The sequence below is a fragment of the Serratia sp. HNCC26DJ206 genome, assembly GCF_057180605.1.
Map to the genome: position 1 here is coordinate 1 of NZ_JBXUGP010000023.1, position 57671 is coordinate 57671.

The following is a 57671-nucleotide window of genomic DNA, read 5'->3' on the forward strand; positions in this document are numbered from 1 at the left end:
GTTAATACCGGGGCATATTGATCACGCAGAAGATATTTTTACGCTCGTCAGAGTAATGAATAAAGCAACAATAAAATAATAAAATTTAGTTATTAATCCATTTAATATAATTTTCTAACGTTACCAGGGTCTGAGAATACGTTTAATTACGCCAACAGTAATTAGCGTTACAGATACATTGACTGTACTCACCTCAATGTGTTGCTGCATCTTGAAATCCATGAAGGATATATCTTTTTATCAAAGGGAGTTTTCATGAAGCGTAGGACCTTTGTATTATCGACCGTACTATCACCTTTTATACTTTCAGCCTGTAATGATTGGAGCAGTACGTCAATATCGCATGGTAAAGATAATAAACCGCCTGTCCCTGCAGACCCCTATTGGGATGATGCCGCCGTACAGAAGATTATTAACGACATTCGCCTACCGGTTTTCCCCACACGAGATTTTTCGATAACCACCTACGGTGCCCTGTCTGGAGGCACCGATGACTGTTTGAGTGCTTTTACCGCGGCTATTCAGGCCTGCCATGATGCCGGGGGTGGCCGCGTCGTCGTGCCATCAGGTACCTGGTTAGTGAATGGCCCTATCACCCTGCTTTCTAACGTTAACCTGTATCTTGAGAGTGCTGATACCACCGTATTGTTTGGAACTGATCCGGCGTTTTACCCCACCGTGCTGACGCACTTCGAGGCTAATCCCTGCTACAACTACTCGCCATTTTTGTATGCCTATCAGGCGAACAATATTGCTGTAACCGGATTAGGGACATTTGACGGGCAGGCTAGCAAAACGGCGTGGTGGCCATGGAAAGGTTCTACTACTTATGGCAACGATCCAAGCAACGCCGATCCCATCATCTCCGGTAATCAGGCAGCCGAAAGTGACGCATTGAAAAACAGTGCTGACGAGCAAAGCTACCTGCCCTGGAGCGAGCGGGTACTGGGCAACACACCTACCTTCGGGCCCAATGCAGACAGCGGCAAGATGAGCTTTTTGCGGCCCAACTTTGTCGGTTTCTGGGAGTGCGAAGTCGTCCTGATTGAAGGCGTTACCTTCACCCGCTCACCCATGTGGATAGTGGCTCCGGTGCTGTGCACTAATGTGACGGTACGTGGGGTGACTGCCGAAAGCCTTGGCACCAACAACGACGGCTGCGATCCGGTCTGTTGTTCAGGCGTGCTGATCGATGGCTGTACCTTTAACACCGGTGACGACTGCATCGCCATCAAGTCTGGCCGTGGCGGAGATGGTTTCAACTTCTCTCCTGACGGCACCGGTGGCCCGCGCCCTTCTTACAATATCGTGATACAAAACTGCAAAATGGCCGAAGGGCATGGTGGCGTAACGCTGGGCAGTGAAATTTCTGGCGGCGTCTATAACGTTTATGCGCAAAACATCACCATGAGCAGTACCAATTTATATGCTGCACTACGTCTGAAAAGTAATAGTGGGATTGGTGGCTACATCCGCAATATCTACATGCGTAATATCAACGTGCCTGCCGGTACGTCAACCGCTAATAACCTCTACGGTGCGATCCTGCTGGATGGTAACTACAACGGCTATGCCAGCCCCCAGCAGAATACAGGCGGAACGCGCAACTATGAGATGCGCGATATCTACGTCAGCGGCTTCCAATGTGGGCCTTCCAACGCACCGATATTTATCAATATCTATGCCCCCGATCTGGCCGCCGCAAGCAGTGCGCCGGGAGAAAACTGCGTCATTGAAAATATCAACGTGCGCCATTCCAGTTTTGGAACCACCGCGCGCGATCCCGCAGGGGTTGCTACGGTGGTTTACAACCTGGGCGTGCAATCGGGGAAAGCGGGTACACCGCAGCTATCAGCACCTGAGCCTGAACTGGCGGGCCTGCAAGCCCCAGCACTGATTGACGTCACCGTTAATGGCTCGGATCAGAGTACGGCGACGGTGTAATAGTTAGAGAATATGGCAACGTTCTTTAGGCGCAGATGCACCGTCTGCGCCTGTGTGTGCAGGCCGAACCCACTGCCGCAACTGACCATCAAGGGAAGATGGCTGGAACAGTGGGTTTTACGAAGGGCCAACCGGTGAGTATTACCGCCGAACACGGCCAACTGATTATCCGCACCGCGCCAGCCACGGAGGATAACTTATGAACGTCACCTTTACCCCTGAACCGATCCTGGAGCTGATATTGGCAGGTGATACGCTGGCGACACTCGGTTTTACCTGCGGCACGCCGTTACAACTGACGCGCCAGCATCACCAGCTCTGGATCACTGTCGTCACCGACGAGGCCACCTGGGAAGCGCTGTGCGACAACTTTGCCACTGGCAAAGTTGAACGCTGCTTGCAGCGACCCCGAAGGGGCGAGGCCTAGGATGGGCCGAGTATACCCAGCCAACACCGGCAAGATTTAGGGGCGGATTGGGTGCGGGAGAACGGCGAGATGATTATCGGCGGCGACTGGCTTACCGAGTCCGGCATTATCGATGCGGAACAACTGGAAGTGACCGCTGCGCTCGGTGTACTCCGGTTGCAGCGGCGGGAAGTGGAGGTTTTCAAAACGTAAAAAAACAATCCCAGCCTGTTGAACTTGGCCGGTTTTTTTACCTTAACTTTGTTGTTGATAACGTTCATCTTGTTGAATAAGAGGTTCTATTTCTTCCTCCCATACACGTTTCTGGATGAATTGGCCTTGGGTTGGCTCTATTCGACTGTTAATACACTCCCGTATAGTTTTTACAGCCACATTGAATTCTTCTTTTTCTAACTCAGCTAACGTTATTTGATCTAATGGTAAATACAGCATTATCTTTTCATGTATATCGGGATAACGCTCCTGCAAAGCATCGTCAAACAATACTTCCAAAGCGTTAGACCATGTTCTATTAAGGCCTACGGTAAGACCTTTTCCTTGATAGCTGTCATTATATGGTGGCTTATACCCCACGTTAACGAAAGAACCCATAGTCACCTCATAATGATAATTTTAATTTGTTGATTTTTAGGTAAAGTTTTTATGTAGTCCATAAAAACCTTCTGGTTTGATGGTGTTAACACTGTAAAATCAACAGGAACTATGTCTGCTTTTTCCAGATGCTCAAGAATTTGCTTCTGGCCTCTAGGAATGTCTCCCACTTTTAAGGAGGTAGTCATGTTTTTTCAAAAAATTTGTTAATCCCATCAATCTCTTTCTGAGACAAACTCTTTGTCGTGTACATAAAGTCAACCGTTTTGCCTGCGTTAGAGCCACTGCTTATAATAAAGTCAGCAGTTTTTCCACCTGTATCAGGCGCTCTTTCCAACGGACCAAGGACACTTTCCAACCTTGCAGCAGCCGCTGCTTCTGCTGGGTTACCCTTGTTCCAAAATGGCATTCTGGACTTTGTTGATCACCAATAGGATCCCTTGCGACCCTAAGCAGCGGCCTTTCGCGCTATCGGCAGCGTCCAGCGCCCATTGGAAACGGCTGGCTTCGTCCCCAACCAACGTAAAGGTATTAATGGTAAAGCACGGCGATTCATCGGCCGGGTAATCAGGCAATGAAGCCGTTGGTCGGGTGAGACGCACATCGGTTTGCGGGGTATTTTGCTGCTGTAAAACCCGTTCCCTTTCTTGCTGCCGGTTTTGTTCTTGAGCATCGATGGCCGCCGCATTCTGCGGCGCGGCAGGTGAGAGCATATTGGCTGACACCAGCGACACAGGCTGTGTCGCCAAACAGAAGAGGCTGGCCCGCAAATGAGGCATATTTATCCTGCTGAGCTTAATCAATTAATTGATTTGGATGACAACGCTGCCAGAAGCAAGTTGAAAGTTGCTCATAGCAACACCGAAGGAGGCAGGCTGAGCATGTTGATGCTCGCGCCAGAAGAATAGGATAAACACAGCAATACTGCTGCGATCCGTTGAGTTACCGAGTCCATTCAGATAAGTCACTTTAATGATTTGGGCGCATTCTAACCAGGTAACCCTGCATCAGACAAGTATCTACTTTTGTTCTTTACGACCTTTAATGGCCGAAAAATAAGTTCATTCCCATTAAAAAAAGTATAAAAAACCAAAAAATCACTTAATTGTTTTATTTAATCTCAGTCAGGTAATAACGATAGCAAATTATACCTCTCCGAAATTTTTAACTCAGCACAAAAAAAAGGGGGCTTTCGCCCCCATGGATGCAGAAAACGCATCCCATCGTTTAAATCGAGTTACGCTGTGCCACCGACGGTCAATGAATCCAGCTTCAGCGTGGGTTGGCCGACGCCGACCGGCAAGCTTTGTCCTTCTTTACCGCACACGCCGACGCCTTTATCCAGCGCCAGATCGTTACCGACCATTGAGATTTGCTGCATCGCTTCAATGCCGGAGCCGATCAGCGTCGCGCCTTTCACCGGTTTGGTGATGCGGCCGTTTTCAATCAGATAGGCTTCGGAGGTGGAGAACACGAACTTACCAGAGGTGATATCTACTTGGCCACCGCCAAAATTCGGCGCATACAGGCCGTATTCGACGCTGGCAATGATATCTTCCGGCGTCGATTTGCCCGCCAGCATATAGGTGTTGGTCATGCGCGGCATCGGCAGATGAGCATAAGACTCACGGCGGCCGTTTCCGGTAGGCGCAACGCCCATCAGGCGCGCGTTGAGTTTATCCTGCATGTAACCTTTCAGAATGCCGTTTTCGATCAGCACGTTGTACTGGCCTGGCACCCCTTCATCATCAATCGCCAATGAACCACGGCGGCCCTGAAGCGTGCCATCATCCACCACGGTACAGAGTTCGGAAGCCACCAGTTGTCCCATCTGGCCGCTGAATACGGAGGTGCCGCGGCGGTTGAAATCACCTTCCAGCCCGTGGCCGACCGCTTCATGCAGCAATACACCCGGCCAACCGGCACCCAAAACCACCGGCATGGTGCCAGCGGGGGCGGCAACGGCAGAGAGATTGATCAGCGCCATGCGTACCGCTTCTTTAGCGAACGCATCGGCACGCACTTCACCGTCAACCACCTCCAGGAAATAGTCATAGCCGAAACGGCCACCGCCGCCGCTGGCACCGCGCTCGCGCTTGCCGTCTTCTTCCACCAGCACGCTGACTGAGAAACGCACCAGCGGGCGAACGTCCGCCGCCAGTGTGCCATCGGTAGCTGCCACCAGTATCTGTTCATACACACCGGTGATACTGGCCGTCACTTCCTGTACGCGCTTGTCTGCGGCGCGCGCCACTTTATCCACCCGGTGCAGCAAAGCGATTTTCTCTTCGCGCGGCAAGCTTTGCAGCGGATCGAGCAACGGATACAGCGCCTGATGGCTGATTTCACCCAAGGTATGGACTTTGCCATTGCCGCTGTCGCGCACAATACTGCGTGCGGCATGGGCACTCTGATTTAGGGCATTCAGGGTGATCTGGTCTGCATAGGCAAAACCGGTTTTCTCACCGCTGACGGCGCGCACGCCAACGCCCTGATCGATATTGTAAGAGCCATCTTTGATAATGCTGTCCTCAATCACCCAGCTCTCATGGTAGCTGGACTGAAAATAGAGATCGGCATAATCGAGGCGGCGTTCGGCCAGTTGACCCAATACGGAGAACAGGTCTTGGTGACTCAGCTTATTTACAGCGAGTAATTGCTCACTGACAAACGTCAGGCTCATAGTTTTTCACTCTTGATGTGAGGAGGAGGGTTCAACCGGCGCGATCAGCGACGGCTGGAATCGGTTGTGTTGCATCACTGGCATCTGGGCGCGAATGGTTTTCAACGCGCCAATATCCACACGCACTTTCAGCGCGGAGACGGCATCGGCGTTTTCTGCCAGCACATTGCCCCAACCGTCGACCGCTATGGAGTGACCCCAGGTGCGGCGGGTTGCACCATGGCGCCCTACCTGTGCCGGAGCCAGGATCACACATTGGTTCTCGATCGCCCGTGCGCGCAGCAGGATTTCCCAGTGCGCCTCGCCGGTGAGGCGGGTAAATGCCGCTGGCACCGAGATCAGCTCAGCACCCTGCGCCCGCAGCGCCTGGTACAAACCTGGGAAACGTAAATCGTAGCATATCGTCATGCCCAAGCGCCCAACGGGGGTATCGACCACCGTCAACTGCTGGCCATGCTGATAGGTATCCGACTCACGATAATGTGCATGCATATCGTTGATATCCACATCGAACATATGCATTTTGTCGTAACGGGCACGAATCTCGCCTTGGCTATCAAATAACAAGCTGCTGGTGGTAATACGCTGCGGATCTTCACGGCTGATCAGAGGCATGGAACCCACCAACAGCCAGACGTCGTAACGCCGAGCCATGTCACGCACCGCCTGTTGCAGCGGCCCGTCACCTTGCTGTTCTGCATGTTCCCGATAGGCAGCCGAGTTGGCGAACAGCAAGGCATTCTCCGGCGTCATGACCAGTTTTACCCCGGCATTGAGCTGCTTGATTTGCTGTTCAATCTGAGCCAGGTTATCCCGCACCTGGTCACCGCTACACAGTTGTAACAACGCAACGTTAGCATTTTTCATGGCGCCTTATCCTCTCTTGGCTTACGCAACACCTCATTGATACTTGGCTGATCCAGACTACCGCTGATGTCATAGCGAATAAACGAGATCTTGCTCCACAACGGCCCCAGCACTTTGGTGGCGGCAAACACCGCCGCACCGACAATCGGGTTAATCACAAACGCCGTAGCGACGCCCACCGTGGCCGACAGTTCCGGCGCAACCACCGCCTGCATCTCAATCTGGCGACGTACCAGATCGATCTGGCCGCTCATGGCAATATCGGCCGCCAAGCCATCAATAAATAAATTATCTGTATGCATTATGCCATCTTTCGTCAAGATGTTGCCGCGTATGGAGTCAAAGTAGAAACCATTACCAAAAGTATCCCTGAAATCGAACTGCAACTTGCGCAGCAGGGCGTCAAAACTCACCAACCGCAACAGCTGGCCAGCGCGGCCACCGCCGATATTGTCAATCTCGCCTTTGCCCAGATCGATCTTCATGGTGCCATTCAGCGTATCGAGCCGCGGTTTCCACGGCTGGCCATGCCAGTGCAGATCAAAATCAATCGTATAAGGAGCATCTTTCAGCGGAATAGTGACGCCAAAGAAGCTGGCCGTCTGATCGATCTTGCTGCCCAACAGTTTGCCTTCCAGAGCGCTGCGCTCTTCATGGCCGTTCTGTTTCCACAGGCCAGACACCGTCATCCGACCCTGGCCGGTATCCACCAGGCCGTGCGTCAGCACCAGGGAATCACCGTCATGCTTAATATCGGCTTCAACTTTGCCCAGCTTCTGCCCTAATACCCAACATGACTCGCAGCGCAACATGACCGAAGGCCAGCCCTGGAACGAAATCTTGTCAGATGCCAGCGGGTTGGTAGTGCCTGGAGCGTTCTTATCGTCAGAAAACTGCGGATTGTAATAAAGAAAGCTGAGATCCAGCCGCCACGGGCCGTGATCCGGCATCTTCAGGCTGCCATCAAGTTCATTCCCCTTGGCCGTGACGCTGCTCATGCCCCCAAGCTGTTTTTCCACCGCAAGCTGGAGGTTGTGCCACGCCTGCCCGCCTAATAAAAGTTGCGGCGTATTGAGCGTAACCTTGGTTGGGAAACTGACATTGCCCGCCTTACCGGCTTCACCGCTCTGCTTGATCGCCGGTGCCAAGAGCGCCAGCCATTGTTCGCCATCCAGCGGCGGCAGATTCAGCATCAGCGCGGGGTCTTTTGGCAGATCGGGAACCGCACTCGCGCCGGTTTGCCACGCGGCACGGGCTAGCGCTACCTGTTGATCGGCCAGCAGCCATTCGCTGTTAAAGTGGTTTTGCTTACCCGCGTTACCGCTGAGAAGGAAACTATGCAAGCCACCTTTGGCTTTCACGCTGACGGGCAAAGCGGCTCCCGCCGGTTTATCGAGCGGCGCAGGTAAGTTACTGCTCACTTTTTTCAGATCGGCGTTCACCGCCACTTCATAGCTGGGTTCGCCCTTGTGCGGCAGATGGATGGCCACCTCGCTTTGCCACGCGGCGCTGCCCTTAAGGGATGTTGCCACCTCTGGCGGTATACCTTCGAGCTTGGCCGGTTGCCAGTCACCTTTCAGCGCCACATTCACCTTATAATCCTGCGGCTGTTCCTGAGTGGTGAAGTTGATGGCCAGCGGTTGGCCAAACCAGTTGGCCGCCAGCGTATCGCTATCCAGATTACCGTTATTAAAGCGGAATTTACCGGTCACATTCTCCAACTGGCTGGCCAGTGGTTTCACCAGCAGTGAATTGTTGTGCAGCGTCACTTCGCCTGTCGCCGTCACCAACTCCCCGTCCAGCGGGATATCAAGGTGTAAGCGCCCACTGACATTGCCACCCACCTGCAGTTCATCCAATGCCGCCCCTATTGAGTGATCCAGCGGCGTCTGTTGGAAATAGTCTTGTATATCCTGCCCGGCCCCGGCGATATCCGCATCGACGAACAGCTTTTGCTTCAGATAATCCGGGATCACGGCGGTGACATTTCTACCCGCCACGTTGCCCAGCCGAGTCTGCGGCGCATTCATCCACAAACCATCGTTGACGAAATCAAGATCGATCGCCAAATCCTCCAACGCTGGCCATTCCGGCTGGAATTCGAAGGTGGCATGTCGCAGCGGAACATAAACCTGGAACTGACCGTCATTTTGTTTATACGGGAACTGATGCGGGTTACCGGCATAAATCAGTGAAGCATTGTCTACCTGGCCGCCCTGAATGGCGCCGCTGAGGTAATCCACCAGATGTTTACCCATCAGCGGTTCGGGGAAATAACGCCAGGCATCGGCACCATCATAGAGGCGGATGCCTGCAAGAATATCCAACCAAGGCCCGCCGTTGGCCGGCTGCTGGTAACGGAAATCACCGTTAACCCACAGCGATTTGGCTTTTACATCCAAATCTCTACCGGCTAACTCCCAGCCTTTATCACTGTTCTGCCAGGTCAATGCCCCCTGCGCACGGCTAATTTCCAGCGGAGCGCGGAACATATCGCCGTAAGGCAGCGTGCTGTCACGCAAGCCCAGCGTCAAACGACCATGCTCCACACTGCCCGATAACGCACCCGAGAAATGATTCATTCCCGGCAGCAGTTTCCAATGCTGCCAGCTCAAATCCTGCCACAGTGCCTGAAAACGGGTTTTCTCTGGCTGTTTCAGCGGGATATCCAGCGCCAGCGCACGGAGTTTGCCCTGTGGTTGCAGGTCTTTCCAACGATCCAGCGTGTCCGGGCTGAGGAAAGAAAAAGTCGGCAGCAACGCGTCGAGCCGCTCAAGCTGAATCCCGGCCGCACGGATCCGCAGTTCTTCGTTCTGACTTGGCCCGATAAACTGATTATTTTCCGGCAACCACAGCGCCGCCAAAGTACCCGGCGGCCAAGCCTGGCCGTCGGTTTTCAGATTCAGCTGCGGCACGTTAACCTGCCAGCCATTGCCTTCGCGCTTCAACGCCAGTGCCAGATTATCCACATCCAATTGATGTGGCGCATTCGCTGCCGACCAACGAGCAACCCCTTGCTTGAGCAAGACATTACCGCCATAAATTTCGCCATTCTTCAGTTGTAACCAGGCCGCCAGACTGAAGTCAGCACTTTCCAGACCGGTATTGGTTTTCAGCCAGCGGCTAAACCAGGGTTTCATATCGATATCGTCGGCCTGCATATAGACCATACCGGTATTCAACAACCCCTGTTCATCACGCAGATCCAGGCGTAGCTGCACCGCACCGTGCTGCCCATTGAGGGTGGACAGGCTAATCTGCCCCTCGGCGCGGTGGCGATTCAGGCTGTTCAACCAGGTAAGCTGCGGGATGTGGAATTCAGCACGCGAGTCTGACGGCGTAAGGAAAGAAATGCGACTATCGCGCAGATCGAAATGATCCAGTTGGTAAAGGAACAGATCGCTGACCCGGCTGGGCGTGAGGGTATTACCATTATTGCCATCGCCGCCAAGCGTGGCGTTGAGATCGAGCTGCAACTGGTAGAAGGTCAGATCGCGGAACTGCCAGCGCCAACGCAGCAGAGATTGCCACACGTCCAGCGCCAGCGTCACCCGCTCAATTTGCATGGTGCTTTTTGGCAAGGTCAGGCGGATATCGCGGACTTCCAGCGTTGGTCCAAACGTTTCCCAACTGCCCTGAACAAAATCGGCTTCAATAGGGACACCGGAGAGCGCTTGCACTTTCTCCAGCAATTGAGGGCGATAGTTGTTCAGTTCAGGCAGCAACAGGCGCAACCCGCTGATCAGCAACGCCACAATAACAATCAAAATGGCGCCTGTGGCTAACAGGATCCCGGGCAGTCGCCTCACGCATTTCTCCTTGCATCCGCTGCCTGGCAACGGGAATTTCTTAACTGTTGCCCCTCCACCGGCCCGATAAAGCAGCAGGCTTGGCAGAGTTCAACGCCACTCATTGCCCCCATTGGGCGGAGAGACGCTTACATCATGACGACATCAAACTGTTCTTGGCTGTACAAAGGTTCGATCTGCACTTTAACCTGCTTACCGACGAAGATCTCCACTTCGGCCAGCGCATGTGATTCCTCACCTTTCAATGCTTCACCTACCGCCGCCGAGGCATAAACCAGGAAGCGATCGGAATCGTAAGCATGATGTACACGCACAATCTCGCGCATGATCTCATAACAGACGGTTTCCACCGTTTTTACCGTTCCGCGGCCATTGCAGGTTGGGCAGTCGTTGCACAGCACATGTTCAATGCTTTCGCGCGTACGTTTACGCGTCATCTCAACTAATCCTAGTTGAGAAAAGCCGTTGATCGTGGTTTTCACACGATCTTTACTCAGCGCCTGCTCCAGCGAATGCAATACCCGGCGGCGGTGCTCTTCATTGTTCATATCGATGAAATCAATGATGATGATACCGCCCAGGTTACGCAACCGCAGTTGGCGGGCAATCGCCTGCGTCGCCTCGATATTGGTATTGAAGATGGTTTCATCAAGATTCCGGTGACCAACAAAAGCACCGGTATTGATATCAACGGTGGTCATGGCTTCGGTTTGATCAATAATCAAATAGCCACCGGATTTCAGCTCGACCTTGCGCTCCAGCGCTCGCTGGATCTCGTTTTCTACATCGTACAGATCGAAAATCGGCTGGCTGCCGGTGTACAGCTCCAGCTTGTTGGTGATATCGGGAATATATTCGCCGGTGAATTCCAGCAGTTGGTCATGCGTCAGGCGGGAATCGACCCGAATCCGATCCAGCGCGGAACCGGCAAAATCCCGCAGAATACGCTGTGCCAGTGCCAGTTCACCATACAGCTTGTATTTGGTCTGGTTGCGTTTTTTACGCTCCATCACCTTGGTCCACAAGCGTTTGAGGAAGGCAGCGTCCTGCGCCAACTCTTCTTCGCCGATCCCTTCCGCGGCGGTGCGGATGATAAAACCACCCAGATCGTCGCAATAACCGACCACGGCGCGTTTCAAGCGTTCACGCTCGGCTTCGCTTTCAATACGTTGGGAAACACCGACATGAGCGGCGCCTGGCATAAAGACCAGATAGCGCGAAGGCAGGGTAATATCGGTGGTAAGGCGCGCGCCTTTAGTGCCCAGCGGATCTTTCACCACCTGCACCATCAGATCCTGCCCTTGGCGCACCAGTTCAGCAATATCCCGGACATGGAAGTTTTTTTGCTCGTCACCGGCAACGCATTCAGTGTGCGGCATAATATCGGAGGCGTGCAGGAAAGCCGCTTTATCCAGACCGATATCGACAAAAGCCGCCTGCATCCCCGGTAACACCCGGCTGACACGCCCTTTATAGATATTGCCGACGATGCCGCGTTTGGCCTCGCGCTCGATGTGGATCTCTTGCAGAATACCACCGTCGATATAAGCAACTCGCGTTTCAGACGGTGTGATATTAACCAGTAGCTCAGCTGTCATGTTTTCTCCTCAGAGCCGGTCGATAATGCCTGCCTCTGCCTCTTTCAAGCAAGTCTATTGGCCGGTTCTTGCATCTCGTAATGCGACAAAATGGCTGAGCAGCTCATGTGTTTCGACCAGTGGTAACCCCATTACCGCGTGATAACTCCCGGTTATCGTTCTGACGAAACAACCACCCTTTCCTTGAATTCCATAGGCGCCCGCTTTATCCATCGGTTCGCCTGTTGCAATATAGTCGCGAATATCCTGTGATGACAGGCTGCGGAATACGACATCCGTCACCACCAACTGACGTAACACATCATGCCGATCGGCGATCGCCACGGCGGTCATCACCTGATGCCGTTTGCCGGACAAGGCTGCCAACATCTGTGCGGCATCCTCTTTGTCTCGTGGCTTTTCCAATATCTGGCCATTCAACACCACAATGGTATCCGCACCCAACACCGGCCAATCCTGCGTTGCCAGCGCCACTCCCGCTACGGCTTTTTCCTGCGCCAGACGGCAGACATAGTTTTCTGCCCCCTCACCACTCCGACGTTGTTCTTCGGTATGTGTCAGAAGGATTTCAAACGGAACGCCTAGCAGGGTCAGTAATTCATGTCGACGTGGGGAACCGGATGCAAGATAAAGCGAAACCATTGATATATCTCTCATCCTTCAAGCAGCAACTTGAAATTCATTGGGTATATCCTTGTTATTGTACGGCAAACTGGCGGCGAATTTTGCGCATCAGCAGGAACAGCCACGGCCAGAGCACACCGTTTACCACGCTACTCCAGAATACCTCGGGGCGGAAAGAAACGTTGATCACTAAAAACTCAGCCCAGAAGACCACCACATCCATCGCCAACGACAGCAGCACCACAATTAAAGCCTGTTGCCACAGCGCCATATTGCGGAACAGTTGGAATTTAAAGGCTACCAGATAGGCAATGATACCCATCGCCAACGCACGCACGCCGAGGGTTGAACCCAGGATCAGATCCATGACCAACCCCAGAATAAAGCCGGTACCGACGTTAACCCGATGCGGCAACGCCATCACCCAGTAGGTCAGAACCAGCAGCAACCAGGATGGCCGAAACATATAGATTTGCTCCGGCCACGGCATAATCTGCAGCACCAGCGCCACAAGAAATGACAGCCAGATCATCCAACGCCCGTTGCTGCGATAGCGGTTCATCGTGTTGCTCCAGAGCCCGTAGTTACCCCGGTAGCAGCCGGTGGCACGGTGTTACTGGTGGCCGGTAATGGAGCCGGTGGGCCCATGGCATCCGCCGGCGGCAGCACCTGCGGCATCATCTGCATCAGGCGTTCGTTCGCGACGCGATGAACTTCGTCGGGCGGCAGCGGCAAGGTGCCATTGCGATCGGCGCCCCACAGCAGCAACAGATAACGCAAGCGTTGCAGACCGGCCGTTGGCCTTGCCTGAATCACCGTATAGGCACGCTGGTTATCCACTTTCACCGAGGAAACCACCGCCACCGGATAACCTTCCGGGAAGCGACCGCCCAAGCCCGAGGTGACCAACACGTCGCCAACGCGAATATCGGTATTACCTGGTAAATGCTCCAGTTGCAGATCGTCGGCACAGCCGCTGCCTGCGGCAATCACGCGGATATCATTACGCAACACCTGAATCGGCAACGCATGCGAGGCATCGCAAATCAACAAGACGCGGCTGGTCATTTTGGCCACCGCCACCACTTGGCCAACCACACCTTTATCACTGATCACCGGCTGGCCTTCATAAACGCCGTTATCCGAACCTTTGTCGATCACCACCTGATCGCTGTAAGGATCGGAACCGGTCGACATCACCTGCGTGACCATTTTGTGTTCGTCCTGGCGCAGCGGAGAACCTAACAGTTCTCGCAAGCGGGCATTTTCCTGCTTGAATTGGCCAAGAAGAAGAATATCGCTGTTTTTCAGCAGCAGTTCCTGCCGCAAAGCACGGTTTTCCAGCTCAAGCTGTTGGCGGGTAGCCAGCGTTTCTGAAACGCTGTCCAAAACTTTACGCGGCCCATTGGCCAAAAAATAAAAAGGGCTGACGGCGGTATCCATGTAGTTTCGTATTTTAGCAAACGTACCGAGCCGGCTGTCGGCAACGATCAAGGCGATGGCCGCGATCACTGCCAAAAAAAGTCGTAGTTGCAGGGAAGGCCCCCTGCTAAAAATGGGCTTCATAAATTATGCGAGTTCCTCGACAACAGAAAGGGGGGAGCGCACCTGATACCATGCGACTACCGTTATCCGATACGATCCCACCAATCTGGGGCTGACTATTCTTCGCTGAACAAATCGCCGCCATGCATGTCGATCATTTCCAACGCCTTACCACCACCGCGTGCCACACAGGTCAACGGATCTTCTGCAACCACCACCGGGATCCCGGTTTCTTCCATCAGCAGGCGATCCAGGTTACGCAACAGCGCGCCACCACCGGTCAACACCATACCACGCTCGGAGATGTCAGAAGCCAGTTCTGGCGGGCACTGTTCCAGCGCGACCATGACCGCGCTGACGATACCGGTCAACGGCTCCTGCAAGGCTTCAAGGATTTCATTGGAGTTCATGGTGAAGCCACGCGGCACACCTTCGGCCAGGTTACGGCCACGAACTTCAATTTCGCGCACTTCATCATCCGGATAGGCTGAACCGATACCGTGTTTGATACGCTCTGCGGTGGCTTCACCGATCAGTGAACCGTAGTTACGGCGCACATAATTAATGATGGCTTCATCGAAACGATCGCCGCCGATACGCACAGAAGAGGAGTAGACCACGCCGTTCAGCGAGATCACCGCCACTTCAGTGGTACCGCCACCGATATCAACCACCATGGAACCGGTTGCTTCCGATACTGGCAAGCCAGCACCGATAGCCGCAGCCATAGGTTCTTCAATCAGGAACACTTCGCGTGCGCCTGCACCCTGAGCGGACTCACGGATCGCACGGCGTTCAACCTGAGTTGCCCCAACGGGAACGCAAACCAGCACACGCGGACTTGGGCGCATGAAGCTGTTGCTGTGAACCTGTTTGATAAAATGCTGCAACATTTTTTCAGTCACAAAGAAGTCGGCAATAACGCCGTCTTTCATCGGACGAATAGCAGCGATATTGCCAGGCGTACGCCCCAGCATCTGTTTGGCGTCATGACCCACGGCCGCAACGCTCTTGGGTGAACCGGCACGATCCTGGCGAATGGCAACCACCGACGGTTCATTCAATACAATGCCTTGTCCTTTAACATAAATCAGGGTATTGGCGGTACCCAAGTCGATGGACAAGTCATTAGAAAACATGCCACGAAATTTCTTAAACATAACGAAAGGATAATCCTGCAAGCTGGGGGCGGAAAATAAAATCCGCCTACTTTACCAACCACACGAAGCAGCGACAAGGCGCAAAAATGTTCTGCTTCGGTGAAAAATAGTCTGTGTTGTTTCTGACCGAATGCACGGAAAACGAATGGAGGCTGAAATCCCTCAATAAAGGCTCAGTTCCCCACCAAATCAACGTACCAGACGGCGTAACACAGCTCATAAAATCTAACATTTTTCCTGATTGTCATCGGTGTTAAGCACCTATTGACGCCCACAGGAAAAGACGGACCATTCTACGTCAATTTTTGCCCGGTCATCAGGTTAAACACGATAACGACGCGAATATTTTTTACGACTGACATCGATCGGCTCAGGCGAGGCAAAAAAATCGCCCTGTCCGCCAAGAATTCCACACTCTTTCAGCGTCTGCCATTCATTGCGCGTACGCACGCCCACGGCGAAAACCTGCGTATGAGTCCCTTCACAGGCTCCAGTCAGGCTCTGAACAAACAATTGGTTCTCATCCCGTCGGTCAATACTCCTCACCAAACCTGGGTGAAGCTTGACGATCTCCACCGGTAACGACTTGATATAAGAGGTACTTACCACGGTTAACCCTGCCTGAGAAACCACCAAACGGCAGCCCAAACCCGAGAACAAGCGTAACACCGGACGCAAACGGTCGATATGTTGACACACTTCTGCCTCAGCAAGTTCAATCAGAATTCGTCGGCGAGAACTTTTTTCACACTGTAGCAGCATATCACGCACCCAACGCTGAAAACTGCGCTGTAATAATGAATCGACACACAACGGAAATGCCAGCGTCTCTTCAGGCCAAAGGGCCAATAACGGAATTATCCGACCCACATGCTGGCGATCATAGCTTTCTGCCAGCCCGAACTGTTTGATCAGAGGCAAATACTCGGCGGGCAACAATGCCTGCGCGCCGTCGTGGATGCGGCTCATCACCTTCCGATGATGCACTTCGCCTTCCACCGTGATCACCGGTTGCAAATAAAGGCCCGGCCCACCGCGCGCCAATACCTGTTCGAGCAAGGTACGCCATTTGACATTACCGCGCCCCTTCTCTGGCACCTCGCTGTCGTAGACATACCAGCTGTTTTCCCCCTGGAGAGCGGCATTACGGGTGGCTTGCTCGGCGTTATCAATAATTTGCTCGGTGGTTTGCCCGCTACGATAGGCAACAATACCAATATGCAGGAAGGCCTCACGATCGATAAGCGTCGTTGAAGGTAATGCATCAATAGCGTGAATCAACTGCGCGGCAATGCCGTCTGCTTCTTTCAAGGTACGGTGCGGCAGCAATACGGTAAAGTCGCTGTGAAAATAACGGGCCAGCAAGGCGTCAGGATAGCGCATGACAAACGTCGATAGCAGGTTCACCAACGAGTACATCAACTCCTGTACCGCTGTGTTACCGTGAATTTCACGCAGCGTATCGAAATCAGGCAGGCGCACCATCATGACGATGCCGTGTGCTCCCCCTTCCTCCAATTGCGTCGTCAGCTGGTTATCAAAAAACAGACGGTTGTTAAGGCCGGTTTTCGCATCCTGTGCGGCAAAGGCGCGGATCAGGGTATCGACACGGTTGCGCTCCTCACGCGCTTCGGCCAGATCCGCCAGTAGACGGTCAAGCGCACCACTGACGTTGGCGGGCCACTCGCGCACATCCCCCTTGAGCACTTCTTCACGTTCACCATTGAGAATACGCCGAGCACGGCGCTCAAGACGCTCTTCACCGTCGGCCTGTTCTCGTAGCCAGCGCAGGCTTAATAGCAGGATGATCACCATGATGATGATCGACAGGGTAACCGCCACCGTAGACTGTAGTGAGCGAACATCGCTGGCGAGAGGATCGAGATAGGTGATATTCAGCGTGGTTCCAGGGTGGTGCATCATTATCAGCGAAGTCTGCCGATAACCATTAAGCGATTCCCAAGGCATTTTTATCGTTGGCAGGTGGTAGGCAAAAAGATTGCTTTTCCCGGCATCCACGCTGATGGCAACGATACCGAGTGGCCGCATGACCAGCGGCAACCAGTGATCCTGTGCCTGAGGAGCCTCATGCAACATCGCCTGATCGAGAGAAGTCGCCAATGCATCGAAACGGCGCTCAAGACGCTCTTGAGTCACGTAAAAGAAACTGTAAGAGCACCCCATCAGCATGAGAAACATAGCCAAGGCAACGAGCAGGGTGATCAATGCAGAGAGTTTAGTGGTAAATCTCATCCCCGAGCCTTGTCCGCAATAGTTAAACGAAAATCATCCTTTAATAGATAAAGGCCCTGTTCATGAACGAATTCAGTACAACGTAATAGCCTGATTTTAAAAAATTAAGAAAGCGTTTTTTTTCCTTACCCAGCATCAGCTTATCCTTACCAACCTATCAAGCATAGCTGATGAAGAAAACTATTAAGCACCATTTTTTTGTCCTTTATCAGGACACTTATTTTTATTATGCATATAGTCAAACCCAACCGATTTAAACATTCATATAAAATATGAAACCAAGGGGAAGAGTGACATGCGAGCATTGTTATTGGAACAACAAGACGATCAAACCCTGGCGCAGGTCAAAGATATCGACAGTGGTCGGTTGCCTGAGGGTGATGTGACGGTCGACGTCAACTGGTCCAGCCTTAATTATAAGGACGCGCTGGCGATCACCGGCAAAGGCAAGATTATTCGCAACTTCCCGATGGTACCCGGCATTGACTTTGCTGGCCGGGTGCATAGCAGCAAAGACCCACGATTTAAAGCAGGCCAGAGCGTGGTGCTCACCGGCTGGGGAGTCGGCGAAAACCACTGGGGCGGCTTGGCCGAACAGGCTCGTGTCTGCGGCGAATGGCTGGTCCCTTTGCCTGCTGGGCTGAATGAACGTAAAGCAATGATCCTCGGCACTGCGGGTTTTACCGCCATGCTTTGCGTAATGGCGCTGGAAGAAGGTGGGGTAAAACCCGCAGACGGCGATATTCTGGTTACCGGTGCCAGCGGCGGCGTGGGCAGCACCGCCATCGCGCTGCTGGCGGCGCTGGGCTACAGCGTGACGGCCATCAGCGGCCGCAACAGCAATACCGACTATCTGAAATCGCTCGGCGCTAAAGAAGTCTTACCCCGCAGCGATTATCTCGACACACCACGCCCGCTGGAAAAACAGCTGTGGGCCGGAGCCATCGATACGGTGGGCGACAAATTGCTGGCCCGCGTTCTGGCCCAGATGAACTACAACGGCACGGTGGCCGCTTGCGGTCTGGCGGGTGGCTACCAGTTACCCACCACGGTAATGCCTTTTATTCTGCGCAATGTACGCCTACAGGGGATTGATTCGGTACACACGCCCTTCCCGCGCCGTCAGGCGGTCTGGGAACGCTTGGCCAGCATTCTGCCAGACAGTTTCTATGAGCAAGCAACGCAGGAGATCCCGCTCGAAGAGGTGCCTGCCGCTGCCGCTGCGCTGATGAACAATCAAGTCACCGGCCGTACGCTAGTGAAGATCCGCTGAAATAACAGATACCGGTTCCCTCTTCCATCGGAAGAGGGAAAGTCCCCTTAAGCCTTGTGCCATCCATTTTTACCTCCTACCTCTCGCATTACGTTGGCTTTCACGCCATGCTAAGACCGTCACCTGCGGAGAACAAATAATGAACAAACAACGAAAACTCACCGAAGCCGATGTCACGCCGGAGAGCGTGTTCTATCAGCGGCGCAAAGTGCTCCAGGCATTGGGTATTACCGCCGCCTCTCTGGCTTTACCCACCCCTGCGCAAGCCGATTTACTGTCATGGTTCAAAGGCAATGACCGGCCCAAAGCCCCACCGGGCAAAGCGTTGGAGTTCAGCAAACCGGAGATCTGGCAGGCTGACCTGCCGCTGACGCCGGAAGAAAAAGTCACCGGCTACAATAACTTCTACGAATTTGGTCTGGATAAAGCGGATCCGGCGGCTAACGCTGGTGCTCTAAAAACCGCAGGCTGGAAGGTGCAGATCGACGGTGAGGTCGGCAAACCGATCACGCTGGATATCGACGATCTGATGAAGCGTTTCCCGCTCGAACAGCGTATTTATCGCATGCGCTGCGTGGAAGCCTGGTCGATGGTGGTGCCTTGGCTCGGCTTTGAACTGGGTAAACTGCTTAAACTGGCGGAGCCCAACAGCAACGCACGCTATGTGGCCTTCAAGACGTTGTACGATCCCGAGCAGATGCCCGGCCAGAAAGATCGCTTTATCGGCGGCGGCCTCAAATACCCTTATGTGGAAGGATTGCGGCTCGACGAAGCCATGCATCCGCTGGCCCTGCTGACCGTTGGTGTGTATGGCAAAGCCTTGCCGCCGCAGAATGGAGCACCTTTGCGGCTGATCACGCCGTGGAAATATGGCTTCAAAGGGATCAAGTCGATCGTGCAGATCAGCCTGACCCGCGAACAGCCGCCGACCACCTGGAATCTGTCGGCCCCCAATGAATACGGCTTTTACGCCAACGTGAATCCGCATGTCGATCATCCGCGCTGGTCACAGGCCACCGAGCGTTTCATTGGCTCCGGCGGCATTCTGGACGTTCAGCGCCAGCCGACGCTGCTGTTCAATGGCTATGCCGATCAGGTTGCCTCGCTATATCGTGGCCTGGATTTACGGGAGAACTTCTGAGTGCGCTTAACCCCAACGCATATCCGCTGGCTGAAGGTAGTTATCACTCTGGCGGCTTTTCTGCCGTTCCTGTGGCTGATTCTGGCGGTCGATCAGGGCTGGTTCAGCGCCGATCCGGCTAAAGACATTCAGCACTTTACCGGCAGAATGGCGCTGAAGTTACTGCTGGTGACCTTATGCGTCACGCCTCTCGCCCGCTACGCGCGCCAGCCGATGCTGATCCGCTGCCGCCGTATGCTGGGCTTGTGGTGTTTTGCCTGGGCCACCTTACACTTGATCAGTTATTCGACGCTGGAACTGGGGTTGAGCAATATCAACCTGCTGGGGCGCGAACTGGTTACCCGCCCGTATCTGACGCTCGGTATCGTCAGTTGGCTGCTGCTGTTGGCGCTGGCCGCCACCTCAACGCTTTGGGCACAGCGCAAGCTGGGCTCAAAATGGCAAAAGTTGCACAACTTCGTCTATCTGATCGTTATTCTGGTCCCGATTCACTATCTGTGGTCGGTAAAAACCTTTTCGCCGCAGCCCTTTATTTACGCTGTTCTGGCACTGCTGTTACTGGCCCTGCGTTACAAGAAATTCCGGCGGGGTGGCAGTAAATCCAGCCGCAACGGAGTCGATTGACGGCGAAAATCAGCGCTTTCGGCACGGAACTTTTCTGTGTTCTATCCCTCATAATCCGATAATGAGGTTATCTGTTTGTCAATTCAGGGTTGAATATCTTCGCTGATAAGACCAGTATTTAGCTGCGAATTGCTACGATATCGTTATAATGCCCGCCCTTGCACCTGCTGACAGCGTGAAATCGTCACCTGGCAGGTGACAAATCGGTGACATCGGGTTATTTTCTTCAATGATGGTTTTATTGCCGGAGATACCAGCACAATGGCGGATAAGTTTCACATTTTGCTCTTGAACGGCCCCAATCTGAATCTGCTGGGGACGCGTGAGCCGGAGAAGTACGGCAGCACGACGTTAACCGAGATTGTTAGCTGGTTGGAAAACCAGGCGCTCGCGCTAAATACTACCCTGAGCCATCTGCAATCTAACGCCGAACATGCGCTAATCGATCGCATTCATCAGGCGCGCGGTAATACGGATTTTATTCTGATTAACCCTGCCGCGTTCACGCATACCAGCGTGGCGCTGCGCGATGCGCTGTTGGCGGTGCAGATCCCGTTTATCGAGATCCATCTGTCCAACGTGCATGCCCGCGAGCCTTTCCGCCATCACTCTTACCTCTCTGATATTGCGGTAGGCGTGATTTGCGGTCTCGGCGCGGATGGCTACACATTTGCTTTACAGGCAGCGGTTCGCCGCTTGTCAAAATCCAACTAATTGCTACGCAAAAAAGAGTCGGAATCACACTCATGGATATTCGTAAAATCAAGAAACTGATCGAACTGGTTGAAGAATCAGGCATTTCTGAACTGGAAATCTCTGAAGGCGAAGAGTCAGTTCGCATCAGCCGCGCCGCACCGGTGCAGGCTTACCCGATGATGCAGCAGTACGCCATGCCAGCCCAGCAGCAACCCGCTCTGGCTACTGCCGTTGCCCCAACTGCCGCAGAAACCCCTGCTGCACCCGCGGCCGTGAGTGGCCACATCGTTCGTTCCCCGATGGTCGGTACTTTCTACCGCACACCGAGCCCGGATGCGAAATCCTTCGTGGAAGTGGGCCAGAAAGTGAACGCCGGCGACACCCTGTGCATCGTTGAAGCAATGAAAATGATGAACCAAATCGAAGCCGACAAATCAGGCGTGGTGAAAGCCATCCTGGTAGAAAACGGCCAGCCGGTTGAATATGACGAGCCATTGGTCGTCATCGAATAACGAGGCGCATCATGCTTGATAAAATTGTTATCGCCAACCGTGGCGAGATTGCGCTTCGTATTCTGCGTGCCTGTAAAGAGCTGGGCATCAAGACCGTGGCTGTTCACTCTGCCGCCGATCGCGATCTGAAACACGTACTGCTGGCAGATGAGACCGTGTGTATCGGTCCTGCGCCTTCGGTTAAAAGCTATTTGAATATCCCGGCCATCATCTCTGCTGCTGAAATCACCGGCGCAGTGGCGATCCACCCGGGTTACGGCTTCCTGTCCGAGAACGCCGATTTTGCTGAGCAGGTTGAACGCTCCGGCTTTATCTTCATCGGCCCGCGTGCTGAAACCATCCGCCTGATGGGTGACAAGGTTTCGGCTATCAGCGCGATGAAAAAAGCCGGCGTGCCTTGCGTACCCGGCTCCGACGGCCCGCTGACCGACGACATGGATAAAAACCGTGCCTTCGCCAAGCGCATCGGTTATCCGGTGATCATCAAGGCTTCTGGCGGCGGCGGTGGCCGTGGCATGCGCGTTGTGCGCAGCGACAAAGATCTTGAGCAATCCATTTCCATGACCAAAGCGGAAGCCAAAGCGGCTTTCAACAATGACATGGTTTATATGGAAAAATACCTGGAAAACCCGCGCCACATCGAAATTCAGGTGTTGGCAGACGGCCAGGGCAATGCCATCTACCTGGCTGAACGTGACTGCTCAATGCAGCGCCGCCACCAGAAAGTGGTTGAAGAAGCGCCAGCGCCAGGGATCACCCCGGAGCTGCGCCGTTATATCGGCGAACGCTGCTCGAAAGCCTGTGTGGAGATCGGCTACCGCGGTGCGGGTACCTTTGAGTTCCTGTACGAAAACGGCGAGTTCTATTTCATCGAAATGAACACCCGTATTCAGGTAGAGCACCCGGTAACGGAAATGATCACCGGCGTGGATCTGATCAAAGAGCAGCTGCGTATCGCTGCCGGTCAGCCGCTGTCGATCAAACAGGATGAAGTGAAGATCCAAGGCCACGCGGTGGAATGCCGTATCAACGCCGAAGATCCGAACACCTTCCTGCCAAGCCCAGGCAAGATCACCCGCTTCCATGCGCCAGGTGGTTTCGGGGTGCGTTGGGAATCTCATATCTACGCCGGTTATACCGTACCGCCGTACTATGACTCCATGATCGGCAAACTGATCACTTACGGTGAAAACCGCGATGTGGCGATTGCCCGCATGAAGAACGCGCTGGCTGAGCTGATCATCGATGGCATCAAAACCAACGTTGAGCTGCAACAAAAGATCATGAACGACGAAAACTTCCAGCACGGTGGCACCAACATCCACTATCTGGAGAAGAAGCTGGGTCTGCAAGAGACCTAAGCCCACAGGTTGTACATTGTCTGACCAAGGCCGATGATTCATCGGCCTTTTTCTTTGTGGCAGCCGCCAACTTAACGCTGGGCAAATGCCGATCTTGTCGTAAAATCCCCTCCTTTGCCAATCCATCACCGTAAACCCCTTGGAGGCACGGATGGAACAACGCTTTGTTCAAGCTCATCGCGAGGCGCGCTGGGCGCTAGGTCTGACGCTGCTTTATTTGTTAGCATGGTCATTGGCGGCCTACCTGCCGGATAACACCACGGGCATCACCGGCCTGCCGCACTGGTTCGAAATGGCCTGCCTGTTGGTACCACTGCTGTTTATCGGCCTGTGCTGGCTGATGGTGCGCAGCGTCTTCCGCGATATTCCCCTGGAGGATAGCGATGCAAATTGAAGTGATCCTGCCGCTGATTGCCTACCTGCTGCTGGTTTTCGGCCTGTCGCTCTATGCCTACAGCCGCCGCCAGACCGGCAACTTCCTCAGCGAATATTTCCTCGGCAACCGCTCGATGGGCGGCTTTGTGCTGGCAATGACGCTCACCGCCACCTATATCAGCGCCAGTTCGTTTATCGGCGGGCCCGGTGCTGCTTATAAATATGGCCTCGGCTGGGTACTGCTGGCGATGATCCAACTGCCCGCCGTATGGCTTTCGCTCGGCGTTTTGGGCAAAAAATTCGCCATTCTGGCGCGGCGCTACAATGCCATCACCCTGAACGACATGCTGTTCGCCCGCTATCAAAGCCGCCTGTTGGTATGGCTGGCCAGTCTTAGCCTGCTGGTGGCCTTTCTAGGGGCCATGACGGTGCAATTTATCGGTGGGGCGCGCCTGTTGGAAACCGCGGCAGGCATCCCCTACGATACCGGCCTGCTGATTTTTGGCATCAGCATTGCGCTGTACACCGCGTTCGGCGGGTTCCGCGCCAGCGTGCTCAACGATGCCATGCAAGGACTGGTAATGCTGCTCGGCACCGTGTTGCTGCTGGTGGCGGTGATCCACGCAGCGGGCGGCTTGCACAGCGCGGTAGATAAACTACAGCAGATCGATCCGGCGCTGGTGACACCGCAGGGCGGCGAGCAGATCCTCAGTCTGCCGTTTATGGCTTCGTTCTGGATCCTGGTGTGCTTTGGCGTGATTGGCCTGCCGCACACCGCCGTGCGCTGCATTTCCTATAAAGACAGCAAAGCGGTGCACCGTGGGATCATCCTCGGCACCATCGTGGTGGCGATTCTGATGTTCGGCATGCATCTGGCCGGAGCCTTAGGGCGTGCGGTGTTGCCGGATCTGAAGATCCCCGATCAGGTGATCCCAACGCTGATGATCACCGTGCTGCCGCCTTACGCCGCCGGGATCTTCCTGGCAGCACCGATGGCGGCGATCATGTCAACCATCAATGCCCAACTGCTGCAATCCTCCGCCACCATCATCAAAGATCTTTATCTGGGCGTGCGGCCACAGCAGATGCACAACGAGAAGATGATCAAACGCTTCTCCAGCCTGACCACGCTGATCCTTGGGCTGCTGGTGTTGCTGGCCGCCTGGCGGCCACCGGAAATGATTATCTGGCTGAACCTGCTGGCCTTCGGCGGCCTGGAAGCCGTGTTCCTGTGGCCGCTGGTGCTGGGCCTGTACTGGGAGCGTGCCAATGCGCAGGGAGCGCTTAGCTCAATGGTCACAGGTGCGTTATGCTATACGCTATTGGCCAGTTTCAAGCTGCAACTGGCAGGGCTGCACCCGATTGTGCCTGCGCTGCTGCTCAGCCTGTCGGCGTTTTATATCGGTAACCTGTGCGGCGAAAAGCGTCGGCTGGCGTCATCCTTACCCTCTTGAAGAGAATTGTTATGCCTTGGATCCAACTAAAACTGAACACCACCGGCAAGCAGGCCGAAGACCTGAGCGATGCGCTGGTTGAAAGCGGCGCGGTGTCGGTGACCTTTCAGGACACCCACGATAATCCGGTGTTTGAACCTTTGCCGGGCGAAACCCTGCTGTGGGGCGATACCGATGTGATTGGCCTGTACGATGCCGAAACCGATATGGCCGACGTAGTCGCCATGCTGGAACAGCATCCGCTGCTGGGCGCCGGTTTCCGCCACAAAATCGAGCAGTTGGAAGATAAAGACTGGGAACGTGAATGGATGGATAACTTCCACCCGATGCGTTTCGGCGAGCGACTGTGGATCTGCCCAAGCTGGCGCGACGTGCCGGACCCCGAGGCGGTTAACGTGATGCTCGATCCGGGTCTGGCGTTCGGCACCGGCACTCACCCTACCACGGCGCTGTGCCTGCAATGGCTCGACGGCCTGGATCTCGCGGGCAAAACTATCATCGACTTCGGCTGTGGCTCCGGCATTCTGGCGATTGCCGCACTGAAACTCGGTGCAGCACGCGCGATTGGCATTGATATCGATCCCCAAGCCATTCAGGCCAGCCGCGACAATGCGCAGCGTAACGGCGTTTCTGAACGCTTGGAGCTGTATCTGCCAAAAGACCAACCGGCCGATCTGCTGGCCGATGTCGTGGTCGCCAACATTCTGGCAGGCCCGCTGCGTGAACTGGCTCCGCTCATCGGTTGCCTGCCAAAAGCCGGTGGCTATCTCGGCCTTTCCGGCGTTCTGGCCACGCAGGCCCAGAGCGTTGCGGAAGCTTACGCGGATAAATTTGATCTCGATCCGGTTGCCGAACGCGAAGAATGGTGCCGTATTACCGGCCAACGCAAATAGTTACATTTTTCCTTACCGCTAAAAACCACCAGAAATTTAATCACTTCCGGTGGTTTTGTTTATTTTGGTCATAAAACGCTGGTTTATACTGATAAATCGCGAGCGTATTCTCCTGCGCAAGCGATGGCAACCCGCGCGTTGTCCGCCGAGGGTTATTCAGATTTTTGTTTTGAAAGGATTGAAAATGAAAAGAAAATTATTACTGGCCGCCATGCTGGCAGCCAGTTTCTCAATCAGTGCAGCCGAACAGCATCAGCACTGGAGTTATGAAGGTCAGGAAGATCCGGCACACTGGGGCAAACTCTCACCTGATTTCTCACTGTGTGAAACCGGTAAGAACCAGTCACCGGTCAATATCCAGGGTGCCTTGAAGACGCATCATGGCAAGCTTGAGCTGGCTTTCAAGCCGGGTAAGCAGCAAATCATCAATAACGGCCACACCATTCAGGTAAACGTCAGCGAAGGCAATACCCTGCGTTTGGATAACGATACCTTTACGTTGCAGCAGTTCCACTTCCACGCACCAAGCGAAAACGAGATCGACGGTAAGCAATTCCCACTGGAAGCGCACTTCGTCTTTAAAGACAAAGACGGTGCTCTGGCGGTACTGGCGCTGATGTTCCAAGAAGGCAAGGCCAACCCGCAACTGGCGCAGGCTTGGCAGCAAATGCCAGCTCAGGTTGATCAGACCGCAATATTGGCTAAACCGGTGGATATCAAGGCGCTGTTGCCTAAAGAGTTCAACTTCTACCGTTTCAGTGGTTCACTCACCACGCCGCCTTGCTCTGAAGGTGTGACCTGGATGGTGCTGGATCATCCTGTAAGCGCTTCTGCCGAGCAGATCGGTCAATTCCGTTCAGTTGTCCACCATGCCAACAATCGTCCGATACAGCCGCTGAATGGCCGCGTTATCGTCGATTAATATCCAAGGCATGCTCACCGCTGCCCTCTCTGGGGAGGCGGTGGGCCGCTAAAACGATTCAGTCATAGATTCCCGATAGGAATCTTTAACGCTTTATCAAAGTATTACCCTGATAATTCTGCTGTACACCTGATGTTGCATGCTTAAATTCGCACCGTTTAAAGATAAAATCCTGTTGTGCCGGGAATATTTTACTGCACAGAAATTAAGCACAATACGTCAAGCCATTGTTAAATAACTATAATATTTTTATAAATCGCTGTGAGCCGCATTTTTATTGGTAAATAGCCGTAAATTGGTCAAAGTTTGGCCTTTCATCTCAGCGAAAAAATGCGTAATATACGCGCCCTTGCGGACACAGTATGGTCAGTCTTTGTCTATGCGCATTGGAAACCACCAGTTAACAAATTGCTTGATTGCGGCCCCGATGGCCGGGATCACCGATCGCCCGTTCAGAACCTTATGTCATGCAATGGGTGCTGGGATGGCTGTATCTGAAATGCTCTCCTCCAATCCGGAGGTGTGGCGCACGGATAAGTCACGTCTGCGTATGGTACATAGCGATGAACCAGGGATCCGTTCCGTGCAGATTGCCGGATGTGATCCTGATGATATGGCTGCCGCGGCGCGCATTAATGTGGCCAGCGGCGCACAGATCATCGATATCAATATGGGATGCCCGGCCAAGAAAGTGAACCGGAAGCTTGCAGGGTCTGCGCTGTTGCAGTACCCGGATCTGGTTAAACAGATCCTCCTCGCGGTAGTTAACGCGGTGGATGTGCCGGTAACACTTAAGATTCGTACCGGCTGGGCACCAGAACACCGTAACTGTGTAGAGATTGCCCAACTGGCCGAAGACTGTGGTATACAGGCCCTGACGATTCATGGCCGAACCCGTGCCTGCCTGTTCAACGGCGACGCGGAGTACAACAGCATTCGGGCAGTTAAGCAGAGTGTTTCCATTCCGATTATCGCGAATGGCGACATTACTGACCCGCATAAAGCCAGAGCAGTGCTTGACTACACCGGGGCCGATGCCCTGATGATAGGCCGCGCTGCTCAGGGGAGACCCTGGATCTTCCGGGAAATCCAGCATTATCTGGACACAGGGGAGCTGCTGCCACCGATGCCACTGGGCGAAGTGAAGCGCTTGTTGATAGAGCATATTCGGGAATTGCACGGCTTTTACGGCCAAGGCAAAGGATTCCGGATTGCTCGTAAGCACGTATCCTGGTACCTACAGGAGCATGCCCCAAATGACCAGTTTCGGCGCACATTCAACGCCATAGAGGATGCCAGCGAACAGCTGGAGGCGTTGGAGGCATATTTCGAAAATCTAGCGTAAAAAAAGAGCTGACAGAACTATGTTCGAACAACGCGTAAATTCTGACGTACTGACCGTTTCAACCGTGAACTCACAGGACCAAGTGACTCAAAAGCCTCTGCGTGACTCGGTTAAGCAAGCACTGAAGAACTATTTTGCTCAACTGAATGGTCAGGATGTGAGTGACCTGTATGAGCTGGTATTGGCTGAAGTTGAACAGCCATTGTTGGACATGGTGATGCAATACACCCGTGGCAACCAGACCCGTGCAGCCCTGATGATGGGTATCAACCGCGGTACGCTGCGCAAGAAATTGAAAAAATACGGTATGAACTGATACTAATCAGTTAACGTATTGAAAAAAGGCGCTTTTCCTCACTGGGGTAAGCGCCTTTTTATTTATGGCTCCGCGAAATACGTCGGGTTATGCGTGCTTTCTGGCCCCCGAGTGTAAATATTTCGCTAATTCCATGAGTTGGCTAAACGATCGCTATGACTGGCTGTCTGAACCTTGTACCGCTATTGAGTCGCTTCTTTATGCGTTACAGGTTTCCGTACCCAATCGCATAATGAGTTAATAATGAAGCCCCCGCAAAAATTCCAACGTGCTTTTCTGCACCCACGCTACTGGCTGACCTGGTTTGGCTTGGGTGTTCTATTCCTGCTGGTGCAACTCCCCTACCCAGTACTGCACAAGCTCGGTATGTGGATGGGCCGTACTTCCATGCGCTTCCTGAAGCGCCGCGTCACCATCGCTCGCCGTAATCTTGAACTGTGCTTCCCAGAAATGAGCGCAGAACAGCGCGATCGCCAGGTGGTTGGTAATTTCGAATCTCTCGGCATGGGCCTGATGGAAACCGGTATGGCCTGGTTCTGGCCCGACCAACGCGTCAAGCGCTGGTTTAGCGTTTCCGGCCTCGAACATCTGCAAGCGGCGCAGCAGAACAATCGCGGCGTGCTGGTGATTGGCGTGCATTTTATGTCGCTGGAACTCGGTGGCCGGGCAATGGGCCTGTGCCAGCCGATGATGGCGATGTATCGTCCGCACAACAATAAAGCCATGGAATGGGCGCAAACCAAAGGCCGTATGCGCTCCAACAAGGCGATGCTGGATCGCAAAGACCTGCGCGGTATGGTGAATGCCCTGAAACGCGGCGAAGCCGTCTGGTTCGCGCCAGACCAGGATTACGGCCCGCGCGGCAGCGTATTTGCTCCGCTGTTTGCAGTCGAGCAGGCCGCCACCACCAGCGGTACTTTTATGCTGATGCGCCTGGCCAAACCAGCACTGCTGCCGGTAGTGCTGATTCGTCGCCCTGAGGGCCGTGGTTACGATCTGCTGATCCAACCCGCGCTGGAAGACTACCCCATCAGCGATGAAATTGCCGCCGCAACCTACATTAACAAGGTAGTGGAAAAAGAGATCATGCGTGCGCCAGAGCAGTATCTGTGGCTGCACCGCCGCTTCAAGACGCGCCCGGAAGGAGCGCCTTCGCTGTATTGAGCTTCACATTCTGGGGGGCGGCCAACCGTGCCCCAGTATTTTCGCCCTCTCAGGCATTTTGTGCTCTTCGTCGAAAAATCCGCTGAACAGATTTTAACTTTCCTGTAACCTCCTTTTTTACCCGCACAGGAAAAGGAAATGATGAAAACTCAGGTTCGTCTTGCTCTGGTCGGTGATTACAAACCAGAAGCTGTTGCCCACCAAGCTATCCCCGTCGCTCTGCAACTTACTGCCTCACACCTCGACATCGACCTTCAATTCCAGTGGCTTGCCACAGAAACCCTTACCGAAGCCTCGGTATTGCAGGGCTATGATGCGATCTGGGTGGTACCTGGTAGCCCCTATCACTCTGATGATGGCGCTTTTATGGCTATCCGCTATGCCCGTGAACAGAATGTGCCGTTCCTGGGATCTTGCGGCGGCTTTCAGTATGCGATTGTGGAATATGCCCGCAATGTGATGGGCTGGCACGATGCCGGGCATGCGGAAACCGATCAGGGTGGCCGGTTGGTGATCGCCCCGCTGAGCTGTTCGCTGGTCGAACAAACCGGCACCATCCTGTTCCAGCCGGAAACGCTGATCGCCCGCGCCTATGGCAAACTGGAAACGCACGAAGGTTACCGCTGTAACTTTGGCGTGAACCCTGAGTTTGTTGCGGACTTGGAGCAGCACCCGCTGATCGTCAGCGGCCACGACTCCGAAGGGGATGTGCGTTCGATAGAACTGCCGGGGCACCGTTTTTATGCCGCTACGCTGTTCCAGTCGGAACGCGCGGCGCTGCGCGGTGAGCTTTCACCGCTGGTGGTGGCGCTGATTCAGGCCGCGCGCTGAGTCTTTCAGGGGGCTTAGCAGCCCCCTGCTCTTACCACATCAACCGACCAATCAACGGTGCGGCTATCACGGTGATCACCCCCGCCAGCATCATCACCAGGCTGGAAACCACGCCCTCTTGTTGACCCAGCTCATAGGCTCTGGCAGTACCGGCACCGTGCGATGATGCACCAAACCCCGCCCCTTTTGCCAAACCGCTGCGCACCGAAAGCCGCAGGAACAGTACGTCTCCCACTGCCATGCCGAATACGCCAGTGATCACCACAAACAGCGCCACCAGATCCGGCTGGCCCCCCATCTGCTTTGCCGCTTCCAGCGCGAACGGCGTGGTGATGGAGCGCACCGCCAGGCTGCGCTGCACCTCATCTGGCAGAGTCAGCCAACGCGCCAGCCACACCGAGCTGCAAACGGCCACGCCTACCGCGGTGAATACGCCAGCACTGAGCGAAAGCCAGTGGCGGCGGATAATCTGCAGGTTTTCATACACCGGCACGGCAAAGGCGATGGTCGCCGGGCCCAGCAACCACAGCAGCCAGTGCGTTTCACCGATGTAATCCTGATACGAGATATGGGTCACCACCAGCAGCAACACCAGAATCACTGGGGTTAAGACCAGCGGCATCAGCAACAGCGTTCTGCGGCGGCGGTAGAGTTTCTTATTGGCAAAATAGAGCACCAAGGTCGCCACAAAGCAGGCAAGGCTGAGGATCACATCATTCATGGCGCGTTTTCCGCTGTTGCAGCCAAAGCTCAAAACGGTAGACGCGATCCACCACCAGCCCGGTAGCGCCCAGCGTCAGCATGGTGCTGATAGCGATCACCAGGAAAATTTTCCAACCTTCTACCATCAATAACTGGGCATAGTTCACCACCGCCACCACCGCAGGCACAAAGAACAGCAGCATTTCGGCCAACAACCAGCGCGCACCGGCCTTTACCCAATTCAGCGGCAGAATGCGCAGCAGGATCAGCGCCAGCATCATCAACATGCCGACAATATTGGCCGGCAGCGGCAGATGGAATTGTTTTACCAGCCGATCGGCAAGCAGGAATAACAGGGCATATAACACCACCTGAGCCGGCACCTGTAAACGGCTCAACAACGATGGCGCAGCACGGCGTAACGCCAGGTACATAACAGCAACCTCAAACAAAAAATCACGGCTCACAGTATACGCAGCGAAGAAACCCTGCCTGAAATGAATTAAAATCATCAATATCATGCCGTAAAGGAATAGTTCCCCACGGTAACGCTATGAGGAGAGCCCAAATGGATGTCCGCACATTGCGCTATTTCGTTGAAGTGGTTCGTCAGCAAAGCTTCACCCGCGCGGCCGAGAAGCTGTTTGTCACCCAGCCAACCATCAGCAAAATGCTGCGCCATCTGGAAGAAGAACTGGAATGCACGCTGCTGATCCGCGAAGGGCGCAAGCTGCACCTCACCGACAGCGGACAGGCGGTTTATCAGCGTGGGCTGGCAATTCTGGATGAGTTCCGCCAGTTGGAGATGGAGCTGGAAGACATCAGTTCGCTGAAAAAAGGCGTGCTGCGGCTGGGGATCCCGCCGATGGTCGGCAGGCAGATCTCTGGGCTGATCAAACAATTTCGCCAGACCTATCCCGGTATTGAACTGAAAATTGCCGAACTGGGTGGCCAGTCAGTCGAACAGGCGGTGCTGACCGGCGAGTTGGATCTGGCGATGACGATCTGCCCCTCAGGCACCGAACAACCGCTGACCTTTCTACCGCTGCTAAGCCACCCGATGTGCGTCGTGATGCCACGCACGGCACACTGGCTCAACCGCACCACCATCAATATCACCGAGCTCGCCGAGTGGCCAATCCTGATTTATAACGAGGATTTTACCCTGTATAAAATGCTGATGGCGGCGTTCCATCAGGCAGGCTTCGAGCCCAAGATTGCCGTGCGCAGCGGCCAGTGGGATTTTCTGGCTTCGATGGTGCAGGCGGGCATTGGCATTGCCACCTTACCCGAGCCGGTGTGCCAATGGCTGGATAAGAGCAGCCTGCTTTGGCTGCCACTGGAGCCACGCATGGAATGGCGGGTGGGGCTAATCTGGCGCCAGGGGAGTTATCTTTCCCACAGCGCTCAAGCCTGGATTGCCTGCTGTCGCGACTATTGGCCTGCGACTCAGTAACCGGCCTGTTGCGTCAAGGAATTCACCTCAAAATCGCCTGCTATACTTCGGCTAAAGGTTGCAGAAAATACCTAAAAACACGCTGGGTGACTCTCCTTCAGCCTATGGAAGAGACCGCATAACATCAGCGTTCCCATTCTTATGCCTGATGGAAAATATATGCAGTGGAAATCCGTCCAGAATCTGACCCCCGGCTTGATGAATCTGCTCGCTTATGAGCGCAGTTGGCTGAAACCTGATATTCGCGCTGGCCTGTCCGTTGCGGCGGTGGCGCTGCCGGTGGCGATTGCCTACGCCGAATTGGCCGGTGTGAGCGCGATCGTCGGGCTTTACTCCTGCATTCTGCCGATGATCGCCTACGCCATTTTTGGCTCGTCGCGGCAACTGATCGTCGGGCCTGACGCGGCAACCTGCGCGGTGATTGCCGCCGTTGTCACGCCGCTGGCCGCTGGCAACACCGAACTCCACTGGCAGCTAACCATCGTGATGACCCTGATGATGGGCACATGGTGTCTGATCGCCAGCCGCTTCAGGTTGGGAGCCATTGCGGATCTGCTGTCGCGCCCGATCTTGAATGGGCTGCTGAACGGCGTTGCGCTGACGATTATCGTCAACCAGATCAGCAAGGTGCTTGGTTTCCCCTCCCCCTCTAATGAGCTGATTGAACGCATTCTGGCGCTACCGGAAAACCTACTCAACAGTCACTGGCCCACCATGGGTATCTCGCTGCTGACGCTGCTCATCCTGCTTGGCGTACATTACGCCAGGCCAAATTGGCCAGCACCGCTGTTCGCTGTGGTGTTGACGACGGCATTAACCTGGGCGGCGAACTTGCCGCGCTTTGGCATCGAAACGGTATCAGGCTATACCGGTGGCGGTTTGCCTATGGTGTCATGGCCTGATTTTCAACCAGGGCTGCTGCGCGATCTGGTGATCCCCGCGTTAAACCTGGCGGTAGTCAGCTTTGTCAGCATGATGCTCACCACACGCAGCTTTGCGGCCAAAAATGGCTACGAGGTGGATGCCGACAGTGAGTTTCGCGCGCTGGGGTTGGTCAATATCGTCTCTGCGCTCTCGCAGGGGTTTGCCATCAGCGGAGCCAATTCCCGTACCGCGGTTAACGATGCCAACGGCGGCAAAAGCCAGTTGGTGTCGGTGATTGCCGCACTGGCGATCGCTGTGGTGGTGCTGTTCTTCAGCGAGCCGCTGCAATTTATTCCTATACCGGTGCTGGGCGTGGTGCTGATTTACGCCTCCTGGTCATTGCTGGACATGCGCAGTATTTTCCGGCTGCGCAAGCGCAATCGTTCCGCATTCAATCTGGCGCTGTTTACTTTCCTGAGCGTGCTGCTGGTGGGGATCATTCCCGGCATCGGGCTGGCAGTCCTGCTGGGCCTGCTGCAATTTCTACAAACAGTGTTCCGACCTACCGAACAGTTGCTCGGGGTGAATGATGACGGGATGATTCATTCGATTGCTGACGGTAACAGCATTAAGCCGGTCGACGGGGTGATTATGTATCGCTTTAACTCACCGTTGACCTATTTTAATGTGGCCTATTTTAAACGACGGATCACCAATCTGGTGGATAGCAGCCTCGCAAAACCGCGTTGGGTGGTGATTGACGCGGTGGCCAGCTTCACCCATGCGGATATCAGCGTGCTCGCAGCAATCAACGAATTGAAACAGGAGCTTAAACTGCGCGGGATCAGTCTGGTGCTCGCGGGCAGACGTACTGAGTTGACACGCTGGTTCCGTCTGCATCGCTCCGGCAGCGATGAGCGCGATCTGATCCTGGTTCCCGATCTGTATCTGGCATTGAGGCTGATTCAAAGTAAGGAATTCAAGGCTGAGGGGGAACGAGACGCAGAGGCCCTGCTAAAAGGTTAGCTGCATGAAGGGCCGCGTTGCGGCCCTCAGACTGCTGACAAAGCCAGTTATTAGGGAGAGCGTGCCGAAGGGGTCGTAGCGGCGTAAGCCGCCGGAGCGCCCCTCGGTGCGCTAGGCCCGGGTATCTCAGGCTTAAAGACCACTTTGTCATCAACCTCAGGGCCGCGTTGCGGCCCTTCCAGTAATCTCTCTTAACCTTCCCGCTCTATCAGCAAGGCTTCGAGCAGGTCGAGATCGTGCAGCAGCTTTTGCAGCGTCTCATTGCTGATCTTCTGTGTGGCGCGCAGGTGATAAAGCTCACCTCGCTCGGCCCGCAATGCGGTCAGGCGGAAGCGTCGCTCCAGGTTTTCCAGCGCCAGCGCGTTCTCGATATCATCTTTGTTGGCAATACGCCGCCGCAGCGTACCGATCACCCGCGAACTGACCTCTTTCAGAATCTGTGGATCGAAGTTTTCTTCGGTGTCGGCGGCCAAGCGCTCTTCCATCTTGTTGATACTTTCGATCGCTACTTCCGCCACGATGGCAATGGCCATACGCTCTTCATCTTTGCTGACGCTTTTGTCAGCCATCTGCACACCACGCAGCAGCAATGGCAAGACCAGCACACCGATAATCAACGACAACAGAATCACACCGGTGGCAATAAACACCAGTTGATAACGGGCCGGGAAAGCGGTGCCATCGCTAAGCAACAGAGGGATAGAAAGCACACCCGCCAGCGTGATCGCCCCACGAACCCCGGCAAATGACGCCACCCACAGATCACGCGTACTGTAATCACCAAATTGCAACGGGCGTTTTTTCATAAAGCGTTTGCTGGCGTTTTTCATCAGCCACAGCCAGCTGAAACGCAGCATCAGTAGCGCAGCGTAGATAATCGCCACGTCAGTAAACAGATACCAGGTCTCAATGGTCGGATCCAGCTCAGCCTGCAGAATGGAGGTCTCGATAATGCCCGGCAGTTGCAGCCCCAACATGATGAACACCGTACCGTTGAACACAAACTCGAGCATGGTCCAGACGCTGTTAGCTCGCAGGCGCATCGCCAGTGGAGCGTTGCGGATCACGCCAGACTGGCTGATAGTCATCCCGGCCGCGACCGCCGCCAAGATGCCGGAAACACCGATATGTTCGGCGATCAGATAAGAAGCGAACGGCAACAATAATAGGAAGACGATCTGCGTTGCCGGATCATCACCGCTCCAGCGGCTCATCACCCGCAGCGATTTACTGTAGACCCAGGTCACCGCCACACCGGCCAGCAAACCGCCGATGGCCACCTTCAGGAACTCCATGGTGGCACCACCCACGGTAAATACCATCGTACCCATGGCTACCGCGATGGCAAACTTCAGGGATACCAGGCCGGAAGCGTCGTTCATCAGCGCTTCACCTTCCAGCACGCCCATGATTGACTTCGGGATCCGCCCTTTGCCGACAATCCCCCCCAACGCCACGGCATCGGTGGGCGACAACACTGCCGCCAGCGCGAACGCTGCCACCAGCGGGATCCCTGGCACCATCAGGTAAATGAGATAACCCACCCCAACCACGGTAATCAGCACCAGAACCAGCGCTAATCCGAGGATTTCGCGCCCATGATGCAAAAACTCACGCAGGGGGGTTTTCCAGCCATCAGCAAACAGCAGCGGAGGGATAAACAGCACCAGAAACAGTTCAGGATCAAAATCAACATGCAGGCCAAAATGCGGCCAGGCCAGCAAGGCCCCGATGACGATCTGCATTAACGGCAGCGGCACCTGGAACGGCAACATGCGCGTCACGACCCCAGAAAGGGAAACCACCAGGATCAAAATGAGGATTGTAAAAAAGATTTCCATGCTTTCCTTATACCCAATGGATTTCGAGATGCAGGTAGGCGGCAACTGAACGAATCCCCAGGAGCTTACACCAGTAAGTGACTGGGGTGAGAGAAGGCAGCCAACAACCCTGCATCTTGAAAGACGACGGGTATAGACTCTCTGGTTCAGAACAGTGCCCAAGAATGCCGAATAATAGATCACTTTTTTAGCAGTAGGAAAAGCTTGTTATGCCTTTCAAAACAAAGAATAGGAAGAAGGAGATTAATCTGAAGGAGAAAACGCCAAAAATGCCCTCTCCCAAAAGAGAGGGCATACAAAACATCAAATAGCCCAGCCACCGGCATAGAACGCCACCAGCGCGACCGCGATCAACACGGTACCGAGGTTCAGCCTGCGCCACTCGCCCGAGAAGATGCGGCCAATTACCAGGGAGCTGAAGCCCAGCATGATGCCGGTTACGATGTTGCAGGTCAGCACGATAAACACCGCACACAGCAAGCCCGCCATCGCATCAACAAAATCGTCGAAATCCAGCTTGCTGACGTTGCTGAGCATCAGCAAACCCACGTACATCAGCGCTGGCGCAGTAGCATACACCGGCACCAGATAAGACAACGGTGACAGGAACAGGATCAGCAGGAACAAGATCCCGACCACGGTGGCCGTCAGGCCGGTTTTACCGCCTGCCGCCGTACCGGCCGCAGATTCGATATACACCGCCGCAGGAGCAGCGCCAACCAGCCCAGAGAAAATGCTGCTCAGGGAATCTGACGTCAGCGCCTTGCCACCGTTGATGATCTGACCGTCTTTATCCAACAGGTTAGCCTGCCCGGCCACTGCACGGATGGTACCCGTCGCGTCAAATACCGCCGTCATCACCAGCGCCAGCACGCTTGGCAGCACTACGGGCTGTAAGGCCCCCATAATATCCAGGCTGAAGATCAGCGATTTACCGTCAGCATCTGCCAGGCTGGGCATAGCGAACAGGCCTTGGTACTTCACCGCCGGGTCAAAAATCAGGCCGATCACTGAAATGGCGATAATCACCAGCAGGATGCCTCCCGGCACGCGCAGCTTTTCCAAACCGAAAATCACCGCCAGCCCCAGCAGCGTCATCACTACCGGGAAAGAGGTGAATGCCCCCAGCGCCACCGGCAGGCCATCCAACGGGTTCTTCACTACCAGACCGACACCGTTGGCGGCGATCAACAGCAGGAACAGGCCGATACCAATCCCGGTGCCGTGCGCAACGCCCATCGGCAAATTACGCAGGATCCAGGAACGAATGCCGGTCACGGAGATAATGGTAAACAGCACCCCCATCAGGAAGACCGCACCCAGCGCCACAGGAATACTGATGTGTTGGCCCAGCACCAGGCTAAAAGCGGTAAAAGCGGTCAGGGAAATCGCACAACCAATCGCCATCGGCAGGTTGGCCCACAACCCCATCAACAGAGAACCCAAACCCGCCACCAGGCAAGTAGCCACAAACACGGCGGTTGGCGGGAAGCCCGCTTTGCCCAACATGCTGGGCACCACGATCACCGAATAGACCATCGCCAGGAAAGTGGTTAAACCCGCCACCACTTCCTGCCGCACGTTGGTACCCCGTGCAGAAAGTTTAAAATACGCATCAAGCCCGCCTTTAGGTTTCGCGGCGTTGTTCGCTTGAGAATTCGACATGTTGCTATCCCCTGTGTTTCATTGACATCTGGTATAAATATGGCTGGTTGTTCCACTCATGCATGGTCATTACGAAACCGTTTCCGTCACGTTCGCTGCCATACCCTTCTTGAACGCCACAAAAGACGCCGTGTAAAAAAGCAAACGTTTAACTCTTATTGCATGAAGTGGGTGATTTATGGCGGTTTTTACCCAACAGGGCCCAAGTAAAACCAACAACATCGTGGCTTGAGATCCGACGAGTATTTTAAGGCAAACGATTATCTAGCCTTCCATGCCGTCTGATCAACTAAAGATCGCGACAATTTATACAAAAAGGCATCGGGTGTTCACTCGAGTATCTTCAGCGGCCCGCCCTGTTCCAGCGCCCGCTGATAGGCTGGCCGAGCGTGGATACGTTGCAGATAGTCCTGCAATTTCGGGCAACCGTCCAGCCCACCGCGCGCCGCCATTGCCTCCACCGGGAAGCTCATCTGAATATCCGCAGCGCTGAATTCATTGCCGACAAACCACAGGCTTTTGTTTAAATGCTGCTCCAGATAAGCCCGATGGGTAGCGATCTGCTTATCCAGATATTCCTTTTGCACCCCTTTGCCGATTGCGCCAGCCACCGGACGAATCAACCACGGGATCGGCGGATGCCCTAAACGGCTGAACACCAGTTTCATCACCAGCAGCGGCATCAGCGAACCTTCGGCATAATGCAGCCAATAACGATACTCCTGGCGGGCGTGAAAATCAGTGGGAGTGAATAACCCTTGTGCATCATAGACTTCCTGCAGGTATTCGATAATGGCACCGGATTCCGCCAGAGTCAGATCGCCATCGACAATCACCGGTGATTTCCCCAACGGGTGAATTTTTTTCAGTTCCGGCGGTGCCAGCATAGTGGTTTTATCACGCGCATAGCGCTGTACCTGATAGGGCACGCCTAACTCTTCGAGGAACCACAAAATGCGCTGCGAGCGCGAGTTTTCCAGGTGATGGATGATGATCATGCGTTTTCTCCGGTAATAGTTCCGTTAAAAGTAGCGGTGATCTCAACCTCTCGCCAATTAGGGGCTAGACGTGGCACATCATTTTCGGGGGATCGACTTCGATTGAGGGAGGTTTAACAGAGTGGTTATTTCATATGAAAAATAGGGAATTGGTACAATCCAAGTAAAACGCGACAGTGTGTAGATTACAATAAATGGCGTTTATGATTCATCTGTTGGTGCAAAATACGCGCAATCAGAATCTCTCTATCACGAACAGTATAAAAAATAGTATGTCGCTGAAATTCAATGTGCATTACGCCAGAGACAGCATGGTAGTTCCGCCCCATATTCGGCATTCCAGACAGCGTTTCAAAGAGTGCCTCAAGGGCATCTGTATAGTAGTCTGCCTGAGCTTCACCGAATTGAAGAAACGTATAGTCATAAATTCCGGTGAAATCTTCTACGGCGAGTTCACTCAGTTTATACACGATGTTTCAGCTTTCTTTGTGCTGCAATATCCCGCAGTGACAAATGGCTCTCAGCGCTTTCCAACCCGGCAATAACAGCCTGACGGACAACTTCATCATTGGCTTCCTGCTGTTCCAGCAAGCGCAATGCAGAACGCATCACTTCACTCGCAGAGCCGTAACGGCCGCTCTCTATCAATCGACTGATAAACGAATCGAGTTGCTCACCAATCGTAACACTTGTTGTTCTGGCCATAGCGCCTCCTGTGTTAACTATTAACACAATAATAAGAACACTTATTCTTAGTGTCAATGAAGGCATCTAACGGGATTTTGCCCTCTTCACCGGATTAGCACTAACAATATAAAACCCCGAAAAATCGGGGTTTTATATCAAATACTTTAACAATATTGCCTAAGTTCAATCCTAGAACGGAATATCATCATCAAAATCCATTGGGGGTTCATTGCTGCTGGCTGGCGCACTGTTCTGTGCCGGACGAGCCGGAGCCGCCTGCTGGCCACCGCTGAACTGATTGCTACCCTGTGGCTGCTGAGGCTGACCCCAACCGCCCTGCTGGCCGCCGGCTGGCTGACCACCGCCTGCCGGAGCACCGCCGCCCTGGCGGCCACCCAGCATCTGCATGGTGCCACCCACATTAACCACGATTTCGGTGGTGTATTTTTCTACGCCAGCCTGATCGGTCCACTTACGGGTCTGCAAAGCACCTTCGATATAAACCTGAGAACCTTTACGCAGGTATTCACCCGCCACTTCCGCCAGCTTGCCGAACAACACCACGCGGTGCCATTCTGTTTTTTCTTTCTGCTCGCCAGTAGCCTTGTCACGCCAGCTTTCGGAGGTCGCCAGGGTAATGTTGGCAACCGCGCCGCCATTAGGCATGTAACGGACCTCAGGGTCTTGGCCCAGATTCCCGACCAGAATTACTTTGTTTACGCCTCTGCTGGCCATGTTCAATCTCCTGATGAATCATTAAGTGGATATCCCCTTATTACTTGAAGCCGCAGCGTTGTTGGCTGCAACTCCAAGTACGTCGGGTCTACAAACCACATTTTGCGTAGTCTAAACCACAAATTGTAGCATGCCACCTGCTTAGATTATACCTGCGAAGCACCTTGCAAAATTGTCTCCGCATTCGACCTGGTTGCATACATATACTGGATATTCATTCAGGTTATTTTGTGTCATAATTATGCGTTTCGTATTGGCTGTGCCGTTTTTTTGCGCGTCAGATCACATAATTGCCGACAAAAGAACCCAGACAAGCACGGTGTATCATCATGACGGGAAGTGTAAATGGACAATATTGAAGTTCGTGGTGCTCGGACCCATAATCTCAAAAACATTAACCTGACTATCCCGCGCGACAAGCTGATTGTCGTCACCGGTCTGTCGGGTTCCGGCAAGTCTTCATTGGCCTTTGATACGCTGTATGCCGAAGGTCAACGGCGTTACGTCGAGTCGCTTTCCGCCTACGCACGCCAGTTTCTTTCCTTGATGGAAAAACCGGACGTCGACCATATTGAAGGTCTGTCACCAGCAATCTCCATTGAGCAGAAATCTACCTCGCATAACCCACGTTCCACCGTCGGGACCATTACCGAGATCCACGATTACCTGCGCCTGCTGTTTGCCCGCGTCGGCGAACCACGCTGCCCGGATCATCACGTTCCGCTAGCGGCGCAGACGGTCAGCCAAATGGTGGATAACGTACTCAACCAGCCCGAAGGCAAGCGCCTGATGCTGCTGGCACCGGTGGTGAAAGATCGTAAGGGCGAGCACACCAAAACGCTGGAAAACCTGGCTACCCAAGGTTACATCCGCGCGCGCATCGACGGCGAAGTGTGCGATCTCTCCGATCCACCAAAGCTGGAACTGCAAAAAAAGCACACCATTGAAGTGGTGGTGGATCGTTTCAAGGTGCGTGACGATCTGGCACAGCGCCTGGCGGAGTCATTTGAAACCGCATTGGAGCTTTCCGGTGGCACAGCGGTAGTGGCCGATATGGACGATACCAAAGCCGAAGAGCTGCTGTTTTCCGCCAACTTCGCCTGCCCGATCTGTGGCTACAGCATGCGCGAGCTGGAACCGCGCCTGTTCTCGTTCAACAACCCGGCGGGTGCCTGCCCAACCTGTGACGGGCTGGGCGTACAGCAGTTCTTCGATACGGAACGCGTCGTGCAGAACCCCGAGCTTTCGCTGGCAGGCGGAGCGATCCGTGGCTGGGATCGCCGCAACTTCTATTACTTCCAGATGCTGCGCTCGCTGGCGGAGCATTACCAATTCGACGTGGAAGCGCCATTCAACAGCCTGAGTGCCAGCGTACAGAAAGCAGTGCTCAGCGGTTCCGGCAAAGAAACTATCGAATTCAAATACATTAACGATCGCGGTGACACCACCGTGCGCCGCCATCCGTTTGAAGGCGTGCTGCACAATATGGAACGCCGCTATAAAGAAACCGAGTCCAGCGCGGTGCGCGAAGAGCTGGCGAAGTTTATCAGCAATCGCCCGTGCACCTCGTGCAGCGGCACCCGACTGCGCGAAGAAGCCCGTAACGTGTTCGTGGAAGACACCACCCTGCCGCAGATTTCCGATCTCAGCATCGGCCATGCGATGACCTTCTTCCAGAATATGAAGCTGAGCGGCCAGCGCGCCAAGATCGCCGAGAAGATATTGAAAGAGATTGGCGATCGCCTGAAATTCCTGGTCAACGTCGGGCTGAACTACCTGTCACTGTCACGCTCGGCTGAAACGCTGTCCGGCGGTGAAGCACAGCGTATCCGCCTGGCCAGCCAGATCGGCGCGGGCCTAGTGGGCGTGATGTACGTGCTGGATGAGCCTTCCATCGGCCTGCATCAGCGCGATAACGAACGCCTGCTGGAAACTTTGATCCACCTGCGTAACCTGGGTAACACGGTGATTGTGGTCGAGCACGACGAAGATGCGATCCGCGCCGCCGACCATGTGATCGATATCGGCCCTGGTGCCGGTGTGCACGGCGGCCATGTAGTAGCAGAAGGCACCGTTGACGACATTATGGCCGAGCCAGGATCGCTGACCGGCCAGTTCCTCAGCGGCAAGCGTGAGATTGCTATCCCGGCGGAACGCGTGCCTGCGGATCCGACCAAGGTATTGAAGCTGAGCGGTGCGCGCGGTAACAACCTGAAAGACGTCACGCTGACGCTGCCGGTCGGGCTGTTTACCTGCATTACCGGGGTTTCCGGCTCAGGTAAATCCACGCTGATCAACGACACCCTGTTCCCAATCGCTCAGCGCCAACTGAATGGTGCCACCATTGCCGAACCGGCCCCTTACCGCGAAGTCACCGGGCTGGAGCATTTCGATAAGGTGATCGACATCGATCAGAGCCCGATTGGCCGTACGCCGCGCTCTAACCCAGCGACCTACACCGGCATCTTTACGCCGGTGCGTGAGCTGTTTGCAGGCGTGCCGGAATCACGCACCCGTGGTTATACACCGGGCCGTTTCAGCTTTAACGTGAAAGGCGGCCGCTGCGAAGCCTGCCAGGGCGATGGCGTGATCAAGGTAGAAATGCACTTCCTGCCGGATATCTACGTGCCTTGCGATCAATGCAGAGGCAAGCGCTACAACCGCGAAACGCTGGAAGTGAAGTACAAGGGCAAAAGCATCCACGAAGTGCTGGAAATGACCATTGAAGAAGCCCGTGATTTCTTCGATGCGGTACCGGCGCTGGCGCGCAAGCTGCAAACGCTGATGGATGTAGGGCTGTCTTACATTCGCCTCGGCCAGTCGGCCACCACCCTTTCCGGCGGCGAAGCACAGCGCGTGAAGCTGGCACGTGAGCTGTCGAAACGTGGCACCGGCCAGACGCTGTATATCCTCGATGAACCCACCACCGGCCTGCACTTTGCAGATATCCAGCAGTTGCTGGCGGTGCTGCATCAGTTACGCGATCAGGGCAACACCATCGTGGTGATTGAGCACAACCTGGACGTGATTAAAACCGCGGATTGGATTGTCGATCTGGGGCCGGAAGGCGGCAGCGGCGGCGGTGAGATCCTGGTTTCCGGCACGCCAGAGACCGTGGCGAACTGCAAAGAGTCGCATACCGCTCGCTTCCTGAAGCCAATGTTGGATAAAAAGTGATGGTTACCGCTCCTGTAGCAAGCAGGAGCGGTTTTTACTCTCAGATACCCAGTTCCTGGCGCTTCTTGTTCGTTAATCCGGCCACCACCAGTTGATATGAAATATCGATCAGCTGATAAAACTGTGAGTCCGGCAAGGCACCATCCAGATAGACACTGTTCCAATGCGCTTTATTCAAATAGTAACCGGGGATAATTTCCGCATGTTGCTCACGCAACTGCTCCGCCAGCTCTATGCCGCACTTTAACGAGATCACCGGCCGACCATAGGCTTCACCAATGAGTGCAAACATTTTGTCACCGACTCTGACCCGATCGGCCTGCCAGTCACTCTGATAATCCTGTTCACTACCCGGTTTGGCCAAGCAGTAATCCAGCAGTTGCTGTTTGTTCACGGTTATCTCCTCTGATAAAGCCCCAGATCTCATTTATTGCACGGCAGCAAACGCCTCAGCCACTTGGCGAACGTTATTATGGTTCAGCCCCGCCACACACATGCGGCCGCTGTGGATCAGATAAACGCCGAACTCTTCGCGCAGGCGATCAACCTGTTCCGCAGTGAAACCGGTGTAGCTGAACATGCCACGCTGTTCCAGCAGATAGTCAAAGTTACGCTGCGGCAATGCGCTTTTCAGTGACTCCACCAGCACCTGACGCATCTCAAGGATGCGGGTACGCATCGTTTCCACTTCCGCCAGCCACTGTGCGTTCAGTTGTGCATCATTCAGTACCTTGGCGACCACCTGCGCACCAAAGTTCGGCGGGCTGGAGTAGTTACGGCGCACGGTCGCTTTCAATTGGCCCAGCACGCGCTCGGCAGCTTCGCTGCTTTCACACACCACGGAAAGCCCGCCGACACGCTCACCGTACAGCGAGAAAATTTTCGAGAACGAGTTGCTCACCAGGCATGGCAAGCCTGCAGCAGCGATGGCGCGGATGGCATAAGCATCCTGATCGATACCACCACCGAACCCCTGATAGGCAATATCCAGGAACGGGATCAGATCACGCTCGGCAATCACTTTTACCACTTCATCCCACTGTGCCGCCGTGAGATCGGAACCAGTCGGGTTATGGCAGCAAGGGTGCAGCAGCGCGATGCTTTTGGCGGGCAGTTTTTTCAGCGCGTTCAGCATGGCATCAAACTTCACGCCCAGGCTTTCGCCGTCAAAGTACGGGTAGGTGTGGACCGTAAAACCGGCACCATTAAAGATGGCGACGTGGTTTTCCCAGGTCGGGTCGCTGACCCATACCTGCGAATCAGGGAAATAACGCTTCAGGAAATCGGCACCCACTTTCAACGCGCCGGAACCGCCCACGGTCTGAATGGTGGCAATGCGCCCCTGCTGCAACATTGGATGTTCGGCACCGAACAGCAGTTGCTGGATCGCACTGCGGTAGGGTTGCAAGCCTTCCATCGGCAGATAGACCGATGCGCCGTGCTCTACGCTGTTGAGCTGCGCCTCTGCGGCGGCCACGGCCTGCATCTGTGGTATGATGCCCTGCTCGTTATAGTAAAGGCCGATGCTCAGGTTCACCTTGTGTGCACGGGGGTCTTTTTTGAATTTTTCCATCAGCGACAGGATCGGGTCACCGGCATAGGCATCAACATTCTGGAACACGGGTTGGTTCTCCTGATTTTAGGGGTTCGAGTTACAATATATACTCTTCGTCTTGCAAACTGCACTGTCGCTCTCAGCAGCCACCGTTTTATTTCGCCAACGGCAGTAAGCCATTTTCTTTGATGCGGTTGAGCACCACCGCGGTTTTAATCCGCGCCACGCTGTTATGCCGCGAGAGCGTCTGGCTGATGAAATCACTGAGCGCAGGCAGATCGGCCACTGCCACTTTCAACAGATAGTCGGCATCGCCGGTGGTTTTATAAGCGTCAAGAATAGCATCCACGTCTTCCAACATCTGATGAAAGCTGTCGATCTGTTCCTGCGTGTGGGTCAGCAGGCTCACCTCAATCAGGCTCACCAGCCCAAGCCCGACCGCTTCTGGAGCCAAGCGCGCGTGATAGCCCCTGATCAGCTGCGCCTGCTCCAGGCTGATACGCCGACGTGAACATTGCGAGGCGGAAAGCCCGACCAGTTCGCTCAGTTCCTGATTGGTCAGGCGGCCATTGGCCTGTAGCAGCGTCAGGATTTTCATATCAAAATCGTCAATGTTGTACATAACCACCTGTAAACTGTGTTAAGAAATGTTGACGTTACAGCCTATCAGTTTTTTTAGCGTTGAAACCATCGCCCCTAGCGGGTTGTGAGCTGCGCAGCAGCAAAGCCGAGATCTCCGCTCATCGATGGCATAAAAAACGGGTAAATTACGCAAACCAACAACAATCAACGGCTAAATAGTGCATAAAACCATTAATATAAGGATGTTTATGAAGAGAATACTCCCCTTCGCTTTGCTGGTTGCTGCCGGGAGCGCCAGTGCTCAATCGCATCTGGATAAGGTGCTACAGCAAAAAACCCTCGACGTTTGCACCACCGGTGACTACAAGCCCTATACCTTCCTGAAGGAAGATGGCAGCTATGAAGGTATTGATATCGCCATGGCGGAGTCGCTGGCCAAGAGCCTGGATGCCAAAGTGAAATGGGTGAAAACCAGCTGGAAAACCCTGATGCCCGACTTCGTCTCTGGCAAATGTGACATCGCCATGGGCGGCATCTCGGTGACGTTACCGCGCCAAAGACAGGTGTTTTTCGCCGAACGTCTGGATACCGATGGCAAGATCCCGCTGGTGCGTTGTACCGACGTAAAGAAATATCGCACCGTTGAGCAGATCAACAAGGCCTCGGTACGGGTGATCGAACCGGCTGGCGGCACCAACGAAGCCTTTGTTCGCGCCCATCTGCCGAAGGCCAATCTGACGCTATCGCACGACAATATGGGGATTTTTCAGCAGTTGGTGGATCGCAAAGCCGACGTGATGATTACCGATGCCTCAGAAGCGCTGTATCAGCAGAAGCACTACCCAAAACTCTGTGCCGTGAACCCAGACAAACCGATGCAGTACGGCGAGAAAGCTTACATGCTGCCGCGTGATGATATGAGCTGGAAATTGTATGTGGATCAGTGGTTGCACTTGAGTAAAGCGACTGGGGAATATCAGCAGATTATCGATCAGTGGCTGGCAGTGAAGAAGTAATTGGGCTTAGCGTTTTCTCCCCTTTCTTTAATCAGAAGGGGAGAAACACCGGTTACTCGCCGATATATTCCATCTCGACGCGCTGGGTAAGTTTGGTGATCAACTCATAGGCGCTAATACCGCTACAGGCCGCAACCCGTTCAACCGGTAACGGGTTGCCCCACAGCACCACTTCGTCGCCCACTTTATCGGTGGCATCCGGCCCCAAATCCACCGAAACCATATCCATCGATACGCGGCCAACGATCGGCACTTCGCGGCCATTCAGCCAGACCGGCGTGCCAGAAGGCGCACTGCGCGGATAACCGTCGCCGTATCCAATGGCTACCACCCCCAAGCGGGTATCGCGCTCGCTCACCCAGATACCACCGTAACCCACCGGTTCACCGGCTTTATGCTCACGTACCGCAATCAGGCTGGATTTCAGCGTCATCGCCGGTTGAAAACCAAAGTCAGCGGCACACGAGTTATCCATCGGCGAAGCGCCGTACAGAATGATGCCTGGCCGTACCCAGTCGCGATGCGCCTGCGGCCACAGCAGGATCCCGCCAGACGCGGCGATCGACTTCTGGCCCGGTTTATCATTGGCAAAACGCTCGAAACAGCTGATTTGCTTTGGTGTGGCGTCAGACTGCGGCTCATCGGAACGGCTGAAGTGGCTCATGATATTGACCGGCTGCACCACATTGCGGCAGGCACACAGGCGTTGATAAAACGCCTCGGCATGCTCTGGGCGCACACCTAGGCGATGCATACCGCTATCAAGCTTCATCCACACCGGCACCGGATGCGCCAGTTCGGCCTGCTCCAACGCTTCAAGCTGTTCAATACAGTGCACGGCGGTTTCGATATTATTCGCCACCAGCACCGGTAAATCTTCGGCGCAGAAGAACCCTTCCAGCAACAGGATCGGCTTGACGATACCGCCAGAACGCAGCATCAGGGCTTCGCCGATACGGGCTACGCCGTAGCAGTCGGCATCTTGCAGAGTATGTGCTGTTTCCAGCAGGCCATGCCCATAAGCATTGGCTTTCACCACGGCAATCAGGCGGCTTTGCGGCGCCAGGCGGCGCACCTGTTGCAGATTATGTCGCAGAGCGCGGCGGTCAATAACCGCAGTTGCCGCTTTCATTGCAATTCCTTGGAGCCTAACCCAGTAGGCGTAGATTGTTGCAGCCAGTTTGTACACGGACAGCGCGGAACAACCGGAACGTACACGAAGTACGTGAGGATTGTGAGCACTGCCCAGGGACAAAATGGCAAATAAAATAGCCTAATGGGATAGGCTCTTAGCTGATTATTCGTCATCATATTGCGGCCCCGCGTAGTTATCAAAACGCGACCACTGGCCGTTAAAGGTCAGGCGTACCGAGCCAATCGGGCCGTTACGCTGCTTACCCAGAATAATTTCAGCAATCCCTTTCAGATCGCTGTTCTCGTGATAAACCTCATCACGGTAGATGAACATAATCAGGTCAGCATCCTGCTCAATGGAGCCGGATTCACGCAGGTCGGAGTTAACCGGGCGTTTATCGGCGCGCTGCTCCAGACTACGGTTCAACTGCGACAGCGCCACTACCGGCACCTGCAACTCTTTCGCCAGCGCTTTCAACGAACGGGAAATTTCGGCAATTTCCAGCGTGCGGTTGTCGGACAAGGAAGGCACACGCATCAGTTGCAGGTAGTCGATCATGATCAGGCTTAGCCCGTCATGTTCGCGGAAAATACGCCGCGCGCGGGAGCGTACTTCGGTAGGCGTCAGGCCGGAGGAGTCATCAATATACATATTGCGCTTCTCCAGCAGGATCCCCATGGTGCTGGAAATCCGCGCCCAATCCTCGTCATCGAGCTGGCCGGTACGGATACGGGTTTGATCCACGCGCGACAGCGAAGCCAACATACGCATCATGATCTGGTTGCCGGGCATCTCGAGGCTGAAGATCAGCACCGGTTTATCCTGCGTCATCGCGGCATGTTCACACAGGTTCATCGCGAAGGTGGTTTTCCCCATCGACGGACGGGCGGCAACGATAATCAGGTCAGACTTTTGCAGGCCCGCCGTTTTCTTATTGAGATCGTGATAGCCGGTATCTACCCCGGTCACGCCGTCGTGCGGCTGCTGATAGAGTTGCTCAATGCGGGAAACGGTATCTTCCAGAATACGTTCAATGCCTTTCGGGCCTTCATCTTTGCTGGCACGGTTTTCAGCGATCTGGAAAACGCGGGATTCGGCCAGATCGAGCAGATCCTCGCTGCTGCGCCCTTGTGGATCGTAACCGGCGTCGGCGATCTCGTTAGCCACGGAGATCATCTCACGCACTACCGCACGTTCGCGCACGATGTCGGCATAAGCGCCGATGTTGGCAGCACTTGGGGTGTTTTTCGACAGTTCCGCCAGATAAGCAAAACCACCGACAGATTCCAGTTCCCCCTTCTGTTCCAGCGACTCGGACAGGGTGATCAAATCGATAGGCCGGTTCATTTCCAGCAGGCGCTGCATCTCGGTAAAGATCAGGCGGTGCGGGCGGCTGAAGAAGTCATTGGAAACCACGCGTTCTGCCACGTTGTCCCAGCGTTCGTTATCCAGCATCAAACCGCCCAACACGGACTGTTCTGCCTCCAGCGAATGCGGTGGCATCTTCAGCCCTTCCATCTGGCGATCTCTGGGTTCGTTCGCGAATGTTTTGTTGGTTGGTTTTTTTCCTGCCATGAAGCGTATTCTTTATCCGGTGGCGAATGGAAGATCCTGACGCGAGAGTATACGTGATTTTTATCCATGATTCTTGCGCCATCACCATGGCAAAAAAGGATTAATCACTGCGCTACAGGCTGGATAGCCGGTACGGTAAAGAGTAGGGTGGAGCCAAACATCTAGACGAGGTAATGACATGGCAAAGCGTATTCAATTCTCCGCCACCGGCGGCCCAGAAGTGCTGCAGTATGTTGATTTTACGCCTGTCGATCCGGCAGCGGGCGAAGTTCAGGTTGAAAACCGAGCCATCGGCATCAACTTTATCGATACCTACGTACGCAGCGGTTTGTATCCACCGGCCACCTTGCCGAGCGGCCTGGGTACTGAAGCGGCCGGGGTGGTGATCAAGGTTGGGGCAGGCGTCAACGCGCTGAAACCGGGCGATCGCGTGGTTTATGCTCAATCTGCACTCGGCGCTTACAGCGAGATCCACAACGTACCGCTGGAAAGGCTGGCGATCCTGCCGGATAACCTGAGTTTTGAACAAGGCGCCGCCGCTTTCCTCAAGGGCCTGACCGTGCACTATCTGCTGCGCCAAACCTATGAGATCCAGCCCGGTGAAGTCTTCCTGTTCCATGCCGCCGCCGGTGGCGTTGGGCTGATCGCCTGCCAGTGGGCCAAAGCTTTGGGCGCCAAGCTGATTGGCAGCGTCGGCTCTGATGAAAAGGCGGAACTGGCCAAGCGCGCTGGAGCCTGGGCAACCATTAACTATCATCAGGAAAATATTGCCCAACGCGTAGCGGAACTGACCAACGGCGAGAAAGTCGGCGTGGTGTACGATTCCGTCGGTAAAAGCACCTGGCAGGATTCCCTGAACAGCCTGAAGCGTCGCGGATTGATGGTCAGCTTCGGTAATGCCTCCGGCCCGGTGACCGGGGTCGACTTGGGGCTGTTGAACCAGAAAGGTTCGCTGTATGTCACTCGCCCTTCGCTCTACGGCTATATCACCAACCGCCAGGAGTTGCAGTTCGCCAGTAATGAGCTGTTCTCACTGATCGGCAGCGGCGCGATCAAGATCGAGGTGAAGGAGGAGCAAAAATTTGCGCTGGCGGAAGCGCAGAAGGCTCACCAAGTGCTGGAAAGCCGCAAAACCAGCGGTTCTTGCCTGTTGATTCCAGGGCGTTAAGCAAAAGAAAAGGGTTCCGCGAGGAACCCTTTCTTGTTACTGCATTTTGTAGGGGTAGAGCAGAGTCCACAAGAAACACGAGGGGTTGCTTAAGCAACACTATTATTGTCTCTCGCGGTGATGAAATCATCGGCATCACTGCTGTTGGGAAGTATCCTAACAGCCGCTGAAAGTAAAACATACGCTTAACGTGCCGTATTCATCTCTAAAACATCAAGGTGTGATCTCTGCCGCATCGCGTAAGCAAACTGTGATGTAGTTTTCAGTGTGACCGTCTGATAAATCAGCAAAAAATATTAATAGCGGCGTATCTGCGGTTTCTGCATTGAACGGTATATCCACACGCCAATCACCGCCAAAATCAGCCACGGCAGCAGTTTAATCACCATAGCGAACAACCCGCCCAGCAGCATAAAGGCCGCGGCCACGAATAGCGCCGCGATGACGCCCAGCAGAGAAATACCGGTAACCAGCAGCATGACCACAAAACCGATAATAAAGAAGAGTTCTAACATGAGTGGCTCCTTGGCAAAAACAATGTGTCTATCCCCGTCATACTTCAAGTTGTAGATGCGTTGGCTTTCCTGCAACTCGAATTATTTAGGGCATACATTGTTCTTTACAAGAAGCATGCCAACTTGGCAGAAAATTTAACCTATTGAAATACGGTGAAAAGAGTGCCAGATCCTCTGGCAGCCTTAGTCAAAAAGACCAAGTTTTAGTCAAATCAATTAATAATTACGCCACTTCGGTACGTGGTGAGCGCACCAGAGCTAGCGCCTGCTCAACCACTCGGGCATCAGCGCCCGGTTTATGGGCGTTTTCACTCAGATGACGACGCCACTGGCGCGCCCCCGGTACCCCCTGGAACAAACCAAGAATATGGCGGGTGATATGACCAAGATAAGTCCCGTTGGCCAGTTCACGTTCGATGTACGGGTACAGCGATTCGATAATCTCCACGCTGCTGAGCACACCGGCCGGGGAGCCAAAAATTTCGCTGTCGACACGCGCCAGAATACCTGGATTCTGATACGCCTCACGGCCCATCATCACGCCATCCAGATGCTGCAAATGCTGCTGCGCTTCTTCCAGCGTTTTCACCCCACCGTTAATCGCAATAGTGAGCTGCGGGAAATCACGCTTTAGCTGATAAACACGCGGATAGTCCAGCGGCGGCACTTCGCGGTTCTCCTTCGGGCTAAGCCCGGAAAGCCAGGCTTTGCGCGCATGAATGGTGAACATATCGCATTCACCGCGCCCGGCAACCGTGCCGATAAAATCACACAAAAAAGCATAGCTGTCCTGATCGTCGATACCGATGCGGGTTTTCACCGTCACTGGAATTGATACCGCATCGCGCATCGCCTTGATGCAGTCGGCAACCAGCGCCGCCTGCCCCATCAGGCAGGCACCAAACATCCCGTTCTGCACCCGATCGGACGGGCAACCAACGTTGAGGTTGATCTCATCATAACCACGCTGCTCCGCCAGCTTGGCGCAATGCGCCAGCGCCGCCGGATCGCTGCCGCCCAGTTGCAACGCCACCGGATGCTCTTCTTCGCTGTAGGCCAGATAGTCGCCCTTACCGTGGATAATCGCGCCGGTGGTCACCATCTCGGTGTACAGCAGCGTTTCCTTGGTCAGCAGGCGGTGAAAGTAACGACAATGACGATCGGTCCAGTCGAGCATCGGCGCGATGGAGAAACGATTGGCGGCGTATTGAGAGGCGTGGTTATCTGTCGTCATGCTGAATTACTGGCTACCTGAAATGTCTGGAGTTCAACAACCGGCGGTCTGTGCCAGTGTCGCAAACGGCTATTATAACGACAATCGGCGGTCTTGGGAAAATTGCCTAAAAAGAAATGAATAAATCGGCGTTCACAGGTGTTCACTCGGTAATGGCGTAACACAGAACGCCTTACCCCACCGAGGAGCACACCATGAACCGTTTCATCAAAAACCTGTTGCTGCCTGCCATCGCCAGCACCCTGTTGTTTTCCGGTTTTACCCATGCCATGGGCGACAACAGCCAGAGCACGCCAACCTGCCCAAAAGGCCAAATCTACGACAGTAAAACCAAAACCTGCACGGTGGAAAAAAGCAGCATGCTTAGCGATGGCGATCGAACTAACTATGCCTACATGCTGGCGAAAAGCGGCCATTATCAGGAGGCCCTTGATGTCCTCAACACGTTACAGGATCCCAACACCGCCGTAGCACTGAATTATCGCGGTTATGCCACCCGCAAACTCGGCCGCACCGATGAAGGTATCAGCTACTATTTAAAATCAGTGGCGTTGGATCCGAACTACCCGAAAGTCCGCGAATATCTGGGTGAAGCCTACATGATTAAAGGCCGCCCGGATCTGGCCAAACAGCAGTTAGCGGTGATCAAATCACTTTGCGGAACCGGGTGTGAAGAGTATCGCGATCTGGCAGCGGCTATCGACCATCACCCTGAATCATGAGGTTGCACCCTGGAGGCCGCTATCAGCAACGATGCGATTCGCAACGATATCGGGCAATACCTTTCCCGCCTGTGGCGCTATGGTTTGGTGCTTTGCCACCGGCGGGATCTTGCCGACGATTTGGTTCAGGCCACCTGCGTGCGGGCACTTGAGCGTGCCGCACAGTTTACCGTAGGTACGCGCATGGATCGCTGGTTGTTCTCGATCCTGCACTCCATCTGGCTCAATGAAATGCGGGCGCAGCATATTCGTCAGGGGCAAGGCTTTGTCGATGCTGATGAGCTTGCTGATTCGGCTAGCAACGACGACCCGATCTGGGCCAATCAGGTGATGCAGCGCGTTAATCGGCTGCCGGAAGCCCAGCGTAATACGGTCTTTCTGGTGTATGTAGAAGAGCTTTCCTACCGGGAGGCGGCGGAAGTGCTTGGCGTGCCAATCGGCACCATCATGAGCCGCCTGGCAGCCGCACGCCTGAGGCTGGCGAACGACAGTGCGTTGCAAAACACACCCGCGCAGTCAAAGGGAGAAAAATCATGAGCGCTCATCGCGATATTGACGAACTGCTGGTCGCTTATCTGGATGACCAGTTGGAGCGTTCACAACGACATAACCTGGAACAACGGCTCACCAGAGAACCAGAGCTGGCCGCTCGTCTGGCCTGGCTGGCTGGCAGTAACCTGCCGTTCAAAGCCGCTTTTCAGCCGCTGCTCGACGAAGCGCCGAAAAAACGGCTACAGGCAGGCCTGCAAGCTCTCTTGCAACCTGCCTCACCCAGGATCACCCGCCGCAAGCTGATTGCAGCAGCGATGGGTTTACTGGCTTTAGGTGTAGCAGGCGATCGCGCCTTCCTGCGGTTCAACCAACCGGAAGAGAACTGGCGCGGTCTGGTGGCACAATATATGGCGCTGTATACGCCAGAAACGCTGGCTGACAATTCCCTTTCCCCTCAGGAGCTCGCCGTTCAGTTGCAACACACCGGCGAACAGCTAGGCATTACCTTACTGTCACAACAGTTGGCATTGCCAGGAGCGACGCTGAAAAATGCCCGGATCTTGGCCTACGATGGCAAGCACATCGCCCAACTGACCTATCTTGATGAACAATATGGGCCACTGGCATTGTGCATTATTCAACAACCTGGTGAAGATGCGCCAGAGAATGAACAGCGCATGGGAATGAACCTGGTGTACTGGTCTGGCGGCGATCACAGCTTTATGTTGATTGGCCATAATCCGCCCCAGCAGATGAGCACGCTTGCCGAACAACTACGGCAAGCGCTGGCAGGCTAAAACGGTTATTCCAGCTCGCGGATCACCCGGCAGGGTTGCCCTAGCGCCAATACGTTAGCCGGGATATCTCCGGTGACCACGCTACCTGCGCCAATAGTCGTGCCATCGCCGATAGTCACGCCAGGCAGGATCACCACGTTCCCGCCGATCCAGACGTTACTGCCGATAACCACCGGTTTGGCCGAGGTTTGAAATGGGAAATCAGGATTGCCACTAAAGCGTTCGCTGGCCTTGAGCGGGTGACTTGGCGTATAGATTTGCGCGTTCGGGCCGATCAGCGTGTTATCGCCAATGGTAATGGTATTGCAGTCGAGAAACACCGCATTGACGTTGATAAAGCAGTTTTTACCAATGCTGATATGCTGACCGTAATCACACCAGAACGGCAGCTCGATCCAGCTTTCATCCCCCCAAGCAGCAAACAGTTCACACAGCAGGCTTTTCTTCTCTTCCGCCTGATGCGAATCCAACGCAGCAAGCTGTTTGGTAAGGCCGCGCGCCCGGTGATACAGTGCGATCAACTCTTCATCACGGCTGTTATAAACTTCGCCGCGCAGCAATTTTTCTCTTTCTGTCATGCTAAAGCTCCTGAGAATCATCGTTCTTGCTGCGCGTTATACCGCTACCCCACGCCAGAACCTACCCCAGAAAGCAGTAAAAGTGACCTATTCAGGTGCAACTGCGATAAATCGTGATCTGTTTCTCATTTCAAACCGCATGTTGTCGGCTAGTAACGCATTATGTGGGGAAAAGGGCACAACCCTCGGCGATTCCACTGAAACATGTTAAAATCAGCTTCTTTGCGCACCGGAATATTTGCTATGAACTCAACCAACCAGGAAAAGCTGCTCGCGCAGGCTGAACGACTCTGTCAGCAGCGTAACGTGCGACTGACCCCGCAACGGCTGGAAGTGTTACGCCTGATGGCGGAGCAACCCGGTGCCATCAGCGCCTACGATCTGCTCGATTTGCTGCGCGTCGCCGAACCCCAGGCTAAGCCCCCCACGGTGTACCGTGCTCTGGACTTTTTGTTGGAACAGGGATTTATCCACCGTGTCGAATCCGCCAACAGCTATGTGCTGTGCCACCACTTCGAACAGCCGATGCACACCTCTGCGCTGTTTATCTGCGATCGCTGCGGGCAGGTTACCGAGCGCACGACGGAAGGCGTGGAAGAAATGTTGCAGAAACTGGCAACAGAATCAGGATTTGCGCTGCGCCACAGCGTGGTTGAAGCCCACGGCCTGTGTTCTGCCTGCGTTGAGGTAGAAGCATGCGAAAACAAGCATGATTGCGATCATGACCACAGTATTGTGATCAAGAAGAAATAAGCGGTGCGGTAGCGATGCCGCAGCGTAGCGCCGCGCTCATCTGTTTTCAGACGTTATGATTAGCTGGAAACCAGGTGCCGCGCACTTGGTGGCGGTGCCAAATCCAACCCAGTGCCAACCCCCGCAAGGCCAGAAACACCATCAGAGCTAACCATAAACCGTGGTTGCCCAACAACGGCAATGTGAATAACGTCAATCCATAACCGACAGTGGCCACTGCCATGCTGTTGCGCATTTCTGCCCCGCGAGTCGCGCCGATAAACATGCCGTCCAGCAGATAACACCAAACACCCACCAAGGGCAGCAGCACCTGCCAAGGCAGGTAATGGTTCGCCAGAGCACGTAATTCGGGCAGCGAGGTTAACGCTGCCACGATGTGCTGCCCTGCAAGCATATAAATCAGGGCAAAACCGAGCGCCACCAGGCACGCCTGCCTGCAAGCCGCACGCCATACTTTATGCAGTTGGCGATCGTCCCGCGCCCCATAAGCATGGCCAGAATGTGCCTCAACCGCATAGGCAAAACCATCTAAAGCGTAAGCAGTGAACGTCAGCAGATTCATCAGCACCGCATTCACCGCCACGATTTCACCCCCCATACGCGCCCCCAGAATAGTCAATGAGGCAAAGCACAGTTGCAGTAATAACGAACGCAGCATGATGTCACGGTTAAGCGCCAGCAAACGGCGCAGATTACCGCGCCAGGCGTTGTGCAGCATCGCCAGAGTAATCCCGCGCATCCGCAGCACCCGCCACGACAGCCACAGCCCCAGTAACAGCGTGGCATACTCGGCAATCGCCGTTGCGGCTGCGGCGCCCTGCACATTCCAGCCCAGCCCCATCACCAGCCAAATATCCAACACAATATTCAGCAGGTTACCGACGATCAGCAAGATCACCGGTGCCCGCACATACTGCACGCCCAACAACCAGCCGAGCAGCACCATATTCGCCAATGCCGCTGGCGCGCTTAACCAACGGATCTCCAGAAACAACCGCGCCTGCGCCAAGACTTCTTTATCGCCCCCGACAATCTGCAAGGCCAGTGCGATCAGCGGCGCTCGCAGCAGCACAATCGCCACCCCGGCCACCAGCGCCAACAGCAGCGGTTGCATAAAAGCCCTGGCCAGCCGTTGCGGATCCTGCGCGCCCAACGCCTGCGCCGCCAGCCCGGTGGTGCTCATACGCAGGAACAGCAGCAACATGAACAGGAAACTGGTCGCCATTGAGCCCACGGCAACCCCACCGAGATAAGTCGGGCTATCGAGATGGCCGATAACGGCGGTATCCACCAGGCCAAGCAAGGGAACGGTGATATTGGAGAAAATCATCGGCAACGCCAGGCGCCACAACGCTTTATCGGTGTCGCTGGTAAAAGCAGAAATCAGGCGCATAGTGAAATGTTCCCGTGGCCGTGCGGTGACGATGGTTTAGAAGAGGTATCGCCCCAGAGTTGGGGCGATATAATTCTTATTAATTGAAATATCAATCAGGGGTATAACGCTTAGATCCAGTCGCCGTTGCGGATCACACCGACGGCTAAACCTTCGATAGTAAAATTCTGCTCGCGCAGATCGACCACAATCGGCTGGAATTCACTGTTTTCCGGCAACAGTTCAACTATGTTGCCATGCTTTTTCAGACGCTTGACCGTCACTTCATCTTCGATACGTGCCACCACGACTTGGCCGTTACGCACGTCCTGAGTTTTATGCACCGCCAGCAGATCGCCGTCGAGGATACCGATATCACGCATCGACATACCGTTAACACGCAGCAGGAAATCAGCGTTAGGTTTGAACAAAGAAGGATCGACTTTGTAGTGCCCTTCAATGTGTTGCTCGGCCAGCAAAGGTTCACCGGCAGCAACGCGGCCAACCAGAGGTAACCCTTCTTCATCTTCCATCAGCAGACGGATACCGCGCGAAGCACCGGAGATAATTTCGATCACCCCTTTGCGGGCCAGCGCTTTCAAATGCTCTTCGGCGGCA

At 54.4% G+C, this 57671-nt stretch carries 57 protein-coding genes and 1 pseudogene (1 of these 58 running past the window's edge); 27 read left to right on the top strand and 31 right to left on the bottom strand.

Annotation, left to right across the window (positions count from 1 at the left end; genetic code table 11):
• The first annotated feature begins 498 nt into the window (after positions 1-498).
• The 4 genes and pseudogenes from AC2A1E_RS15950 to AC2A1E_RS15965 all read left to right on the top strand — a co-directional run bounded on the left by AC2A1E_RS15950 (position 499) and on the right by AC2A1E_RS15965 (position 2563).
• The gene (locus AC2A1E_RS15950) at positions 499-1944 is read left to right on the top strand and encodes a glycoside hydrolase family 28 protein (protein ID WP_484384559.1); all 1446 of its coding nucleotides are present in this window, start codon (positions 499-501) and stop codon (positions 1942-1944) included.
• A gap of 60 nt (positions 1945-2004) precedes the next feature.
• A pseudogene (locus AC2A1E_RS15955) lies at positions 2005-2147 on the top strand (SymE family type I addiction module toxin); the annotation flags it as partial.
• On the top strand, positions 2144-2371 hold the full coding sequence (locus AC2A1E_RS15960) for a hypothetical protein (RefSeq protein ID WP_484384560.1): 228 nt from the start codon (positions 2144-2146) through the stop codon (positions 2369-2371). The pseudogene AC2A1E_RS15955 and the gene AC2A1E_RS15960, both read left to right, overlap by 4 nt.
• Before the next feature lie 51 nt (positions 2372-2422).
• On the top strand, positions 2423-2563 hold the full coding sequence (locus AC2A1E_RS15965) for a hypothetical protein (protein ID WP_484384561.1): 141 nt from the start codon (positions 2423-2425) through the stop codon (positions 2561-2563).
• A gap of 42 nt (positions 2564-2605) precedes the next feature.
• On the opposite strand, the gene AC2A1E_RS15970 is transcribed toward AC2A1E_RS15965, so the two are convergent.
• From AC2A1E_RS15970 to csrD, 13 genes are all read right to left on the bottom strand, one after another.
• A complete protein-coding gene (locus tag AC2A1E_RS15970) occupies positions 2606-2962 on the bottom strand; it encodes a hypothetical protein (RefSeq protein WP_484384562.1) in 357 nt (118 codons plus the stop codon).
• A gap of 2 nt (positions 2963-2964) precedes the next feature.
• Positions 2965-3150 carry a hypothetical protein gene (locus AC2A1E_RS15975; protein WP_484384563.1) on the bottom strand — a complete coding sequence of 62 codons (186 nt, stop codon included), beginning with the start codon at positions 3148-3150 and terminating at the stop codon, positions 2965-2967.
• Positions 3147-3371, bottom strand: a complete 225-nt coding sequence (locus AC2A1E_RS15980) for a hypothetical protein (RefSeq protein ID WP_484384564.1) — start codon at positions 3369-3371, stop codon at positions 3147-3149. Before AC2A1E_RS15980 ends, AC2A1E_RS15975 begins: the two co-directional genes overlap by 4 nt.
• Entirely contained in the window at positions 3349-3741 is a 393-nt protein-coding gene (locus tag AC2A1E_RS15985; RefSeq protein WP_484384565.1) for a hypothetical protein, read from the bottom strand. Before AC2A1E_RS15985 ends, AC2A1E_RS15980 begins: the two co-directional genes overlap by 23 nt.
• A gap of 458 nt (positions 3742-4199) precedes the next feature.
• Entirely contained in the window at positions 4200-5645 is a 1446-nt protein-coding gene (gene tldD, locus AC2A1E_RS15990) for a metalloprotease TldD (RefSeq protein ID WP_459400230.1), read from the bottom strand.
• A 6-nt stretch (positions 5646-5651) separates the two neighbouring features.
• Positions 5652-6512: a deaminated glutathione amidase gene (gene nit1 / locus AC2A1E_RS15995; RefSeq protein WP_484384566.1), complete on the bottom strand. Its 861-nt coding sequence runs from the start codon at positions 6510-6512 to the stop codon at positions 5652-5654.
• A complete protein-coding gene (gene yhdP / locus AC2A1E_RS16000) occupies positions 6509-10321 on the bottom strand; it encodes an AsmA2 domain-containing protein YhdP (protein ID WP_484384567.1) in 3813 nt (1270 codons plus the stop codon). Before yhdP ends, nit1 begins: the two co-directional genes overlap by 4 nt.
• 128 nt (positions 10322-10449) lie before the next feature.
• Positions 10450-11919: a ribonuclease G gene (gene rng, locus AC2A1E_RS16005; RefSeq protein WP_459400233.1), complete on the bottom strand. Its 1470-nt coding sequence runs from the start codon at positions 11917-11919 to the stop codon at positions 10450-10452.
• Between the two features lie 54 nt (positions 11920-11973).
• Positions 11974-12561 carry a Maf family protein gene (locus tag AC2A1E_RS16010; RefSeq protein WP_484384568.1) on the bottom strand — a complete coding sequence of 196 codons (588 nt, stop codon included), beginning with the start codon at positions 12559-12561 and terminating at the stop codon, positions 11974-11976.
• Between the two features lie 55 nt (positions 12562-12616).
• Positions 12617-13105 (bottom strand): rod shape-determining protein MreD, encoded by a 489-nt coding sequence (mreD, locus tag AC2A1E_RS16015; protein WP_459400235.1) that lies wholly within the window; start codon positions 13103-13105, stop codon positions 12617-12619.
• On the bottom strand, positions 13102-14109 hold the full coding sequence (gene mreC / locus AC2A1E_RS16020; protein ID WP_484384569.1) for a rod shape-determining protein MreC: 1008 nt from the start codon (positions 14107-14109) through the stop codon (positions 13102-13104). The genes mreD and mreC overlap by 4 nt, the downstream gene beginning before the upstream one ends.
• Positions 14110-14204: 95 nt before the next feature.
• Complete coding sequence (gene mreB / locus AC2A1E_RS16025; RefSeq protein ID WP_021180765.1) at positions 14205-15248, bottom strand: rod shape-determining protein MreB; 1044 nt, start codon at positions 15246-15248, stop codon at positions 14205-14207.
• A 321-nt stretch (positions 15249-15569) separates the two neighbouring features.
• Positions 15570-17501 (bottom strand): RNase E specificity factor CsrD, encoded by a 1932-nt coding sequence (gene csrD, locus AC2A1E_RS16030; protein WP_484384570.1) that lies wholly within the window; start codon positions 17499-17501, stop codon positions 15570-15572.
• Positions 17502-17796: 295 nt separating this feature from the next.
• Between csrD and acuI the strand changes: the two genes are divergently transcribed.
• From acuI to AC2A1E_RS16100, 14 genes are all read left to right on the top strand, one after another.
• Positions 17797-18774 carry an acrylyl-CoA reductase (NADPH) gene (gene acuI, locus AC2A1E_RS16035; RefSeq protein WP_484384571.1) on the top strand — a complete coding sequence of 326 codons (978 nt, stop codon included), beginning with the start codon at positions 17797-17799 and terminating at the stop codon, positions 18772-18774.
• A 139-nt stretch (positions 18775-18913) separates the two neighbouring features.
• Complete coding sequence (msrP, locus tag AC2A1E_RS16040) at positions 18914-19915, top strand: protein-methionine-sulfoxide reductase catalytic subunit MsrP (protein ID WP_484384572.1); 1002 nt, start codon at positions 18914-18916, stop codon at positions 19913-19915.
• The gene (gene msrQ / locus AC2A1E_RS16045; RefSeq protein WP_484384573.1) at positions 19916-20539 is read left to right on the top strand and encodes a protein-methionine-sulfoxide reductase heme-binding subunit MsrQ; all 624 of its coding nucleotides are present in this window, start codon (positions 19916-19918) and stop codon (positions 20537-20539) included. It begins immediately after the preceding gene.
• 261 nt (positions 20540-20800) lie between these two features.
• The gene (aroQ, locus tag AC2A1E_RS16050; RefSeq protein WP_484384574.1) at positions 20801-21253 is read left to right on the top strand and encodes a type II 3-dehydroquinate dehydratase; all 453 of its coding nucleotides are present in this window, start codon (positions 20801-20803) and stop codon (positions 21251-21253) included.
• 32 nt (positions 21254-21285) lie between these two features.
• Positions 21286-21747 (top strand): acetyl-CoA carboxylase biotin carboxyl carrier protein, encoded by a 462-nt coding sequence (gene accB / locus AC2A1E_RS16055; RefSeq protein ID WP_484384575.1) that lies wholly within the window; start codon positions 21286-21288, stop codon positions 21745-21747.
• An 11-nt stretch (positions 21748-21758) separates the two neighbouring features.
• On the top strand, positions 21759-23108 hold the full coding sequence (gene accC / locus AC2A1E_RS16060) for an acetyl-CoA carboxylase biotin carboxylase subunit (RefSeq protein ID WP_473189652.1): 1350 nt from the start codon (positions 21759-21761) through the stop codon (positions 23106-23108).
• Between the two features lie 151 nt (positions 23109-23259).
• Complete coding sequence (locus AC2A1E_RS16065; RefSeq protein ID WP_473189651.1) at positions 23260-23502, top strand: YhdT family protein; 243 nt, start codon at positions 23260-23262, stop codon at positions 23500-23502.
• Positions 23492-24937, top strand: a complete 1446-nt coding sequence (panF, locus tag AC2A1E_RS16070) for a sodium/pantothenate symporter (protein ID WP_484384576.1) — start codon at positions 23492-23494, stop codon at positions 24935-24937. The genes AC2A1E_RS16065 and panF overlap by 11 nt, the downstream gene beginning before the upstream one ends.
• 11 nt (positions 24938-24948) lie before the next feature.
• On the top strand, positions 24949-25830 hold the full coding sequence (prmA, locus tag AC2A1E_RS16075; RefSeq protein WP_484384577.1) for a 50S ribosomal protein L11 methyltransferase: 882 nt from the start codon (positions 24949-24951) through the stop codon (positions 25828-25830).
• 184 nt (positions 25831-26014) lie between these two features.
• Entirely contained in the window at positions 26015-26752 is a 738-nt protein-coding gene (locus AC2A1E_RS16080; RefSeq protein ID WP_484384578.1) for a carbonic anhydrase, read from the top strand.
• Positions 26753-27131: 379 nt separating this feature from the next.
• Complete coding sequence (dusB, locus tag AC2A1E_RS16085) at positions 27132-28097, top strand: tRNA dihydrouridine synthase DusB (RefSeq protein ID WP_459400248.1); 966 nt, start codon at positions 27132-27134, stop codon at positions 28095-28097.
• 19 nt (positions 28098-28116) lie between these two features.
• Positions 28117-28413 (top strand): DNA-binding transcriptional regulator Fis, encoded by a 297-nt coding sequence (gene fis / locus AC2A1E_RS16090; protein WP_003855228.1) that lies wholly within the window; start codon positions 28117-28119, stop codon positions 28411-28413.
• A 243-nt stretch (positions 28414-28656) separates the two neighbouring features.
• The gene (gene lpxP / locus AC2A1E_RS16095; RefSeq protein ID WP_484384579.1) at positions 28657-29577 is read left to right on the top strand and encodes a kdo(2)-lipid IV(A) palmitoleoyltransferase; all 921 of its coding nucleotides are present in this window, start codon (positions 28657-28659) and stop codon (positions 29575-29577) included.
• A gap of 138 nt (positions 29578-29715) precedes the next feature.
• Positions 29716-30408, top strand: coding sequence for a CTP synthase C-terminal region-related (seleno)protein (locus AC2A1E_RS16100; protein ID WP_484384580.1), 693 nt, complete (start codon positions 29716-29718; stop codon positions 30406-30408).
• Between the two features lie 31 nt (positions 30409-30439).
• Here the strand turns inward: AC2A1E_RS16100 and AC2A1E_RS16105 are convergent, their stop codons facing one another.
• Positions 30440-31129 carry an LrgB family protein gene (locus tag AC2A1E_RS16105; protein WP_484384581.1) on the bottom strand — a complete coding sequence of 230 codons (690 nt, stop codon included), beginning with the start codon at positions 31127-31129 and terminating at the stop codon, positions 30440-30442.
• On the bottom strand, positions 31122-31544 hold the full coding sequence (locus tag AC2A1E_RS16110) for a CidA/LrgA family protein (RefSeq protein ID WP_484384582.1): 423 nt from the start codon (positions 31542-31544) through the stop codon (positions 31122-31124). The genes AC2A1E_RS16105 and AC2A1E_RS16110 overlap by 8 nt, the downstream gene beginning before the upstream one ends.
• A gap of 134 nt (positions 31545-31678) precedes the next feature.
• Between AC2A1E_RS16110 and AC2A1E_RS16115 the strand changes: the two genes are divergently transcribed.
• Both AC2A1E_RS16115 and AC2A1E_RS16120 read left to right on the top strand, forming a co-directional pair.
• The gene (locus tag AC2A1E_RS16115) at positions 31679-32566 is read left to right on the top strand and encodes a LysR substrate-binding domain-containing protein (protein ID WP_484384583.1); all 888 of its coding nucleotides are present in this window, start codon (positions 31679-31681) and stop codon (positions 32564-32566) included.
• A gap of 159 nt (positions 32567-32725) precedes the next feature.
• Positions 32726-34456, top strand: coding sequence for a SulP family inorganic anion transporter (locus AC2A1E_RS16120; protein ID WP_484384584.1), 1731 nt, complete (start codon positions 32726-32728; stop codon positions 34454-34456).
• Between the two features lie 191 nt (positions 34457-34647).
• On the opposite strand, the gene AC2A1E_RS16125 is transcribed toward AC2A1E_RS16120, so the two are convergent.
• From AC2A1E_RS16125 to ssb1, 6 genes are all read right to left on the bottom strand, one after another.
• Entirely contained in the window at positions 34648-36297 is a 1650-nt protein-coding gene (locus AC2A1E_RS16125; protein ID WP_459400254.1) for a Na+/H+ antiporter, read from the bottom strand.
• Positions 36298-36600: 303 nt separating this feature from the next.
• The gene (locus AC2A1E_RS16130) at positions 36601-37962 is read right to left on the bottom strand and encodes an NCS2 family permease (protein ID WP_484384585.1); all 1362 of its coding nucleotides are present in this window, start codon (positions 37960-37962) and stop codon (positions 36601-36603) included.
• A 329-nt stretch (positions 37963-38291) separates the two neighbouring features.
• Entirely contained in the window at positions 38292-38960 is a 669-nt protein-coding gene (locus AC2A1E_RS16135) for a glutathione S-transferase family protein (protein WP_484384586.1), read from the bottom strand.
• 185 nt (positions 38961-39145) lie between these two features.
• Complete coding sequence (locus AC2A1E_RS16140; RefSeq protein WP_484384587.1) at positions 39146-39430, bottom strand: type II toxin-antitoxin system RelE/ParE family toxin; 285 nt, start codon at positions 39428-39430, stop codon at positions 39146-39148.
• Complete coding sequence (locus AC2A1E_RS16145; RefSeq protein WP_459400258.1) at positions 39423-39665, bottom strand: type II toxin-antitoxin system ParD family antitoxin; 243 nt, start codon at positions 39663-39665, stop codon at positions 39423-39425. Before AC2A1E_RS16145 ends, AC2A1E_RS16140 begins: the two co-directional genes overlap by 8 nt.
• Before the next feature lie 171 nt (positions 39666-39836).
• Positions 39837-40382: a single-stranded DNA-binding protein SSB1 gene (gene ssb1, locus AC2A1E_RS16150; protein ID WP_484384588.1), complete on the bottom strand. Its 546-nt coding sequence runs from the start codon at positions 40380-40382 to the stop codon at positions 39837-39839.
• 345 nt (positions 40383-40727) lie between these two features.
• Between ssb1 and uvrA the strand changes: the two genes are divergently transcribed.
• Positions 40728-43559 carry an excinuclease ABC subunit UvrA gene (uvrA, locus tag AC2A1E_RS16155; protein WP_484384589.1) on the top strand — a complete coding sequence of 944 codons (2832 nt, stop codon included), beginning with the start codon at positions 40728-40730 and terminating at the stop codon, positions 43557-43559.
• 40 nt (positions 43560-43599) lie between these two features.
• Here the strand turns inward: uvrA and AC2A1E_RS16160 are convergent, their stop codons facing one another.
• The 3 genes from AC2A1E_RS16160 to AC2A1E_RS16170 all read right to left on the bottom strand — a co-directional run bounded on the left by AC2A1E_RS16160 (position 43600) and on the right by AC2A1E_RS16170 (position 45736).
• Positions 43600-43953: an MmcQ/YjbR family DNA-binding protein gene (locus AC2A1E_RS16160; RefSeq protein WP_484384590.1), complete on the bottom strand. Its 354-nt coding sequence runs from the start codon at positions 43951-43953 to the stop codon at positions 43600-43602.
• A gap of 33 nt (positions 43954-43986) precedes the next feature.
• Positions 43987-45180, bottom strand: a complete 1194-nt coding sequence (locus AC2A1E_RS16165; RefSeq protein WP_484384591.1) for an amino acid aminotransferase — start codon at positions 45178-45180, stop codon at positions 43987-43989.
• Between the two features lie 88 nt (positions 45181-45268).
• Complete coding sequence (locus AC2A1E_RS16170; RefSeq protein ID WP_459400263.1) at positions 45269-45736, bottom strand: Lrp/AsnC family transcriptional regulator; 468 nt, start codon at positions 45734-45736, stop codon at positions 45269-45271.
• Between the two features lie 208 nt (positions 45737-45944).
• Between AC2A1E_RS16170 and AC2A1E_RS16175 the strand changes: the two genes are divergently transcribed.
• On the top strand, positions 45945-46712 hold the full coding sequence (locus tag AC2A1E_RS16175) for a transporter substrate-binding domain-containing protein (RefSeq protein WP_484384592.1): 768 nt from the start codon (positions 45945-45947) through the stop codon (positions 46710-46712).
• Between the two features lie 52 nt (positions 46713-46764).
• Here AC2A1E_RS16175 and alr read toward each other — a convergent pair whose 3' ends face one another.
• Together alr and dnaB are read right to left on the bottom strand one after the other, a co-directional pair.
• Positions 46765-47844, bottom strand: a complete 1080-nt coding sequence (gene alr, locus AC2A1E_RS16180; protein WP_484384593.1) for an alanine racemase — start codon at positions 47842-47844, stop codon at positions 46765-46767.
• A gap of 165 nt (positions 47845-48009) precedes the next feature.
• Complete coding sequence (dnaB, locus tag AC2A1E_RS16185; protein ID WP_484384594.1) at positions 48010-49422, bottom strand: replicative DNA helicase; 1413 nt, start codon at positions 49420-49422, stop codon at positions 48010-48012.
• Between the two features lie 178 nt (positions 49423-49600).
• Here dnaB and AC2A1E_RS16190 point away from each other — a divergent pair, with 178 nt between their 5' ends.
• Positions 49601-50590, top strand: a complete 990-nt coding sequence (locus tag AC2A1E_RS16190) for an NADPH:quinone reductase (protein ID WP_484384595.1) — start codon at positions 49601-49603, stop codon at positions 50588-50590.
• Positions 50591-50886: 296 nt separating this feature from the next.
• On the opposite strand, the gene pspG is transcribed toward AC2A1E_RS16190, so the two are convergent.
• Positions 50887-51105: an envelope stress response protein PspG gene (pspG, locus tag AC2A1E_RS16195; protein ID WP_037403994.1), complete on the bottom strand. Its 219-nt coding sequence runs from the start codon at positions 51103-51105 to the stop codon at positions 50887-50889.
• 223 nt (positions 51106-51328) lie between these two features.
• The gene (dusA, locus tag AC2A1E_RS16200; protein ID WP_484384596.1) at positions 51329-52339 is read right to left on the bottom strand and encodes a tRNA dihydrouridine(20/20a) synthase DusA; all 1011 of its coding nucleotides are present in this window, start codon (positions 52337-52339) and stop codon (positions 51329-51331) included.
• Positions 52340-52533: 194 nt separating this feature from the next.
• On the opposite strand from dusA, the gene AC2A1E_RS16205 reads away from it, so the two are divergent.
• From AC2A1E_RS16205 to AC2A1E_RS16215, 3 genes are read left to right on the top strand one after another with little or no spacing between them, the layout of a single operon-like run.
• Entirely contained in the window at positions 52534-53061 is a 528-nt protein-coding gene (locus AC2A1E_RS16205; RefSeq protein WP_484384597.1) for a tetratricopeptide repeat protein, read from the top strand.
• A gap of 36 nt (positions 53062-53097) precedes the next feature.
• Positions 53098-53598 (top strand): RNA polymerase sigma factor, encoded by a 501-nt coding sequence (locus AC2A1E_RS16210; protein WP_484384629.1) that lies wholly within the window; start codon positions 53098-53100, stop codon positions 53596-53598.
• Entirely contained in the window at positions 53595-54350 is a 756-nt protein-coding gene (locus AC2A1E_RS16215; RefSeq protein WP_484384598.1) for an anti-sigma factor family protein, read from the top strand. The genes AC2A1E_RS16210 and AC2A1E_RS16215 overlap by 4 nt, the downstream gene beginning before the upstream one ends.
• A 5-nt stretch (positions 54351-54355) precedes the next feature.
• On the opposite strand, the gene AC2A1E_RS16220 is transcribed toward AC2A1E_RS16215, so the two are convergent.
• Positions 54356-54928: a sugar O-acetyltransferase gene (locus AC2A1E_RS16220; protein WP_484384599.1), complete on the bottom strand. Its 573-nt coding sequence runs from the start codon at positions 54926-54928 to the stop codon at positions 54356-54358.
• A gap of 243 nt (positions 54929-55171) precedes the next feature.
• Between AC2A1E_RS16220 and zur the strand changes: the two genes are divergently transcribed.
• Complete coding sequence (zur, locus tag AC2A1E_RS16225; protein ID WP_484384600.1) at positions 55172-55681, top strand: zinc uptake transcriptional repressor Zur; 510 nt, start codon at positions 55172-55174, stop codon at positions 55679-55681.
• A gap of 46 nt (positions 55682-55727) precedes the next feature.
• Here the strand turns inward: zur and dinF are convergent, their stop codons facing one another.
• Together dinF and lexA are read right to left on the bottom strand one after the other, a co-directional pair.
• Positions 55728-57074 (bottom strand): MATE family efflux transporter DinF, encoded by a 1347-nt coding sequence (gene dinF / locus AC2A1E_RS16230; protein WP_484384601.1) that lies wholly within the window; start codon positions 57072-57074, stop codon positions 55728-55730.
• Positions 57075-57184: 110 nt separating this feature from the next.
• Positions 57185-57671, bottom strand: partial view of a transcriptional repressor LexA gene (gene lexA / locus AC2A1E_RS16235; RefSeq protein ID WP_484384602.1) — the 3' portion only. It continues 122 nt past the right edge of the window; the window shows 487 of its 609 coding nt (coding positions 123-609); its start codon lies off the right edge, out of view; the stop codon is at positions 57185-57187.

Coding starts and splice junctions, on each gene's coding strand:
- AC2A1E_RS16100 (WP_484384580.1), top strand. CDS start 29,716: ATGATGAAAACTCAGGTTCGTCTTGCTCTGGTCGGTGATTACAAACCA.
- AC2A1E_RS16115 (WP_484384583.1), top strand. CDS start 31,679: ATGGATGTCCGCACATTGCGCTATTTCGTTGAAGTGGTTCGTCAGCAA.
- rng (WP_459400233.1), bottom strand. CDS start 11,919: ATGACAGCTGAGCTACTGGTTAATATCACACCGTCTGAAACGCGAGTT.
- AC2A1E_RS16175 (WP_484384592.1), top strand. CDS start 45,945: ATGAAGAGAATACTCCCCTTCGCTTTGCTGGTTGCTGCCGGGAGCGCC.
- AC2A1E_RS16110 (WP_484384582.1), bottom strand. CDS start 31,544: ATGTACCTGGCGTTACGCCGTGCTGCGCCATCGTTGTTGAGCCGTTTA.
- AC2A1E_RS16130 (WP_484384585.1), bottom strand. CDS start 37,962: ATGTCGAATTCTCAAGCGAACAACGCCGCGAAACCTAAAGGCGGGCTT.
- AC2A1E_RS16080 (WP_484384578.1), top strand. CDS start 26,015: ATGAAAAGAAAATTATTACTGGCCGCCATGCTGGCAGCCAGTTTCTCA.
- AC2A1E_RS15980 (WP_484384564.1), bottom strand. CDS start 3,371: ATGCCATTTTGGAACAAGGGTAACCCAGCAGAAGCAGCGGCTGCTGCA.
- fis (WP_003855228.1), top strand. CDS start 28,117: ATGTTCGAACAACGCGTAAATTCTGACGTACTGACCGTTTCAACCGTG.
- zur (WP_484384600.1), top strand. CDS start 55,172: ATGAACTCAACCAACCAGGAAAAGCTGCTCGCGCAGGCTGAACGACTC.
- AC2A1E_RS15985 (WP_484384565.1), bottom strand. CDS start 3,741: ATGCCTCATTTGCGGGCCAGCCTCTTCTGTTTGGCGACACAGCCTGTG.
- prmA (WP_484384577.1), top strand. CDS start 24,949: ATGCCTTGGATCCAACTAAAACTGAACACCACCGGCAAGCAGGCCGAA.
- AC2A1E_RS15970 (WP_484384562.1), bottom strand. CDS start 2,962: ATGGGTTCTTTCGTTAACGTGGGGTATAAGCCACCATATAATGACAGC.
- AC2A1E_RS16220 (WP_484384599.1), bottom strand. CDS start 54,928: ATGACAGAAAGAGAAAAATTGCTGCGCGGCGAAGTTTATAACAGCCGT.
- mreB (WP_021180765.1), bottom strand. CDS start 15,248: ATGTTTAAGAAATTTCGTGGCATGTTTTCTAATGACTTGTCCATCGAC.
- mreD (WP_459400235.1), bottom strand. CDS start 13,105: ATGAACCGCTATCGCAGCAACGGGCGTTGGATGATCTGGCTGTCATTT.
- csrD (WP_484384570.1), bottom strand. CDS start 17,501: ATGAGATTTACCACTAAACTCTCTGCATTGATCACCCTGCTCGTTGCC.
- panF (WP_484384576.1), top strand. CDS start 23,492: ATGCAAATTGAAGTGATCCTGCCGCTGATTGCCTACCTGCTGCTGGTT.
- AC2A1E_RS16010 (WP_484384568.1), bottom strand. CDS start 12,561: ATGGTTTCGCTTTATCTTGCATCCGGTTCCCCACGTCGACATGAATTA.
- AC2A1E_RS16125 (WP_459400254.1), bottom strand. CDS start 36,297: ATGGAAATCTTTTTTACAATCCTCATTTTGATCCTGGTGGTTTCCCTT.
- aroQ (WP_484384574.1), top strand. CDS start 20,801: ATGGCGGATAAGTTTCACATTTTGCTCTTGAACGGCCCCAATCTGAAT.
- AC2A1E_RS16215 (WP_484384598.1), top strand. CDS start 53,595: ATGAGCGCTCATCGCGATATTGACGAACTGCTGGTCGCTTATCTGGAT.
- acuI (WP_484384571.1), top strand. CDS start 17,797: ATGCGAGCATTGTTATTGGAACAACAAGACGATCAAACCCTGGCGCAG.
- ssb1 (WP_484384588.1), bottom strand. CDS start 40,382: ATGGCCAGCAGAGGCGTAAACAAAGTAATTCTGGTCGGGAATCTGGGC.
- accB (WP_484384575.1), top strand. CDS start 21,286: ATGGATATTCGTAAAATCAAGAAACTGATCGAACTGGTTGAAGAATCA.
- AC2A1E_RS16170 (WP_459400263.1), bottom strand. CDS start 45,736: ATGTACAACATTGACGATTTTGATATGAAAATCCTGACGCTGCTACAG.
- dinF (WP_484384601.1), bottom strand. CDS start 57,074: ATGCGCCTGATTTCTGCTTTTACCAGCGACACCGATAAAGCGTTGTGG.
- AC2A1E_RS16120 (WP_484384584.1), top strand. CDS start 32,726: ATGCAGTGGAAATCCGTCCAGAATCTGACCCCCGGCTTGATGAATCTG.
- accC (WP_473189652.1), top strand. CDS start 21,759: ATGCTTGATAAAATTGTTATCGCCAACCGTGGCGAGATTGCGCTTCGT.
- AC2A1E_RS16145 (WP_459400258.1), bottom strand. CDS start 39,665: ATGGCCAGAACAACAAGTGTTACGATTGGTGAGCAACTCGATTCGTTT.
- AC2A1E_RS16190 (WP_484384595.1), top strand. CDS start 49,601: ATGGCAAAGCGTATTCAATTCTCCGCCACCGGCGGCCCAGAAGTGCTG.
- pspG (WP_037403994.1), bottom strand. CDS start 51,105: ATGTTAGAACTCTTCTTTATTATCGGTTTTGTGGTCATGCTGCTGGTT.
- lpxP (WP_484384579.1), top strand. CDS start 28,657: ATGAAGCCCCCGCAAAAATTCCAACGTGCTTTTCTGCACCCACGCTAC.
- AC2A1E_RS16205 (WP_484384597.1), top strand. CDS start 52,534: ATGAACCGTTTCATCAAAAACCTGTTGCTGCCTGCCATCGCCAGCACC.
- dnaB (WP_484384594.1), bottom strand. CDS start 49,422: ATGGCAGGAAAAAAACCAACCAACAAAACATTCGCGAACGAACCCAGA.
- AC2A1E_RS16135 (WP_484384586.1), bottom strand. CDS start 38,960: ATGATCATCATCCATCACCTGGAAAACTCGCGCTCGCAGCGCATTTTG.
- AC2A1E_RS16065 (WP_473189651.1), top strand. CDS start 23,260: ATGGAACAACGCTTTGTTCAAGCTCATCGCGAGGCGCGCTGGGCGCTA.
- dusB (WP_459400248.1), top strand. CDS start 27,132: ATGCGCATTGGAAACCACCAGTTAACAAATTGCTTGATTGCGGCCCCG.
- nit1 (WP_484384566.1), bottom strand. CDS start 6,512: ATGAAAAATGCTAACGTTGCGTTGTTACAACTGTGTAGCGGTGACCAG.
- AC2A1E_RS15975 (WP_484384563.1), bottom strand. CDS start 3,150: ATGACTACCTCCTTAAAAGTGGGAGACATTCCTAGAGGCCAGAAGCAA.
- tldD (WP_459400230.1), bottom strand. CDS start 5,645: ATGAGCCTGACGTTTGTCAGTGAGCAATTACTCGCTGTAAATAAGCTG.
- alr (WP_484384593.1), bottom strand. CDS start 47,844: ATGAAAGCGGCAACTGCGGTTATTGACCGCCGCGCTCTGCGACATAAT.
- AC2A1E_RS15960 (WP_484384560.1), top strand. CDS start 2,144: ATGAACGTCACCTTTACCCCTGAACCGATCCTGGAGCTGATATTGGCA.
- mreC (WP_484384569.1), bottom strand. CDS start 14,109: ATGAAGCCCATTTTTAGCAGGGGGCCTTCCCTGCAACTACGACTTTTT.
- msrP (WP_484384572.1), top strand. CDS start 18,914: ATGAACAAACAACGAAAACTCACCGAAGCCGATGTCACGCCGGAGAGC.
- dusA (WP_484384596.1), bottom strand. CDS start 52,339: ATGACGACAGATAACCACGCCTCTCAATACGCCGCCAATCGTTTCTCC.
- uvrA (WP_484384589.1), top strand. CDS start 40,728: ATGGACAATATTGAAGTTCGTGGTGCTCGGACCCATAATCTCAAAAAC.
- AC2A1E_RS16105 (WP_484384581.1), bottom strand. CDS start 31,129: ATGAATGATGTGATCCTCAGCCTTGCCTGCTTTGTGGCGACCTTGGTG.